This window comes from Streptomyces sp. 135, from assembly GCF_020026305.1.
Taxonomy (GTDB): domain Bacteria; phylum Actinomycetota; class Actinomycetes; order Streptomycetales; family Streptomycetaceae; genus Streptomyces.
In genome coordinates this window covers 2,621,828-2,677,800 of sequence record NZ_CP075691.1, presented here as the reverse complement: position 1 = coordinate 2,677,800, position 55,973 = coordinate 2,621,828, and the positions used below count along the sequence as shown (strand labels likewise).

Annotated in this window: 49 protein-coding genes and 5 pseudogenes (2 of these 54 running past the window's edge); 18 read left to right on the top strand and 36 right to left on the bottom strand. The window is 72.9% G+C overall.

Annotated elements, in window-relative coordinates; all coding sequences use genetic code 11:
• Together KKZ08_RS12060 and KKZ08_RS12055 are read right to left on the bottom strand one after the other, a co-directional pair.
• Positions 1-725: pseudogene (locus KKZ08_RS12060) on the bottom strand (rod shape-determining protein) (it extends 146 nt beyond the left edge of the window).
• Positions 726-1,256: 531 nt separating this feature from the next.
• Positions 1,257-1,859 (bottom strand): ABATE domain-containing protein, encoded by a 603-nt coding sequence (locus KKZ08_RS12055; protein WP_223774454.1) that lies wholly within the window; start codon positions 1,857-1,859, stop codon positions 1,257-1,259.
• Positions 1,860-1,941: 82 nt separating this feature from the next.
• Between KKZ08_RS12055 and KKZ08_RS12050 the strand changes: the two genes are divergently transcribed.
• From KKZ08_RS12050 to KKZ08_RS12035, 4 genes are all read left to right on the top strand, one after another.
• Positions 1,942-2,736 (top strand): MBL fold metallo-hydrolase, encoded by a 795-nt coding sequence (locus KKZ08_RS12050; RefSeq protein ID WP_223774453.1) that lies wholly within the window; start codon positions 1,942-1,944, stop codon positions 2,734-2,736.
• Positions 2,737-2,865: 129 nt separating this feature from the next.
• Positions 2,866-3,951, top strand: a complete 1,086-nt coding sequence (locus KKZ08_RS12045; protein ID WP_223774452.1) for an LLM class flavin-dependent oxidoreductase — start codon at positions 2,866-2,868, stop codon at positions 3,949-3,951.
• A gap of 410 nt (positions 3,952-4,361) precedes the next feature.
• Positions 4,362-5,681, top strand: coding sequence for an MFS transporter (locus KKZ08_RS12040; protein WP_223774451.1), 1,320 nt, complete (start codon positions 4,362-4,364; stop codon positions 5,679-5,681).
• A gap of 115 nt (positions 5,682-5,796) precedes the next feature.
• Entirely contained in the window at positions 5,797-9,471 is a 3,675-nt protein-coding gene (locus tag KKZ08_RS12035; protein WP_223774450.1) for a S8 family serine peptidase, read from the top strand.
• Between the two features lie 12 nt (positions 9,472-9,483).
• On the opposite strand, the gene KKZ08_RS12030 is transcribed toward KKZ08_RS12035, so the two are convergent.
• From KKZ08_RS12030 to KKZ08_RS12010, 5 genes and pseudogenes are all read right to left on the bottom strand, one after another.
• Complete coding sequence (locus KKZ08_RS12030) at positions 9,484-10,965, bottom strand: acyl-CoA synthetase (protein ID WP_223774449.1); 1,482 nt, start codon at positions 10,963-10,965, stop codon at positions 9,484-9,486.
• A 232-nt stretch (positions 10,966-11,197) separates the two neighbouring features.
• A pseudogene (locus KKZ08_RS12025) lies at positions 11,198-11,437 on the bottom strand (epoxide hydrolase N-terminal domain-containing protein); the annotation flags it as partial.
• Between the two features lie 157 nt (positions 11,438-11,594).
• Positions 11,595-12,686 carry a putative sulfate exporter family transporter gene (locus tag KKZ08_RS12020; RefSeq protein ID WP_223774448.1) on the bottom strand — a complete coding sequence of 364 codons (1,092 nt, stop codon included), beginning with the start codon at positions 12,684-12,686 and terminating at the stop codon, positions 11,595-11,597.
• Positions 12,686-13,255: a cysteine dioxygenase family protein gene (locus tag KKZ08_RS12015; protein ID WP_223774447.1), complete on the bottom strand. Its 570-nt coding sequence runs from the start codon at positions 13,253-13,255 to the stop codon at positions 12,686-12,688. Before KKZ08_RS12015 ends, KKZ08_RS12020 begins: the two co-directional genes overlap by 1 nt.
• A gap of 116 nt (positions 13,256-13,371) precedes the next feature.
• The gene (locus KKZ08_RS12010) at positions 13,372-14,277 is read right to left on the bottom strand and encodes a LysR family transcriptional regulator (RefSeq protein WP_223774446.1); all 906 of its coding nucleotides are present in this window, start codon (positions 14,275-14,277) and stop codon (positions 13,372-13,374) included.
• Positions 14,278-15,067: 790 nt separating this feature from the next.
• Here KKZ08_RS12010 and KKZ08_RS12005 point away from each other — a divergent pair.
• Positions 15,068-15,325: pseudogene (locus KKZ08_RS12005) on the top strand (hypothetical protein); the annotation flags it as partial.
• Here KKZ08_RS12005 and KKZ08_RS12000 read toward each other — a convergent pair.
• The 10 genes and pseudogenes from KKZ08_RS12000 to KKZ08_RS11960 form a co-directional block, all read right to left on the bottom strand.
• A complete protein-coding gene (locus tag KKZ08_RS12000) occupies positions 15,309-15,950 on the bottom strand; it encodes a hypothetical protein (RefSeq protein WP_223774445.1) in 642 nt (213 codons plus the stop codon). The pseudogene KKZ08_RS12005 and the gene KKZ08_RS12000 sit on opposite strands and share 17 nt — an antisense overlap.
• Positions 15,931-16,734 carry an FkbM family methyltransferase gene (locus KKZ08_RS11995; RefSeq protein ID WP_223774444.1) on the bottom strand — a complete coding sequence of 268 codons (804 nt, stop codon included), beginning with the start codon at positions 16,732-16,734 and terminating at the stop codon, positions 15,931-15,933. The genes KKZ08_RS12000 and KKZ08_RS11995 overlap by 20 nt, the downstream gene beginning before the upstream one ends.
• 14 nt (positions 16,735-16,748) lie before the next feature.
• Complete coding sequence (locus tag KKZ08_RS11990) at positions 16,749-16,997, bottom strand: Trm112 family protein (RefSeq protein ID WP_223774443.1); 249 nt, start codon at positions 16,995-16,997, stop codon at positions 16,749-16,751.
• Complete coding sequence (locus tag KKZ08_RS11985) at positions 16,994-17,902, bottom strand: hypothetical protein (RefSeq protein ID WP_223779016.1); 909 nt, start codon at positions 17,900-17,902, stop codon at positions 16,994-16,996. The genes KKZ08_RS11990 and KKZ08_RS11985 overlap by 4 nt, the downstream gene beginning before the upstream one ends.
• Positions 17,903-17,919: 17 nt before the next feature.
• Positions 17,920-18,657: a class I SAM-dependent methyltransferase gene (locus tag KKZ08_RS11980; protein ID WP_223774442.1), complete on the bottom strand. Its 738-nt coding sequence runs from the start codon at positions 18,655-18,657 to the stop codon at positions 17,920-17,922.
• Entirely contained in the window at positions 18,654-20,036 is a 1,383-nt protein-coding gene (locus tag KKZ08_RS38955) for a condensation protein (RefSeq protein WP_346657918.1), read from the bottom strand. The genes KKZ08_RS11980 and KKZ08_RS38955 overlap by 4 nt, the downstream gene beginning before the upstream one ends.
• A gap of 306 nt (positions 20,037-20,342) precedes the next feature.
• Positions 20,343-24,455: pseudogene (locus tag KKZ08_RS11975) on the bottom strand (alpha-(1->3)-arabinofuranosyltransferase); the annotation flags it as partial.
• A complete protein-coding gene (locus tag KKZ08_RS11970) occupies positions 24,452-25,180 on the bottom strand; it encodes a class I SAM-dependent methyltransferase (protein ID WP_223774440.1) in 729 nt (242 codons plus the stop codon). The gene KKZ08_RS11970 and the pseudogene KKZ08_RS11975, both read right to left, overlap by 4 nt.
• Complete coding sequence (locus KKZ08_RS11965) at positions 25,181-26,362, bottom strand: glycosyltransferase family 4 protein (RefSeq protein WP_223774439.1); 1,182 nt, start codon at positions 26,360-26,362, stop codon at positions 25,181-25,183. It abuts the gene before it with no gap.
• A gap of 207 nt (positions 26,363-26,569) precedes the next feature.
• A complete protein-coding gene (locus KKZ08_RS11960; protein ID WP_223774438.1) occupies positions 26,570-27,625 on the bottom strand; it encodes a DUF3068 domain-containing protein in 1,056 nt (351 codons plus the stop codon).
• A gap of 234 nt (positions 27,626-27,859) precedes the next feature.
• Between KKZ08_RS11960 and KKZ08_RS11955 the strand changes: the two genes are divergently transcribed.
• Positions 27,860-28,012, top strand: coding sequence for a hypothetical protein (locus tag KKZ08_RS11955; protein ID WP_223774437.1), 153 nt, complete (start codon positions 27,860-27,862; stop codon positions 28,010-28,012).
• Between the two features lie 11 nt (positions 28,013-28,023).
• A complete protein-coding gene (locus tag KKZ08_RS11950) occupies positions 28,024-29,379 on the top strand; it encodes a helix-turn-helix domain-containing protein (RefSeq protein ID WP_223774436.1) in 1,356 nt (451 codons plus the stop codon).
• Here KKZ08_RS11950 and KKZ08_RS11945 read toward each other — a convergent pair.
• Positions 29,360-30,226 carry a YwqG family protein gene (locus KKZ08_RS11945; protein WP_223774435.1) on the bottom strand — a complete coding sequence of 289 codons (867 nt, stop codon included), beginning with the start codon at positions 30,224-30,226 and terminating at the stop codon, positions 29,360-29,362. The genes KKZ08_RS11950 and KKZ08_RS11945 overlap by 20 nt on opposite strands.
• A 122-nt stretch (positions 30,227-30,348) precedes the next feature.
• On the opposite strand from KKZ08_RS11945, the gene KKZ08_RS11940 reads away from it, so the two are divergent.
• Positions 30,349-30,636: a hypothetical protein gene (locus tag KKZ08_RS11940; protein ID WP_223774434.1), complete on the top strand. Its 288-nt coding sequence runs from the start codon at positions 30,349-30,351 to the stop codon at positions 30,634-30,636.
• A complete protein-coding gene (locus KKZ08_RS11935; RefSeq protein WP_223774433.1) occupies positions 30,539-31,111 on the top strand; it encodes a hypothetical protein in 573 nt (190 codons plus the stop codon). The genes KKZ08_RS11940 and KKZ08_RS11935 overlap by 98 nt, the downstream gene beginning before the upstream one ends.
• A gap of 39 nt (positions 31,112-31,150) precedes the next feature.
• Here the strand turns inward: KKZ08_RS11935 and KKZ08_RS11930 are convergent, their stop codons facing one another.
• Positions 31,151-31,681: a DUF4232 domain-containing protein gene (locus KKZ08_RS11930; RefSeq protein ID WP_223774432.1), complete on the bottom strand. Its 531-nt coding sequence runs from the start codon at positions 31,679-31,681 to the stop codon at positions 31,151-31,153.
• Positions 31,682-31,927: 246 nt separating this feature from the next.
• Positions 31,928-32,380, bottom strand: coding sequence for a MarR family transcriptional regulator (locus KKZ08_RS11925; RefSeq protein ID WP_223774431.1), 453 nt, complete (start codon positions 32,378-32,380; stop codon positions 31,928-31,930).
• Between the two features lie 90 nt (positions 32,381-32,470).
• On the opposite strand from KKZ08_RS11925, the gene KKZ08_RS11920 reads away from it, so the two are divergent.
• Together KKZ08_RS11920 and KKZ08_RS11915 are read left to right on the top strand one after the other, a co-directional pair.
• Positions 32,471-33,502, top strand: coding sequence for an NADP-dependent oxidoreductase (locus tag KKZ08_RS11920; RefSeq protein WP_223774430.1), 1,032 nt, complete (start codon positions 32,471-32,473; stop codon positions 33,500-33,502).
• Between the two features lie 104 nt (positions 33,503-33,606).
• Positions 33,607-34,035 carry an organic hydroperoxide resistance protein gene (locus tag KKZ08_RS11915; protein WP_223774429.1) on the top strand — a complete coding sequence of 143 codons (429 nt, stop codon included), beginning with the start codon at positions 33,607-33,609 and terminating at the stop codon, positions 34,033-34,035.
• Positions 34,036-34,104: 69 nt separating this feature from the next.
• Here the strand turns inward: KKZ08_RS11915 and KKZ08_RS11910 are convergent.
• Positions 34,105-36,709 (bottom strand): annotated as a pseudogene (locus KKZ08_RS11910) (M14 family zinc carboxypeptidase).
• Positions 36,710-36,861: 152 nt separating this feature from the next.
• Between KKZ08_RS11910 and KKZ08_RS11905 the strand changes: the two are divergent.
• On the top strand, positions 36,862-37,677 hold the full coding sequence (locus KKZ08_RS11905) for an EI24 domain-containing protein (RefSeq protein ID WP_223774428.1): 816 nt from the start codon (positions 36,862-36,864) through the stop codon (positions 37,675-37,677).
• On the opposite strand, the gene KKZ08_RS11900 is transcribed toward KKZ08_RS11905, so the two are convergent.
• Positions 37,635-38,885 carry a pyroglutamyl peptidase gene (locus KKZ08_RS11900; protein WP_223774427.1) on the bottom strand — a complete coding sequence of 417 codons (1,251 nt, stop codon included), beginning with the start codon at positions 38,883-38,885 and terminating at the stop codon, positions 37,635-37,637. The genes KKZ08_RS11905 and KKZ08_RS11900 overlap by 43 nt on opposite strands.
• A 77-nt stretch (positions 38,886-38,962) precedes the next feature.
• On the bottom strand, positions 38,963-39,199 hold the full coding sequence (locus KKZ08_RS11895; protein ID WP_223774426.1) for a hypothetical protein: 237 nt from the start codon (positions 39,197-39,199) through the stop codon (positions 38,963-38,965).
• Between the two features lie 123 nt (positions 39,200-39,322).
• On the opposite strand from KKZ08_RS11895, the gene KKZ08_RS11890 reads away from it, so the two are divergent.
• The 3 genes from KKZ08_RS11890 to KKZ08_RS11880 all read left to right on the top strand — a co-directional run bounded on the left by KKZ08_RS11890 (position 39,323) and on the right by KKZ08_RS11880 (position 40,771).
• Positions 39,323-39,919, top strand: coding sequence for a TetR family transcriptional regulator C-terminal domain-containing protein (locus KKZ08_RS11890; RefSeq protein WP_223774425.1), 597 nt, complete (start codon positions 39,323-39,325; stop codon positions 39,917-39,919).
• A 70-nt stretch (positions 39,920-39,989) separates the two neighbouring features.
• Positions 39,990-40,142, top strand: coding sequence for a hypothetical protein (locus KKZ08_RS11885; protein WP_223774424.1), 153 nt, complete (start codon positions 39,990-39,992; stop codon positions 40,140-40,142).
• Positions 40,139-40,771 carry a LysE family transporter gene (locus KKZ08_RS11880; protein WP_223774423.1) on the top strand — a complete coding sequence of 211 codons (633 nt, stop codon included), beginning with the start codon at positions 40,139-40,141 and terminating at the stop codon, positions 40,769-40,771. The genes KKZ08_RS11885 and KKZ08_RS11880 overlap by 4 nt, the downstream gene beginning before the upstream one ends.
• Before the next feature lie 10 nt (positions 40,772-40,781).
• On the opposite strand, the gene KKZ08_RS11875 is transcribed toward KKZ08_RS11880, so the two are convergent.
• The 3 genes from KKZ08_RS11875 to KKZ08_RS11860 all read right to left on the bottom strand — a co-directional run bounded on the left by KKZ08_RS11875 (position 40,782) and on the right by KKZ08_RS11860 (position 43,593).
• Positions 40,782-41,525 carry an aminoglycoside phosphotransferase family protein gene (locus tag KKZ08_RS11875; protein ID WP_346657872.1) on the bottom strand — a complete coding sequence of 248 codons (744 nt, stop codon included), beginning with the start codon at positions 41,523-41,525 and terminating at the stop codon, positions 40,782-40,784.
• A 125-nt stretch (positions 41,526-41,650) separates the two neighbouring features.
• Positions 41,651-42,640 (bottom strand): aldose epimerase family protein, encoded by a 990-nt coding sequence (locus KKZ08_RS11865; RefSeq protein ID WP_223774422.1) that lies wholly within the window; start codon positions 42,638-42,640, stop codon positions 41,651-41,653.
• A gap of 38 nt (positions 42,641-42,678) precedes the next feature.
• Complete coding sequence (locus KKZ08_RS11860; protein ID WP_223774421.1) at positions 42,679-43,593, bottom strand: SGNH/GDSL hydrolase family protein; 915 nt, start codon at positions 43,591-43,593, stop codon at positions 42,679-42,681.
• Positions 43,594-43,934: 341 nt separating this feature from the next.
• Between KKZ08_RS11860 and KKZ08_RS11855 the strand changes: the two genes are divergently transcribed.
• Positions 43,935-44,429 carry a DUF3145 domain-containing protein gene (locus tag KKZ08_RS11855; RefSeq protein ID WP_127908424.1) on the top strand — a complete coding sequence of 165 codons (495 nt, stop codon included), beginning with the start codon at positions 43,935-43,937 and terminating at the stop codon, positions 44,427-44,429.
• Positions 44,430-44,532: 103 nt separating this feature from the next.
• Here the strand turns inward: KKZ08_RS11855 and fabF are convergent, their stop codons facing one another.
• The 5 genes from fabF to KKZ08_RS11830 form a co-directional block, all read right to left on the bottom strand.
• Positions 44,533-45,795, bottom strand: a complete 1,263-nt coding sequence (fabF, locus tag KKZ08_RS11850; protein WP_223774420.1) for a beta-ketoacyl-ACP synthase II — start codon at positions 45,793-45,795, stop codon at positions 44,533-44,535.
• Between the two features lie 69 nt (positions 45,796-45,864).
• Positions 45,865-46,113 (bottom strand): acyl carrier protein, encoded by a 249-nt coding sequence (locus KKZ08_RS11845; protein ID WP_055531551.1) that lies wholly within the window; start codon positions 46,111-46,113, stop codon positions 45,865-45,867.
• A 72-nt stretch (positions 46,114-46,185) separates the two neighbouring features.
• Positions 46,186-47,187, bottom strand: coding sequence for a ketoacyl-ACP synthase III (locus KKZ08_RS11840; RefSeq protein WP_223774419.1), 1,002 nt, complete (start codon positions 47,185-47,187; stop codon positions 46,186-46,188).
• A 28-nt stretch (positions 47,188-47,215) separates the two neighbouring features.
• Positions 47,216-48,127, bottom strand: a complete 912-nt coding sequence (locus KKZ08_RS11835; protein ID WP_223774418.1) for an ACP S-malonyltransferase — start codon at positions 48,125-48,127, stop codon at positions 47,216-47,218.
• A gap of 90 nt (positions 48,128-48,217) precedes the next feature.
• Positions 48,218-49,483 carry a helix-turn-helix domain-containing protein gene (locus KKZ08_RS11830; protein ID WP_223774417.1) on the bottom strand — a complete coding sequence of 422 codons (1,266 nt, stop codon included), beginning with the start codon at positions 49,481-49,483 and terminating at the stop codon, positions 48,218-48,220.
• Between the two features lie 50 nt (positions 49,484-49,533).
• On the opposite strand from KKZ08_RS11830, the gene KKZ08_RS11825 reads away from it, so the two are divergent.
• Entirely contained in the window at positions 49,534-50,208 is a 675-nt protein-coding gene (locus KKZ08_RS11825) for a pirin family protein (RefSeq protein WP_223774416.1), read from the top strand.
• 62 nt (positions 50,209-50,270) lie between these two features.
• Here the strand turns inward: KKZ08_RS11825 and KKZ08_RS11820 are convergent, their stop codons facing one another.
• Positions 50,271-51,086 (bottom strand): serine hydrolase domain-containing protein, encoded by an 816-nt coding sequence (locus tag KKZ08_RS11820; protein WP_223774415.1) that lies wholly within the window; start codon positions 51,084-51,086, stop codon positions 50,271-50,273.
• 133 nt (positions 51,087-51,219) lie between these two features.
• Between KKZ08_RS11820 and KKZ08_RS11815 the strand changes: the two genes are divergently transcribed.
• Entirely contained in the window at positions 51,220-51,693 is a 474-nt protein-coding gene (locus KKZ08_RS11815) for a MerR family transcriptional regulator (RefSeq protein ID WP_223774414.1), read from the top strand.
• 7 nt (positions 51,694-51,700) lie between these two features.
• On the opposite strand, the gene KKZ08_RS11810 is transcribed toward KKZ08_RS11815, so the two are convergent.
• From KKZ08_RS11810 to KKZ08_RS11795, 4 genes are all read right to left on the bottom strand, one after another.
• Positions 51,701-52,927 (bottom strand): acyltransferase, encoded by a 1,227-nt coding sequence (locus KKZ08_RS11810; RefSeq protein WP_223774413.1) that lies wholly within the window; start codon positions 52,925-52,927, stop codon positions 51,701-51,703.
• Positions 52,924-54,087, bottom strand: a complete 1,164-nt coding sequence (locus tag KKZ08_RS11805) for an alpha/beta hydrolase (RefSeq protein ID WP_223774412.1) — start codon at positions 54,085-54,087, stop codon at positions 52,924-52,926. The genes KKZ08_RS11810 and KKZ08_RS11805 overlap by 4 nt, the downstream gene beginning before the upstream one ends.
• Positions 54,088-54,233: 146 nt before the next feature.
• Positions 54,234-54,911 carry a response regulator transcription factor gene (locus KKZ08_RS11800; protein ID WP_223774411.1) on the bottom strand — a complete coding sequence of 226 codons (678 nt, stop codon included), beginning with the start codon at positions 54,909-54,911 and terminating at the stop codon, positions 54,234-54,236.
• Positions 54,908-55,973, bottom strand: the 3' portion of a protein-coding gene (locus tag KKZ08_RS11795; protein WP_223774410.1) for a sensor histidine kinase. The gene runs 299 nt beyond the window's last position; 1,066 of the gene's 1,365 nt are visible here — the last part of the coding sequence; the start codon falls outside the window, past its right edge; its stop codon occupies positions 54,908-54,910. Before KKZ08_RS11795 ends, KKZ08_RS11800 begins: the two co-directional genes overlap by 4 nt.

Genomic DNA, 55,973 nt, shown 5'->3' with positions numbered 1-55,973 from the left:
GCCGCGCGCTGCCGCCGACCATCATGATCCCGCGGTCCGCGAGGTCGGCGACCAGGTCCGGCGGGCAGACCCGCAGCACCTTGCCGATGCCGTCGAGCACGGCGGTGAGCGGGGTGTGGATCGCGTCGCGGACGGCGGCGGTGTCGACGTGGACCGAGCGGGCGAGGCCCGTCGCGACGTCCCTGCCGTGGATCTCCGTGGACTCCGGGCCGTGCGGGGTGAGGCCGTTGCCGCTCAGGGCGAGCTGGAGGGGGCGTACGGACTGGGAGGGCAGCATCAGTTCGTGCTGGTGGCGCAGGTGCTGGACGATCGCGTGGTCGATGGCCTCGCCGCCCACGGGGATCCGTTCGGCCGTCACGATCGAACCCATGGAGAGGACCGCGACCTGGGTGGTGGCGGCGCCGCAGACCAGGATCATCGTCGCCTCGGGGCGCTGCGCACGGCGAGCCCGAGCCGAGGTGGCGCAGCATCCGCTGGGCCATCTCGATGTCGACGACGGTGCCGCCGGAGACGGGGCGGACCACGCGGATGTATCCCGGTGTGCGGCCCGTCATCTGCTCGGCGAACTGGCCGACCGCGATGAGCGCGCCCGTGCGGGTGTTCACGGCGGCGGCGCTCGGCTCGTCGACGACGAGGCCCGCGCCCTTCACGAACACCCGGGTCCGCGCGGCCCCCAGGTCGACGGCGATGTGGCAGCGGCGCAACTGCTCCAGACTGACGGTCATGGCAGGTCCTCCCGAGAGCGCAGACCATACGGACCGACGGTCTGCGGCCCTGTCTCGCATCGTGCGGCGCGCGCGGGGGCCGCGCGCGGCGGGCTGAGCCGGGTGGGGCGCGGCCGTACGGGTGGTGTTGGTCGGGGTGGGGGTTGAGTGGTGCGTCCGCCGACCGCCGGGGGGTGCGGTGCGGTTCCCGTCCCGGGCGGTGCGGTGTTCCGTCGGCCTGGGTGGTGTGGTGCCCCGTCCCGGGCGGTGCGGTGTTCCGTCGGCCTGGGTGGTGTGGTGCCCCGTCCCGGGCGGTGCGGTGTTCCGTCAGCCTGGGTGGTGCGTCCGCCGACCGCCGGGGGATGCGGTGCGTCCGCCGTCCCGGGTGGTCCGGGCTTCCGATGGCGGGAGAGCTCGGGCGACGCCGCCGGTGCCCGTCCCTCACGGTGCGCGGGCAGGGCCGCGAGGGCGCGCTGACCGGGCTGCGGGACGCCGCGCTGCCCAAGGAGAAGTCGATTTCGCGTGTCGTGCCGAGCCGGCGATGCGGCGTCGTCAGTCCGTCGCGGTACGGCGGGCGTAGGCGCGGGCGGCACGGGCGCGGTCGCCGCAGCGGGTGGAGCACCACTGGCGGCGGCCGTGCTTGAGCAGGAAGCGGTTGCAGGGCGGGGAGGCGCAGGCGGTCAGGCGGGCGGCGTCGGGGGAGGTGAGCAGGTCGGCGGTGTCGGCGGCGATGAGCGCCAGGGCGTGCTCGACGATCGCGGTGGTGGGGTGGGGTGCGGCGCGGTAGGGGCCGGTCTTCTCGTCCCACAGCAGCAGGGATGCGGTGGGGACCCGGGTCATCGCGTCGTTGATCGCCCTGACGGCGGCGGGCAGGGCGGGCAGGCCGGCGGCCCGGGAGGCCATCAGTGACCTGACCTGTTCGCGCAGCGAGCGCAGTTGCGTCGCGCACACCTCCGCCAGACCGGCGTCGGCGGGGGCGAGCTCGCGCCGCGCCAGCCACTGCTCGGCCCGCGCCGGGCTGCTCAGGAGGTCGGCCGTGTGGCCGCCGGGCAGGGCGACGGCGCTGTTGGCCAGGGCCAGGGCGGGGTGCTCCGCCTCGCCCGGCGCCGAGGGCAGGGCTGCTTCTTCCATCACGAACTCTTCCACCCTCCTCATGGTACGGGTTGCTTTCATCCGTGAGACATGCCTACAGTCGACTCACGGTTAACAAGCATCCTATCCGTGAGGAAATCCTTTCGTGTCTTCTCCGACCCCGCAGACCAGCCCGTTCCCCGTCCGGGTCTTCGGTGGCCCGACGGCTCTGTTCGAGTACGGCGGCCTGCGCTTTCTCACCGACCCGACCTTCGACGGCCCCGGCGACCACCAGGCACCGGCCGTCGTGCTGACCAAGACGGCGGCGCCCGACGGCAGCCCGGCCGATCTCGGCCGTGTCGACGTGGTCCTGCTCTCGCACGACGAGCACGCCGACAACCTCGACACCTCGGGCCGGGCCCTGCTCGCCGATGTCCCCCTGACGCTCACCACGCCCGGCGGCGGGGAGCGTCTCGGGGAGGCGGCCACCGGCCTCGCCGACTGGCAGTCGGTCGAGCTGGAGCGCCGGGACGGCGGGCCGGGCACGGTCACGGTGACCGGCGTGCCCGCCATCCACGGCCCCGGCCCGCGCGAGGAGGTCGAGCCGATCTGCGGCGAGGTCGTCGGGTTCGTCCTGACCGGCGAGGGCCTGCCCACCGTCTACGTCAGCGGCGACAACGCCTCGCTCGACGCGGTCAGGGAGATCGCCGAGCGCTTCGCCCCGGTGGACACGGCCCTCCTCTTCGCCGGAGCGCCCCGCTTCCCCGATGTCTTCGACGGCAAGGTGATCGTCCTGGACAGCGCCCAGGCCGCCCAGGCCGCGAAGATCCTCGGTGCCGGCCGCGTGGTCCCCGTCCACTACGACAGCTGGGCCCACTTCACCGAGGGCCGCGACGAGCTCGTCGCCGCCTTCGTCGCCGCCGGTCTCACCGACCGCGTCGACTTCGGCGTCCGTGGCTGACCCCACGCACACCGGGCCCGCACACCGGACATAGCCGGGTGCCGGCCGACAGAGACCCGCCGCGACTGTCGGCCGGCGCCCGGCCCCCGCCCCACCCTTGCCTCCGCACCACCGAAGGACCGCACCACCATGACCGACCCGATCCGCGGCACCCGCCACGGCTCCGCCCCCGCCGCCCTGTCCGTACTGGACTCCGCCATGACCGGCACCGGCCAGACCGCCGCGCAGGCGCTGGCCGGCAGCATCGAACTCGCCCGGCTCGCCGACCGGCGCGGCTTCACCCGCTACTGGATGAACGAGCACCACGCCATGCCCGGCGTCTCCACCTCCAGCCCGCCCGTCCTGCTGGCCCGGCTCACCGCGGAGACCAGCAGACTGCGGCTCGGCGCGGGCGGGATCATGCTGCCCAACCATCCGCCACTGGTCGTCGCCGAACAGTTCGGCATGCTGGGCGCCCTCGCCCCCGGCCGCATCGACCTGGGCCTGGGCCGCGCCCCGGGCACCGATCACGCCACGGCCGCCGCCCTGCGCCGCGGCGCGGGCAGCGACGAGGACTTCCCCCAGCAGGTAAGCGAGCTGCTGCACTTCCTCGGCGACGACTTCCCGGCCGAGCACCCCTACGCCGACCGCGTATACGCCGTGCCAGGACCGGCCCAGGACCGGCTCAACGGCGTCACCCCGCCCACCGGCCGCCTGCCGGTATGGCTGCTCGGCTCGTCCGGCTACTCGGCGCGGCTCGCCGCCCGGCTCGGCCTGCCGTTCGCCTTCGCCGCGCACTTCAATCCGCGCGACGTCGTGGCCGCCCTGCGCCTGTACCGCGAGCAATTCACTCCGTCTCAGGCCCTGGCCGAGCCGTACGCGCTGGTCAGCTTCACCGTCGCGGCATCCGACGACGAGCGCGAGGCCCGCCGCCAGGCCGGCACCCTCGCGCACGCCATGCTCCGCATGTTCCAGCGCAAGTCCTACCTGCTGCCGTCTCCCGAGCAAGTGGACGCCTACACCTACGACGCCCAGGAACGCCAGGCCGTCGACAGCTGGCTGACCCACATCCCGCACGGCACCCCCGAGCAGGTCACCGCCCACCTGAACCAGGTCCAGCGGGACTCCGGCGCCGACGAACTCATGATCGGCAGCGTCGGCCACTCCGTCCAGGCCCGGCTGCGCTCCACCGAACTGATCGCCGACGCCTACGGCATGCCGGACAGCCCGCACTGACGCGGGCCGGGCGGACCCCCGCCCGGCGACGCCCCCCACCCTTCACCGCCAAGAACCCCTGCTTCCCGAGGAGTCCCGCCTCTACAAGGCCGCCTGCTCCGGGCTGCGGAAGGCCTTCCTCGACCTGCTGCCGCAGCACGCGTTCGCCGGGAGCCCTGCGCCCGGTCCTCACCGCGCTCGGCACCCAGGCCTGTCAGGGCCGATTCGTCCTGGACCGGCACATCACGCCCATCCCGGACGGCGCGATGACCCTCGACCACGACGACGAGCGGCAACTCGGTCGCCCCATCGACCAGTTCGCCCGAGCTCCTCCGACTCGCCCACACCCGGCCGCCGCCTGACGACAACCGGCCCGCCCCGTCCGGTAAACCGCCACACCGATCTCCCGGCAACCCGAAAGTACGGACCCCATGGGCCGCCTGCCCCTCACTCCCACCCGCACCCCGCCCACCACCGCTCCCGACCCCGCCATGTCCGCGGTGCAGAAGCGCACCCTGACCGTGCTGCTCGCCTCCCAGGTCCTCAGCGGTGTCGGCCTCGCCGCCGGTGTCACCGTCGCCGGACTGCTGGCCGGGCAGATGCTCCACAACACCTCGCTGTCCGGACTGCCCATCGCCCTGCTCACCGCGGGCTCCGCCGTCGCCGCCGTCGTCATCGGACGCGTCTCCCAGCGTCACGGCCGCCGTCCCGGACTGGCCGCCGGATATCTCACCGGCGCCCTCGGCGGTGCCGGTGTCGTCGTGGCGGCCGCGCTCGGCAGCCCCGCTCTGCTGTTCGTCTCCCTGTTCCTCTACGGCGCCGGCACCACGTCCAACCTCCAGGCCCGGTACGCGGGAGCCGACCTCGCCGCACCCCACCAGCGCGCCCGCGCCACCTCCACCGTCATCGTCGCCACCACCGCCGGCGGCGTCGCCGGACCTCTGCTCGCCACCCCCGCCGGACACCTCGCGACCGCGCTCCACCCGCCCGAGCTGACCGGCCTGTTCCTGTTCTCCACAGTCGCGTTCACGCTGGCCGCCCTCACCCTCCTCATATGGCTGCGCCCCGACCCGCTGCTGCTCGCCCGCACCCTGCCCGCCGACTCCGCCGAGGGCGCGCCCGCGGATTCCCCCGCCCGCCCCGGCCCCGGCCTGCTCGTCGGCGTCGTGGTCCTGGTCCTCAGTCAGCTCGTCATGGTCGCCGTGATGACCATGACCCCCATCCACATGCACGCCCACGGCTTCGGCACCGCCGCCTCCGGGCTGGTCATCGCCCTGCACACGGGTTCCATGTACCTGCCGTCACCGCTGGCAGGCCGCCTTGTCGACCGCTTCGGCACCACCACGATGAGCGTGGTCACCGCCGGCACGCTGCTCACCGCGGGAGGAGTCGCCGCCCTCGCGCCCGGCCACTCCTTCACCCTGATCACCCTCGGCCTCGTCCTGCTCGGTGTCGGCTGGAGCTTCGGCCTGGTCACCGGCACCGCGATCGTCACCGACAGCACGCCCCTGGCCACCCGCGCCAAGGTCCAGGGGCTCGTCGACGTCGCCATCGCTGTCGCGGGCGCCATCGGCGGCCTGACCTCCGGCATCGTCGTGGCCTTCGCCGGCTACCCGGTCCTCGCCATGCTGTGCGGCGTCCTCGCCCTCGCGGCCGCGCCCGCGGCCATCGTCGCCGCCCGCAAGAGCTCCACCCACGCCCCCGGCACACCCGCCGCGACGACGCGGCGGCCCCCCGTACCTGGCGGGTAGTCACCTGGCGGCTTTCCGCCACCGCTTATCAACTCCCGTTCCCCGCAAGGCCCCTGACACTCTTCGCAGCACTCGGGCACCACCCCCGCCCGGGTCCGACGAAGAGAGGCAGCCCATGACCAGAGCCCCCGCGCGGCGCAGAGCCGGGGTCGCGGTTGTCGTCGGTCTCGTGTTCGCCCTGCTTCCCGCCGGGCCGAGCGCCACCGCCGACGACGCCCCCGAGGCAGCGACCCCCGGCCCCCGCGACGCCGCCGCCCGCACCGTCACCCTCATCACCGGCGACAAGGTCACCGTCACCCCGCTCCCCGGCGGCAGACGGACCGTCACCGTCGACCGCCCCGCGGGGGCGAGCGGCGCCGTGCGGACGCAGGTGGCGGGCGGTCGCGTGATCGTCGTACCGGATGAGGCGCGGCCGTATCTGCGCTCGGGGGTGCTGGACGAGCGGCTGTTCGACGTGAGTGAGCTGATCCGGCAGGGATACGCCGACCGCGCCGGAGCACGGCTTCCGCTCATCGTCACGTATGAGAAGAACACCCGGGGCGCCGCCCGCCAAGTGCCGCGCGGGGCCCGGAAGGTGCGGTCCCTGCCGAGCGTCGCCGGGGTCGCCGTGACCGCCGAGCGGCCCGCCGCCCTGTGGCGTTCCGTGCGCGACGAGGCGTCCGGCATCGAGAAGGTCTGGCTCGACGGCCGTGTCGAGGCGGACATGGCGCGGAGCAACGAACAGATAGGCGCGCCCAAGGCGTGGGAGGCCGGGCTCACGGGGAAGGGCGTGAAGGTCGCCGTCCTCGACACCGGCGTCGACGCGGGGCACCCGGATCTCGACGGCCGTATCACCGAGAGCAGGAGCTTCGTCCCCGGCGAGGAGGTCGCCGACCGCAACGGCCACGGCACCCACGTGGCGTCCGCCGTCGGCGGCAGCGGCGCCGCCTCCGAGGGAGGCAAGGAGAAGGGGGTCGCGCCCGGCGCCTCCCTGGCCGTCGGCAAGGTGCTCAGCGACGAGGGCTTCGGCAGTGAGTCGGAGATCATCGCGGGCATGGAGTGGGCCGCCGAGGACGTCGGCGCCAAGGTGGTGTCCATGAGCCTCGGTTCGCAGGAGCCCAGCGACGGCACCGACCCGATGGCCGCCGCCGTGAACGCCCTCTCCGAGGAGACCGGCGCCCTCTTCGTCGTCGCGGCCGGGAACACCGGAACGCCCTCCTCCATCGGCTCGCCCGGCGCCGCCGACTCCGCCCTGACCATCGGCGCCGTCGACTCCGCCGACCGGGCCGCGTACTTCACGAGCCGGGGGCCGCGCGCGGGCGACCACGCGCTGAAGCCCGACCTGTCGGCGCCGGGCGTCGACGTCCTCGCGGCCCGCTCCCGGCTCACCGCGGGCGAGGGCCCCTACACGGAGATGAGCGGTACGTCGATGGCGACCCCGCACGTCGCGGGCGTGGCCGCGCTGCTCGCCGAGCGGCACCCCGACTGGAGCGGCGCCCGGCTCAAGGACGCCCTGATGTCCAGCTCCGAGCGACTCGACGCCTCCGCGTACACATTGGGGGCCGGACGGGTCAGCGTGCCCGACGCCGTCGACGCCCGGATCACCGCGACCGGCAGCGTCGACCTCGGCTTCTACGGCTGGCCGTACGAGGACAACCGGCCGGTGGTGAGGGAGATCGTCTACGCCAACTCGTCCGGCCAGTCCGTCACGTTGAGCCTGGCCGTGCGGGGCGCCGCCGACGGGGCCGCCGAACTCGCCGACACCACCCTCACCGTCCCGGCCCACGGCACCGCCTCGACCACCGTCACCGGCGACGGGGCGAAGGCACCCGTCGGGAACACCAGCGGCCACGTCGTCGCGAGCGCCGGCGGCGAACAGGTCGCGCGGACCGCGTTCGGCCTGGTCAAGGAGGAGGAGCGGTACACGCTCACCGTGCGCGTCAAGGACCGTGACGGCGCCCCCGCCCCGGCCGACCTCGTGGTGCAGCGGCTCGCCGAGGGCGTCGACCCGTTCCCGGCCGCCGTGGGTGACTCCGGCACCCTGAAGCTGCGCCTGGCGCCGGGAACGTACGCCGTGTCGTCCTTCCTCGACGTGCGCGGCGCCCGGGGCGCGGACTCGCTCGGCCTCGGCTTCCTCGCCGACCCGCAGATCACCCTCGACCGGGACCGCGCGGTCACCCTCGACGGGCGGAAGCTGCGCGAGATCAGCGCCGAGGTCGGCCGGCGCACCGAGACCCGGCAGCTGCTGATGGAGTACGACAGGAAGGCCGGCGGCGCCGAACTCCAGGGCGCCGTCCAGGTGCCCGTGAAGTACGACGGCGTCTTCGCCGCCCCCACCGCCGAGGTCACCGACGGCACCTTCGAGTACCGCACGGTGTGGCGCCTCGGCAAGCCTCTCGTGGCCGTCAAGGGCCTGCGCGAGGCCGTCGCCCAGCCCGGTGGGACCATCGCCGAGGGGCGCCACAAGTGGGCGCTGGTGGACGCGGGCGACGGGACCCCGCAGGCGTACGCGGGCAAGGACGTGCGGGGCAAGGCCGTCGTCGTACGCCGCACTGACGCGGTGACCCCGGAGCGGCTCGGGCGGGCGGCGCAGGACGCGGGCGCCGCGGCGCTGTTCGTGACGGACGACCGGCCCGGCCGTCTGAACGCCTGGTTCGGCACGGACGACAACGCCGACCGGCCCCTCCAGATCACCACGGTCGACGCCGCCGACGGCGCCCGGCTCATCGCGGCGGCCAAGGCAACCAACGGGGGTGGGAGGGTCGAGAGCGTCGGGACCGTCGATACGCCGTACGTCTACGACCTCTCCGAGGGCCATGAGAAGGCCGTGCCGAAGAACCTGACCTTCCGGCCCGGCAAGCGTGAACTCGCCGTCCTGGAAACGAAGTACCACGCGGTGAAGCCCGCCCGGGGCGGCGAGTTCCGGTACTCGATCACCGACACCTTCCCGGTCGGCATCGGCTTCCAGGAGAAGGTCGCCCTGCCGGCCGAGCGGACGGAGTACGTGTCCACCGGCCGGGGACAGCTGTGGCACGAGTCCGTCTCCACGGGCCCCGGCGCCCTGGAGGAGCGCAGCGGCCTCGTCACCTACAAGGGAGGCACGCGGACCGGCCTGGACTGGTTCAAGCCCGTCCTGCACCCCTGGCTCGGCACCGGCCTCGGCTGGGGCCAGACCCGCCGGGGCGACAGCCTGGAGTTCGACGTGCCCGGCTGGGGCGACTCCGGCCCCGACCACACCGGCTTCGGCGACGTGTGGAACGAGGAGTCGATGACGCAGGTCAGCGAGGTCTTCGTGGACGGTGTCAGCGCCGACCGGCGCAAGAGCTCCGCCGTGTACGTGTGGGACGCGGACCCCGCCGAACGCGACTACAAGGTCGTCACCGACACGACCCTCGACCCGGCGCGGTGGCGGCTCGCCACTAACGGCCACGCCGAGTGGACCTTCAGGTCGAAGCGGACCCCTGCGGACCGGAAGGCCCGCCTGCCGCTGCTCAACCTCGGCTTCGACGTCGACACGTCCCTCTCGGGCGACGTGCGCGGCGGGCGGACCGTGCCCGTCGGCATCTTCTCCGAGTACGTCGCGGGGGCCGCGGACACCGGGAGCATCGGCGGCGGCGAGCTGTCGGTGTCGTACGACGAGGGCAGGACCTGGCGGGCCGTCGCCCTGGACAGGGACGGCGAGAAGGCTGCCTGGACGGGACGGTTGAAGGTGCCGGCCGCTGCCGACTCGGTGTCGCTGCGGGCCTCGGCCCGCGACGACCGGGGCGGGTCCGTGACGCAGGAGATCATCCGGGCGGTGGGGGTGAGGTGACCCGACCCCTGTTCAGGCCTTGCCTCCTCCGTTCCCGAGGGCGCGTTTCATGATCTTGCCCATGTCGTTGCGGGGCAGCGCCTGGAGGTAGTGGACGACCCGCGGCCGCTTGTGCGGGGCGAGCGAGGACGCGACGTGGGCCGCCAGCTCCTCGGCCGGGGGCGGCGCGCCGGCGTCGGCGGGCACCACCCACGCCACGATCCGCTCGCCAAGGTCGGGGTCCGGCTCGCCGGTGACCGCGGCCTCCCGCACCCCGGCATGGGCGAGGAGGGCGTTCTCGATCTCACCGGCGCCGATCTTGTAGCCGCCGCTCTTGATGAGGTCGGTGGCCTTGCGGCCGACGATCCGTACGTAGCCGTCGGGGTCGCGCACCGCCATGTCGCCCGTGCGGAACCAGCCGCCCGGCGCGAAGGCCGCGGCAGTCGCGTCGGGGCGGTTCAGATACTCGGTGAAGAGGTTCGGGCCGCGCACCTGGATCTCCCCGACCGCCTCCGGACCGTCCGCCGGGAGCGGCTCGCCCGCCTCGTCGACCAGGCGCAGGTCGACCCCCGGCAGCGGCACCCCGACCGCGCCCGCGCGCGGCTCGCCGTCCGCGCGGACGCTGGTGTTCATGAGGGTCTCCGTCATGCCGTACCGCTCGATGACGCGGCGCCCCGTGGCCGACGCGATCCGCTCGTGGTCGTGCACCGGCAGCGCGGCCGAGCCGGACACCAGCAGCCGCGCCCCTGCCAGCGCCTTCGCCAACTCCGGCTCATCGGGCAGGGCTTCGGCGATCCGGTGGTACATCGTCGGCACCCCGAACAGCATGGTCGCCCCGGCGCCCAGCTCGCGCGCCACGCCCTCGGTGCCGAACCGGCCGAGGTGGCGCACGCTGCCGCCGTGCCGCAGCGGGCCCAGCGTGCCGAGGATCAGGCCGTGCACGTGGAACAGCGGCAGGGCGTGGACGAGTACGTCGTCACCGGTCCACTGCCAGGCGTCCGCGAGGGCGTCCAGCGTGGCGGCGATCGCGCGGCGCGGCAGGACGGCGCCCTTGGGCGGGCCCGTGGTGCCGGAGGTGTAGACGATCAGGGCGGGGGCCTCGGGGTCGTCCGGCTCCGGGAACGCGGTTTCCGGGCGAGCCCCGGAGTCTCGTACGTCCATGTCGACGTCGAGCCGCGTCACATCGGCCAGTGCCTGCGGCAGTACGACGCCCGGCTCGGCCAGCAGCAGAGACGGCGCGCTGTCCGCCACGATGTGCGCCAGCTCGCTGCCGCCGGACTTGGGGTTGAGCGGCACCGCGGGCACGCCCGCCCGCAGCGCGGCGACCACGGCGACGGCGGTCTCCAGGGAGGGCGTGGCCCAGACGGCGACGCGGCCCGCTCCGCGCAGGCGGCTCGCCAACGCCCCGCTGACGGCCGCCAGTTCGGCATGGCTCAGCGTGCGGTCGCCGAACCGCAGGGCCTCGTCGGCGGCTCGCGCGTGCGGGGCGGACAAGGTCGGGAAGAGGGGATCCACGTCGCGTACTCCTCGAAGTCTGCTCGGCCGATGCGGGCACACGCAGTCTCACACAGGGTGACGCCGTCCCTCCCGGGGAGCGGCCGTCTCAGCGGTAGTCGGCGAAGAACTCCCTGATCTCCGTGGGCATCAGGTCCGGCGCCTCCAGGGCGGCGAAGTGGCCGCCCCGGTCGTGGTCCCGCCGGCGCACCACGTTGTTGATCTCCTCCTCGTCGCGGCGCAACGCGACGGCGGACCGGACGTGCAGGAAGTGGATGTGCTGCCCGTCGATCTCGGTGGTGAACTGCGGGTGCGCGTTCAGCCGCGCCTCCCGGGCCCGCCAGTCGTAGCCGTGCGCCCAGTGATCTGCCAGCTCCTTGAGGTACGCGACCGGGGTGCCGCGGCTCCAGCCCTGGCCGGGGGCCTCGTTGGGCCAGCAGGTGCGGCCGAGGCGGTCGCGGAGGTCGTCGGGGTCGGCCTGGGGGACGGCGATCTCGAAGGCGTCCTCGGAAGTGCCCGGGAAAGTGCCCTGGGAAGTGCCCGGAAAGTGCGCTGGGGAGTGCCCTGGAAGGTGTCCATGAGAGGACGGTAGGGGCCCTTGCGGACGGGGTACGTCCTCAAGAACCCCGGGGTTTCGGCCGCGCCCCATGTCAGTACGTCAGGACCACGCCCACGTACGAGATCCCGGCGATCACACCCCACGCCACCAGGCCGAGCGCCGCGACCCGGCCGCCCGTGCGGGTCAGCGACGGCAGGTCGACCGCGCTGCCGAGGCCGAACAGGGCGGCGGCGAGCAGGAGTTCCTGCGCCACCTGGGCGGCGTCGATCGCACCGCCCGGCAGGAGACCGGTCGTGCGCAGGGCGACCATGGCGAGGAAGCCCACGACGAAGAGCGGCACGAGCGGCGGACGCCGGGAACCCCCCGCGGACCCCCCTGTCGCCGTACCGGCCCGCCCGGCGGAGCGGGACCGCGACCGTGCCCGCACCGACAGCGCGACGGCCGCGACGAGCGGCGCCAGCAGCGCGACCCGCATCAGCTTGACCAGGACCGCGTCGCCGAGCGCCCCGGAGCCGGCCGTCTGCGCGGTCGCCACGACCTGCCCGACGTCGTGCACGCTCGCCCCGACCCAGCGGCCGAACTCCGCGTCGGTCAGGCCCAACGGGCCCTGGAGCAGGGGGAGTACGGCGATCGCGAGCGTGCCGCAGAGCGTCACCAGGGCCACCGAGGTGGCCGTGTCCCGCTCGTCGCTCTCGGAGACCTCGCTGACCGCGCCGATCGCGGACGCGCCGCAGATCGAGTAGCCGGTGGCGATGAGCAGCGGCTGGTCGCCGCGCAGGCCCATGCGGCGGCCGAGCCACCAGGTGCCGAAGAAGGTCACGGCGACCACGCCGAGCACCATCACGACCGAGGACCAGCCGAGCCCGAGCACGTCGTCCAGGCTCAGCTTCAGGCCGAGCAGCACGATGCCGACCCGCATCAGCCGCTTCGCCGCGAACGTCAGCCCCGCCTTGCCGGGGCCGCGCACGAAGTACCGCGCGGAGCCGGGCAGATGGGCCGCCACGATGCCGAGGACCACGGCGGCGGTGAGCATCGGCACGCCGGGCACCAGCCGGTGCACGCCCCAGGCCATGGCGACGCCCGCCGTGGCCAGCGCGAGGCCGGGGACCTTGCCGTGCGGCCGACGGGGCCGCGCGGTGAGGGGGGCGGTGCGGGACTTGGCGCGTTCTCCGAGCAGCGCCATTACCGGTCGGCCGGCAGTTCGTACACCCGGCGGACGCTGCTGCCCAGGCGGGCTATGTCGGCGCCGTAGATGTGGAGGGATATCGCGCGCGTGCCGCAGGCGTTCCACACCCGGTGGATGTCGCCGGGCGGCGCGAAGCCGCAGACCGCGCCCCGCGGGTTGACGACGTCCTCCGTGGCGATGAGCCGGGCGGTCCCGCCGGGCTCGGTGGCGGGCACGAGGCGGTAGCGCCGCTCGTGCTCCTCGCCCTCGTGCACGCCGGTGACGCACCACGAGACATGGTCGTGGACGGAGGTCCGCTGCCCCGGCAGCCACACCAGGGCCACGATCGAGAAGCTGCCGTCCTGTTCGGCGTGCAGGACGTGCTGGCGGTAGCACTCGGGGTCGCCCTCGCACTGCTCGTCGGTGAGCAGGTCGGCGGTGCCGAGGTGCGGGGCGAGCCGCTCGCCGACCAGGTACGCGGTCAGGTCGGGAGGCAGTCCGCGCCCGACCGCCTCGCGCACGTCGGCGACGAGGGTGTCGAGGCGCTCTGTGGTCCGGGCGGCCCGGTACGCGGTCGGAGTGGTCATACCGGCAGCGTGGCGCCGCCTGATCCATCACGTCCAACGACAGTTTCTTGGCAACCCCGCAACTTCCGCTTATGGATGGGGCGGGGATGCGGGCGGACGGGGCGTGGGCGAGAGCGTCAGCAGCCGACGCGGTTGGCCGCCACCGTCCTCAGCTCGGCGAGCACCAGCGCGGTGGCGGGGATGCGCAGATGATCCTTGAGGACGTACGCCGACACCTTGCGCCGCGAGGCGGGGTCCAGGGCGCGGCCCGTCACCTTGCGGTGGCACAGGAAGTTCAGGACGAGCCCCGGCATCATCGCGATGCCGAGCCCCTCGGCGACCAGGCTCTGCACGACCAGGTTGTCGTCGGTGGTGAAGGCGATGTCGGGCGCGAAGCCCAGCTCGGCGCACTCGTGCAGGAAGTTGGCACGGCAGCGCGGGCACCCCGCTATCCACCGCTCCTCCGCGAGCTCGGCGAGCTTGACCGAACGGCGGCGCGCCATGGGGTGCCCGGTGGGCAGCAGCACGGTCAGCTGGTCCTCCATGAGCGGGATCTCCGCCAGCTCGGCCGGCACCTCTTCGTGCAGGCCGGGGTAGGTGAAGGCGAGCGTGATGTCGCACTCGCCGCGCACCACGCGCCGCAGCGACTCCGGCGGCTCGTCCTCCAGGAGCTCCACGCGCACCCCTGGATGACCCGAGGCGAGGCGGGCCAGGGCCTCCGGGATGAGGGTGGCGTTGGCGCTCGGGAAGGCGCAGACCCGCACCCGCCCCGAGCGCAGCCGCGTGATCGCGTTCATCTGCTGCTGGGCGGCGGAGATGTCGTCCAGGATGATCCCCGCGTGCCGCGACAGCGCCTCGCCCGCCTCGGTCAGGCGCATGCGGCGCCCGACGCGGGTGAACAGGGGAGTACCCACGGACCGTTCCAGGGCCTTCATCTGCTGGGTGATCGCGGGCTGTGTATAGCCGAGGGAGCGGGCGGCCGCCGAGTACGACCCGGCCCGGACCACTTCGTGGAACGTCTTGATGTGCCGTGAATCGAACACCGCTGAATCATAAGCAGATGTTGGGAGGATCGAACAAGGGTGGGGGTGTGGCCTGTACGGGCCCTTGCTACGGCGCGAAGGACACCGTGCTCCTGTCACGGCGCGAAGGACTCCACGGCCTTGTCGAAGTGACGGCGCCCCGTGGTCCGTTCGTCGGCGGGTGCGGAGAGCGCTTGGTCACTCCAGGGGTCGCGCGGAAGCGGCCCGAGTGGGGAAGGGGCGCGCATGAGGCGACGACGCATGGCCGACGTCATCGGGGTGCTCACCGCGGCCGCGGCACTGGCGTCGCCGAGGTCCACACCGGCCGGAACTGCACCGGCCAGGTGGAGGAACTCGTGTACCCGGGGAGGACCTACTACACGGAGACGGCCAGGAGCGTCTTCATCCTCTGAGTCGCCCCCCGGGAGGCGGTTGCTAGCCTGCGGGGGCCCGAACTCGCGTCCGAAGAGGAGCCTCCGTGCCCAGCCCCCGCATCGCGCTCGTCACCTGCCGGCCGCAGCCGGAGTACGACCGTGACCTGCCGGTCCTCGCGCGGGCCGTCGCCCGCGCCGGGGCCGATGTCCACGTCGTCGGCTGGGACGACCCGGATCGACTGGCAGCTTCGAGCCTCCGCGGTGGGACAGGCTCGGCGAGCGGTGCGGCGGCAGGCTCGCCGAGCTGCGCGCGGAGGGCGACGTCGTCGGCCCTGGCCGGAGCCCGGTCGGTACCGCTCGCCCCGCGCTCGCCATCGCGCATGCGGCGCATCGCACGCGCGACGGCGGCGCGCGCTCGCTACGCGTGCGCGGTGCCGTACGACGCCGACAAGATTCCCCACCCCGACCTGCGCCCCTGGGAGGCGACGGCGGCCGAACTGGACGTGGCGGCTCGGGCGTTGCAGGCCGTGCCAGACGCCCCCGAACTGCTGTACGCGCGCGTGGACCTCGTGGACGGCCCCGACGGCGACCCGCTCGTCATGGAACTCGAACTCGTCGAGCCCAACCTCTTCCTCGCCCCGCACCCCGGCTCGCTGCCCCACGTCGTGGAGCACATCCTCAAGGCGGCGGTGTAACCCCGGAGCCGGACCCCGCGCCCATCGGCCCGCACTCCACCCGCTGGAGCAGGCCCCACGTGAACTCCGCGACGCACGCCCGCCGTTCACCGCTCCCGTCCGGCGCGGTGAACGCGAGGCGCCACCGCGTCGGCGCCGTCCCCTCCATGGGCCGCGCCGGGGCGAAGGCCCGCGATGCCTCGTCGACCGTGCAGGACCACGGGGTCAGATCGTCGACCGTACGCAGCTCGGGCCCGGCGGCCCCCGGCGCCCGCACCAGCCACTCGTTCCACACCGCCCCGTTCGGCGCGAGCAGCACCTCGAAGCGCAGGTCCGGCCAGAGCGGCACCGGCCAGCGCAGGGCCTCGCACTCCAGGTCGCCGATCGGGCGGCGGGCGGTCGACTCGGGGGCGCCGAGGACCGAGCGGTAGCGCGCCGCGGCGCCCCGCGAGCGAGCCCCCCGCGCCATCGCCTGCCACCGGCGGTTGGCCTCCCGCATCTCGGCGATGGAGGCGCCGAGCGCGTGGCGGGCGTCCTCCACGAGACCGGGGTTGTGGTCGGCCATGCGGCGCAGCAGGACCAGCTGGAAGTCCAGCGAGGTGAAGGGGGCGGCGGGCGAGGAAGAGCTAGCGGGCATGCGCCCCATCGTCGCGCACCTCGAAGGCGCCCGGCCGGCGGCCTTCCGGAAGGAACAGCACCGAATTGACGTACCGGGGACGCCGGGGCGTGAGGACCCGGCGCAGCAGCCCCTGTGACACGACGTACGCCGTGTCGTCCTGGTGCGCCTCCAGGTCGAAGGCGGCCAGCGGCAGCCAGGTGTCGCCCGGCAGGACCCAGCCCCGGTAGCCGTGGTGGCCGGTGAGGAGGTCCACGATGGGGGCGATCGGCTGGATGCGGGCCTCCAGCTCGATGAAGAGCGCCGGACGGTCGCGGGTGATCAGCTCGTGCGCGCCGCGCAGCACCGCCAGTTCGTTGCCGTCCACGTCGATCTTGACGAAGTGGACGTCCCGGAGGCCGAGCCCGTCCAGGGTCAGACACGGCACGTCGAGTGCGGTGGCGTGGATGTCGCGGCGGATCAGCGACGACACGCCCCGCCGGCCCTGGTCCCCGCGCGGCAGCCAGAGCCGGGCGGTGCCGGGGCGATCGCTCGCCGCGCCCTGGACGACGCGGACGTTGCCGGGCGTGCTGGCGGCGAGCAGCCGGGCGAGGCGGGGCACCGGCTCGACGGTCACCACGCGGCGGGCCCGCCCGGCGAGGCGGCGCGACCACGGGCCGTACCAGCCGCCGACGTCCACGGCGGTGCCGCAGTCCGGTGGGCAGAGGTCGCCGAGGCGGGCCAGCTCCGGTTCGAAGCGCGGGTAGACGAGGCGGGCCAGGGAGGCGATGAGCCGGTCGGGGACATAGGGCGCGAGGCGCGCGGCGAGCGTCATGGGCGGCCCCTCCGTCACGGCGATATTCGCTTGAGCAGCTGCTCGTGCTCGTCCTCCGGGACCTGCTCGCCGGAGGAGGGCAGCAGCTGCGGGATGCCGTCGATCACCGGGTAGCGGCGGCGCAGCCGCGGGTTGTAGAGCGCCTCTTCCGGTACGAGGGGCGCTTCCTGCGAGGCGAAGGGCTCCTCCGGGGTGAGCAGGTGCAGCGGCCCCTTGTCCAGCGGGCAGGCGAGGATCTTCAGCAGCGGGTCTTCGGGGTTCATCCGCTCGTCAACTCCTTGGGCGGGGGCGTGGTGTGCGGCGTGGGACCGTCGTGCTTGGGCATGGCGAGCAGTACGGACACGGCGAGCACCGTGCCCGCGATGCGCAGGGCGAGGCGCACCGGTTCGTGCGGCAGGGCCTCGCCGAACGCCAGCGTGCCGAGGACCGCCGTGAACAGCGCCGTCACCGTCGTGCACACCGGCACGATCAGGGAGGCCCGGCAGCGCTGGAGCGCCGCCTGCGACATGACGAGGCCGAACGCGCCGGTGAACAGGAGCAGGTACGGGTAGGGCGAGAGCAGCAGGTCGACGAGCGCGCCGCCGAGACCGTCCGTCGTCAGATGGCTGGAGACGCCCTTGATGGCCAGCGAGCTGACGCCGTACAGCAGACCCACCGCGACGCCGTACTCGACGCCCGCCGACGGCATGCGGTGGCGGTGCTTCGCGCGGCGCTCCGCCGAGCTGTAGAGCCAGACACCGGCGGCGAGCGAGGGCAGGCAGACGGTGAGGACCAGCGGCGCGGGCGCGCCGCGGCTCACCGTGTCGTCGGTCTCGCTCAGCGACAGCACGACCATGAGCAGCGCCAGCAGGATCGCGCCGACCGCGTACCGCTCGCGCCCCGAGGTCCGCTCGCCGAGCAGGGCCGAGGACAGGAGCAGCAGCAGGACCAGGCCCGACACGAAGATGCCCTGGGCGGCGGCGATCGGCAGCGTCCGGTACACCATCAGCTGCGCGCCGAAGCCCGCCGCCAGGGCGAGTGAACCGCCGATCCACAAGGGGCTGCCGAGGACCTGCCGCAGCAGCCGCACCGGCTCGCGGACGCTGACCGACGGCATGGCGGTCAACGCCCGCTTCTCCAGGACGAACCCGGTGCTGTAGAGCACGTTCGCGAGCAGCGCCGCGGCCACACCCCACCACATGGCACTCAAGTCCTTCGGGCGTGCAGCAGCAGGATCGAGGCGGCGCTCGGGACGGCGCAGGCGAGCCGGTCCAGGGCGCGCAGCGGGCGTGGCACGCCGTGGAAGGGCGCGCCGGACAGGCCTACGACGCTGAAGCCGCTCGCCGCGACGAACTCCCGCAGCGCGCGGGCGGTGTAGAGCCGCAGGTGGCCCACGACCTCCTTGCCGGGGCGGCCGTGGATGCCGCGCAGGCTCACCTCGGAGAAGACCGGCTGCACCCCGGCGAGGAGCAGGCCGCGGTTGTACCAGGCCGCGAGGTTGGGGGTGGACAGCATGAGGTGCCCGCCCGGCCTGAGGACCCTGCGCAGCTCGTCCAGCGCGCTGTCCGGGTCCACGAGGTGCTCGATGACCTCGCTGAACAGGACGGCGTCGGCCGCGCCGTCCGCGAACGGCAGCCCACCATCGGTGAGTTCCCCCCGTACGACGTACGGAAGGTGGGCGTGGGCGCGCTTCAGGGCGTCCTGCGACCAGTCCACGCCGATCACCCGGTGGCCCGCGAGGAGCGGTGCCGCGGTCGCGGCGGCCGTGCCGTCGCCGCAGCCGATGTCCAGGACGGTGGCGGTGCGGGCGGTGGCCGGGCCGAGCGCGGCGGCGAGGATGCGGGCCTGGCGCAGGCTGCGGGCGTCGCCCGACGCCACAGGGACGGCCGGGTTCTCGTAGAAGTCGCGGAGCCCGGCGGGCCGCCTGCCGGTCGCGGTGGTCACTTCCGCCCCTCCTCGGATGTGCCGGTCACGGTGTCCTCCGTCGCGTGGAGGTAGTGCTCGAACAGATCCCGCAGGTGCGCTCCGTCGCCGTGGCTGAGCAGGGTCCTCGACCAGCGCAGCGCGAGGTGCAGCCGGCCCGCGGTGGACGCCGTGGTCACCGTGAGGCCGCGCGGCAACCGGGCCGGGGCGGAGAACCACACGGCGTGCGCGCGGCCCGCGTCGCCGAAGTCCAGGGCGTACGGGATGCGGCCGATGTTGCTCAGCAGTGTCGTCGACGTCCAGGGCGCGGCGGCCCGGCGCAGCCCGCGGGTGACGGCCGCCCGCAGGGTCACCGGGAGCACCGGCGCGGTCAACAGCGTCGCGCCGTGCCCCAGTTGGGGCCTGGCCAGGGCCTTCAGCGCGCGGGTGCGGTCGGAGGTGCGGCGCAGCAGGTCGCGGATGGCCTCCGGGGTCCAGTCGCGCTGCGCCAACTCCTCGGCGCTGAACGGCACTTCGACGAGACGGGTGCCGTTGCCGATCGGCATGGTCGCGTCGCGGGGGCGGTCGTCCACCGGCATCGTGATGCGCACGGGCTTCGGCCGCGCGCCGTGCTCGCGGTTCCAGTGCACGATCATCAGCGCGGTCGCCACCATGAGCTGGTCGTTCACGGTGAACGGCGAGCCCTTGGGGCGGCGCGGCACGGGCAGCTCGGCGACCAGCATGCCGTTGCCGGGCGAGGGCTCCGGTGAGCCCTGGGCGACCCTGGCGGGCGGTGACCAGCCCGACGGCGCCTCGGGCGGCAGCAAAGGCGCGGCCCCGGCGCTCTCCGGCGTACGGCTGGGCGGCGCGGCCGGGGAGTTGTCCCGGCCGCCGTACAGCTCGGCGGCCGTCGCCAGGACGCGCAGGCAGGCGGGGCCGTCGAGCGCGGTGTGGTTGATGGTCAGGAACAGCACCGCGCCCGGGTCCTCTTCCGACCGGGCCCCGGAGCCCGGCTCGGCCGCCACCACCTCCAGGCGGATGGGCGGCGAGGCCGACAGCGGGGGCGCCTCGGCCAGCGCCCGTTCCCGGGCCCGCTCGAGGGCGTCCGGCTCCGGCGGCGGGAAGGTCACCACCTCGGTGTCCGGCCCGTCGGTGAGCTCCCACTCGTAACGGCGGCGGTACCAGGGCCCCTTGGCCTCCCGCATCAGGATGCGGGGATGGCGGCGCAGGGCCTCGGTGAACGCGGCCTTGAGCCGCTCGCGGTCCGGGGTGCCCGGCAGGTGCACCTCGATGTGCACGGTCTCCGGCTCCTCCTCCTGGAGGCAGTGCCGGGAGACCTCGTCGACGACGGGGAACGGCACGCGCGCGGGCGGCCGGCCGGGGCCGTCCGCACGCCGTGCCGGGTGTTCCAGTGCGGTCATCGCTGCGTGCCTTCTCCTGTGACTGCGGTCATCGCTGCGTGCCTTCTCCCGTGCCGGGTGTGCGCTTGTGCCGCGGGAAGCGGACCGTCGCGTCGCTCTGCGGCGCGGGCCCGGGGGCGGGCCCTGCCGGTTCGGGTCCACGGGCCGAGACCGTCGGGCCCGCCCGGGATGCGCCGGGGCCGGTGGCACCGGTGGGGCGCCCGGCGCGCCGCCGTCACGCCCGCGCTGCGGCAGCAGGGGCGCGGCGGGCTGCCCGCCGCCCGGTCCGTACACCAACGTATCGGCGGTGTCCGGATGCGCGTACCGCTCCTTCACGCTCACCAGAGCCGCGAACAGCGCGATGAGCGCGAGGAGTTGGGCCACCGGACCGAAGGCGCCCTGGTCGGCGCTGACGGCCTCCCCGGCCCCGATCGCCGCCGCGACGCCCGCGCCCGCCATCGCCGCGAACGCGATCGGCACCAGCAGGGTGTGACGCCACCAGGCCAGCAGCGCCAGCGCCGGGACGAGCAGGGCGAACGGCCCCGCGATCACCGCGGCCACCAGTGTCAGCGCCACCGTGCCGAGCACCAGGCCGGGCGCGGGCGGCGCGGGCACCAGGGCGTCGGTGTTGCGCTCGCGGCGCCACAGGACGACGAGTCCGATCAGTGCCAGGACGCCGGCCCCGGCCAGGATCAGGCCGATCTCGTAGGTCCGCGACGGCTCGTAGGAGAGCTTGACCGTGCCGCCCTCGCCCTTGGGCACGAGCCAGCCCTGCTGCCAGCCGTCCAGCCGCAGCGGGGTCAGCTCCTTGCCGTCGAGGGTCGCCTTCCAGCCGTCGTTCACGTTCTCGTACGTCGTGAGGTACGAGGCCGCTCCCGCGCCGACGCTCACCTCGCGGCGGTCGCCCAGCCAGTCCTTGACCTTCAGCTCACGGGCGGTCTCGTCCACCGCGCCCGGGGTGCCCCGGGTGAGGGAGGCGTCCATGACGGCGAGCGGACCAGCGTCCCCGGTCTCGACGCTGTGCGCTCCCGCGTCGAGTCGGACCGCCGTGTCCTTCTTGCCGCGCTGGCACAGGCTGATCTCGACCGGCCTGCGCTCGGTGAGGTCCGCGACCTTGCCCTTGGCGCTCGTCTCGTACAGCTCACCGTCGATCGACATCATCGGGCCCTGGCCGCAGGGCAGCGAGAATCGCGCCGAGGCCTTGGGCCGCGGGGTGCGGTACTCGTCGAGCGCGGGGACATAGACCTCCGTGAGGCCCACCGGCAGCCGCAGGTCGTCGTCCGCGACCGGGTTGTGGACCGTCAGCGGAGCCGTCTTCGTGATGGTGATGTCCATCTGGTCCGTGGTGATCGGGGCGAAGCGGGCGTTGCCGTGCTCGTCCACGCCCGCGGTGGCGGCGCCGTCCGGCGAGCTGATCTCGATCTTCTCGGGACGGGTCGACAGGCCACCCGCGCCGGGCAGCACGATCTCGCCCACCGGCTTCTTGTCCGGCCACTTGAGACGGATCACCGGACGCTTGTCCGTGCCCGCGATCCACGCCGTCGTCAGATCACCGTCGGTGAGGTTCCGCGGCGAAAGGCCGTTGCCGAGCCTGGCCGTGGAGTCCGCCGACGCGGTGATCCGCGGCTTCTGCTCCGGGGCCACCTTGTAGAGCAGCTCGTCCAGTTCGGCGCCCGGCACGGCCAGCGCGCTCGCCTTCACCTCGTACTCGCCGTCGCCCGTCGTCGTGAAGCGGCGGTGCAGACCCGACTCGGCGTTCACCGGCGAGAGGGCACTCGGGTCGGAGGAGCGGTGCAGCGAGTACGTCGTCGCGTCGGCGCCGGTCGTCTTCTGGGCGTCCTTCGGCAGCTGGAGCAGCTTGGTGACGCGCACCTCGGGGAGGGTGATCTCCGAGAAGCCCGCGCCCGTCAGGCCGGGGCGCGGCTCCTGCGTGTCCACGATCGTGATCTTGATCCAGTCGGTGCTGCCGGCGCGGGCCTTGACGCGCTGCGCCGTGCCGTCCGGCTGGAGCGAACTCGTCACGGAGCCGTGCTCGGTCTCGACGCGCACCCGCGTCGGCGCCGCCCGCACACCGTTCTGCGGCAGCGGCGTGACCTGGAAGGAGGAGGGGACGGTGATCGCGGAGTTGAAGTCGGCCCTGATCCACTCGCCGTCCGCCGAGCCGGAGCCGCCCTCGGCCCAGGCCGTGGCCGGGTTGCCGTCGAAGGCGTTCACCGGGTCGTACTGCGGCAGGTGGAAGAGCCAGTTGCCGTAGGAGGAGGCGGTCACGGACCTGGCGCCGCGCAGCTCCGCCGTCGTCTGGTGCTCGACGCCGTCGGTCGGCAGGATCTGGTGCGGCTTCTTGCCCGGGTCCTGGACCGCGTCGGGCGCGTTCCGCTCGTCGGGGCCGTACGTGTACGACGTGTTGGTGTTGACCAGGCCGAAGCGGGTGTCGGCGCGGCGCAGCCCGTCACCGACCGCCAGCAGGCCCGGCGTGCCGACGCCCGGGTGGTTGTCGCCGGTCAGCACGGCCGGACGGTCGCGCATCGCGGGGTCGGCGGAGAGCGGCAGCAGGGACTCCGGTCCGCCGCTGACCACCGCCGTGTTGGACACGGGCTTCAGGCCCGCCTGGCCGGGGCGTTCGGCGCCCTCGCCGGGGGCGTAGATCTCCACCGCGCGGTGGCGCGGGTAGAGGCCCTCCACCTGGAGCGGGGTGTCGTCGGGGATGACGCCGCCGGTGGTCTTCGGGCCGAAGCCGGTAACGCGGCGGAAGCCGGACTCCTCCAGGGTGCGCTTGACCGTCGCGGTCGGGACGTGGCCGACCTGGTCGGGGTCGAGGTCGTTGCGTACGACGACGTAGTACAGCCCGGCGCGGGTCAAGTAGTCGCTCAGGCCCGGCACTTCGCCGCCGGTCATCAGCGCCTGCTCGACCGCGTCCATCGCCCGGCGGTTGCCCGGCGTGCCGAACGGCACATAGTCGCGCTGCGCCCACCGGGACTCGGCGAGCACGTCGAGGGGCTGGTCGATGGGGGAGCCCCAGGTGTAGATGCCGTGCGCGGTCGCCGGGACGACGAGGGCGCGCGAGTCGGGGGAGTACTTCTCCAGCCAGTCGGCCGTCGTCTGCCAGTACGTCGGCAGCTTCTGGAACGAACCGGGCTGGAGGATCGAGCCGTTGAGGTACGGCCAGACGAGGCCGGGCAGCACGAGGACCGCCGCGATCAGCGGGGCGTAGCGCCTGCCGCGCACCCGCCGTGCCCCGCGCGCCTGCGCGGCGACGCCGACCAGGTGCATCAGGCCGAGGACGAGCGCGAGGGCGAGGCCCGCCTGGAACTTGTAGATGTTGCGGAAGGGGACGAGCCCGCCGTTCAGCCAGGACTGGACGGTCTCGTGGAAGGGCGCGCCGAACGCGCCGCCGTACCCGGCCAGCGTGATCAGGGCGACCGAAAGCACGGTCAGGACCAGCCAGCGCCGCTCGGGCAGGTCGCGCCGGGCGAGCCCCGCGAGGCCGAGCGCGGCGGCAAGCGCCGAGCAGACGACGGTCACGACGGCCGTCGCCACCGTCCAGCCGGCCGGCAGCCAGGCCTCGCCGAAGTACAGGTACGCGACCCAGTTGCCGGCGCCGCGCAGCGTCTCGGTGGCCGACATGGTGCCGGTGGTGGTGGCCGAGTTCTCCACGTAGGGAAGGAAGTTCTCGCCGTGGATGCCCAGCATGAGCAGCGGCACGATCCACCAGGCGGTGGCCAGGATGACGCCGGGCACCCACCAGGTGATCAGCTTCCGCTTGCGCGGGCCGTTCGGCCGGGAGAGGAGGTAGAGGGCGACCGGGAGCAGGGAGGCGAGGGTCGCCGCCGCGTTCACGCCGCCCATGAACGGAATGATCAGCGCCGAGCGGCACGCGGCGAGGCGCGCGCTGATCCGCTGGTCGGCCAGCGGCAGCAGCACCCACGGCAGGACCGCGCCGGGCAGCGCCGCCGCCGACGTCGAGCCGACCACCACGGTGAAGGTCGGCCACAGCGCGTACACCACCGCGCCGAGCAGCCGGCTCTGACGGCTGCCGATGCCGAGGCGTTCGGCCAGGCGCAGGGCGCCCCAGAACGCCGCCGTCACGATCAGCGACAGCCACAGCCGCTCGGCCAGCCAGACCGGCAGCTGCACCAGGTCGGCCAGGCCGTAGAACGGCAGCATGGGGAACGCGTAGCCGACGTACTGGTCCTGGATGCCGCCGAAGCCGCCGCGGTCGTGCCAGAGCTGGCCGAGGTCGGAGAGGAACTGCCAGGGGTCGACGGTGACACCGAGCTTGGTGTCGAACGTCATCCGCCCCGGTCTCACCGCGAGGAACAGCACGAGCACCACGGCCCAGAACCCCAGCAGCCAGCGCCGCGAGCGCGGCCCCCGCGAGGGTTCAGGGGCGTCGGTCGTGGGTCTTACGGCGGCCGGGGGTGGGGCCTGGACCGTGGTCATGGACACCGCCTGAGGATGAGGAGGAGGTTCCAGGTCGCGACCTCGCGCACACCCGGCACCTTGGTGATCGCCCCGGCCAGGAACGGCCAGTAGCGCGAGCGCGCCGACACCACGTCCACGTCGTCGCGGGCCCGCACCTGACGCAGGGTGGCTCCGACGTGGTGTGCGAAGAGGTTCTCGCCGAGCGTGTGTTTCGCGGCTTTTCCGGTACGTCGTTCATAGCGGGCGCGGGCCCGGTCGGCGCCCAGGTAGTGCCAGGGCGCCCACTCGTGACCGCCCCAGGGGGAGAGCCAGTTGGTGAACGAGACATAGATGAGTCCGCCGGGCCTGGTGACCCGGACCATCTCGCTCAGGAACGTCTGCGGGTCATCGACGTGCTCCAGGACATTCGAGGAGAACGTGACGTCGGCGACGGCGTCCGCCAGTGGCAGCAGATAGCCGTCGGCGACGACCGAGCCCTCGGGGGGCTTGGTGCCCGACGCCGTCATCTCCGCGAGATCCGGCTCGAAGAGGAAACTCTGCGCGCCGCGCCGCCGGAACTCCTCGGTGAAGTAGCCGCCTCCGCCGCCGATGTCGACGACGACGCGGTCCTTCACCGGTACGTACGCCTCCACTTGGTTGGCGGCGTCCTTCGCGAGGAGGGTGTAGCAGCGTTCGGGCTCCTGCTGTTCGCGCAGGAAGGCCCGGAAGAGCGTGGCGGAGCGGCGCAGGGACGGGTCTTTCACTTAGGTCCCCTGCGGGGTCGGGGGCCCGGCGGGCGCGTGGTGGGCGGCGACCGCCTCGGCCGCCACCGCCTGGAACTGCCGGACCGTGTTGCCCCAGCGGAACTGCGCGGCCCGTTCGCCCGCGGCCTTGCCCAACGCCCTGCGGCGCTCGGCGCTGAGCGCCAGCGTGCACCAGGCGGCGGCGAAGGAGCTCTCCCCGCGCGCGAGGAGGCCGGTGACCCCGTCCTCGATGGAGTCGCGGACCCCGGGGACGTCGAAGCCGACCGAGGGCGTCGAGCGCGTCGCCGCCTCGGTGATGACCAGGCCCCAGCCCTCCACGGCCGAGGGATGCAGGAGCATCCAGGCCTCGCAGAGCAGCCGGTGCTTCTCGGCCTCGGAGACATGACCGCGGAACTCCACGCCGGGACCGGCGAGCCGCTCGAGGCGGGCCCGCTCGGGGCCCTCGCCGACGATCACGAGCCGGCCGCCGGTGACGGGCCTGACCCGTTCCCACAGCCGGAGGAGGAGATCGATCCGCTTGTACTCGACGAGGCGTCCCATGGCCAGGAACAGCGGCTCGTCGGAGCGGGCGTGCAGCGGGCCCGGCTCCTCGACGCCGTTGTGCACGATCCGTATTCGTTCACGGTCCACGCCGATGGCGCGCAGGGCCGTGGCCGTCGACGGCGAGACGGCCACCAGCAGGTTGCCGCGCTGCGCGCCGGACAGGGCCCAGTGCTCCAGTCTTCGCCCGAGCCGGGCCGCGGGGGCGAGCGCGCCTTGGAAGCGCATCCCCCACAGATCGGTGTGGACGTGGTTGACCAGGCAGAGCGTCGGCCCGCGGTGCCACAGCGGCGCCAGGTACGGCATGCCGTTGCAGACCTCCACGAGCAGGTCGCAGTCGCCGACCTGCCGGGTGAAGGCGGAGCGTGCCCGCAGGTAGTGACCGAGGTCGCCACCTGCGGAGACCACGCGGTAGTCGCGGTAGGCGGCGGGTCCGCCGCACAGCAGCGTGACCTGGTGGCCCAGCTCGCTGAGCCCGTCGGCCAGCCGGTCGACGAGCAGTTCGGAGCCGCCCGCGGCCGGGTTGCCGAGGTCGCGGTGGGCGAGGAACACGATCCGGCGCGGCTGTGGGGGAGGCGCCGGGAGGTGCTGCGCGTGCCGTGGGGCGGCCTCGCGCAGCGAGGACGGTACGTGCTGGGGCATGCGTGCTCCAACTCGTCTCAGGGTGCGGAACTGTGGGGGGCCGGGCGGGAGAAACGGTCCTGCTGGGGTCTGCGGGTGCGGTGTCCGGCGTGTGCGGGGGCGGTGCGGGGACTGTGTTCGGGTGGGGGTGGTTAGTTTTCGCCGCCCCTTACCGCGGGTCTACTCACCGAGGTGACAATTTCCGGGCTTTTCCGGCCTGACGCCTCATCACATCGTGCTGGGATGCAGGGCCGTCTTGGACGTCCCAGGATTCGGACTCCCCGGCTCCGCTGATCCGCCGTCGCCGCCGGGACCGTTCCCGTGCCCGGCGGAGCCGTCCGCGCCGTCGTCCCTGCGCCCGCGTACGACCCAGACGGCACCGGCGAGCGCGAGCACCGCGCCGAGTACCCCGGTAACCACCGGAAGAGTCTCGCCGACCAGCTTCAGCCGGTCGCTGTCGTCCTTGGCGAGCTTGACCTGCGCCTTCTGCGTGGCCGGGGTGAAGGCGACGCGCTCGCTGTCGAGCAGCACCCTCGCATCCTTGTCCGAGCCGGGCGCGCGCAGCGTCTTGCGGGGCCCGATCGCGGCGTAGATGATCCGGCCGGTGCGCTGGTCGGCGACGAGCTCGATGCCGTGGTTGGCGTAGTACTCGTCGGCGATCACCTGGCTCTTCCTCGGCTGCCCGACCAGCCGCCCCGGCACCTGCCGCGTGCCGGTCTTGGTCGCCTTCACCGTCGCCGTGAAGCGCAGGCCCTCGTACCCCTGGATCTTCTTCGTGCCCCGGTAGGTGAGCGGCACCGTCGCGCCGAGCGTGTTGTCCCACCAGCGGTAGGAGCGCTTCTCCACGTCGAAGGGGAACTTCAGGTACGCCTCCCCCTCGAAGTACGGCTCCTCGCCGCAGCAGTGCACCGGCTTGTTCGTCTTCCGGTCGGTGACCCAGCGCTCCTGGGTCCACTGGAGCGAGTCGTGCGGGGTAGCGGCGGGCAGCGACTTGTCCGGGTCGACGGAGGTCACCACGTCCCAGACGGCCCGCCCGCTCTCCTCGCTGTCGGCGACGTCGCCACGGACCTGGCGGGTGATCGTGAGGTTCTTGTCGTGCACCGTTTTGATCTTCTTGGTGTCGAAATAGCTTCCTTTCCCCTTGAAGACGGTGATGGTGTCGATATCGGTCGGTGTGCGTTTCGCGCGTGGCTCGACGTACCAGGCCAGCATGGGTGCCAGGACCAGAAGGAACGCGCCGAGGCCTAGGAGGATCAGGGAAAAGGGCGAGGTGGTGCGGCGCATGGGGGCACTCCTGGGCTAAGGGCGGGAGAAGTGTTACCGAGCCGTACGTATGGGCGGGGAACCGTAGGCGCACCCTTGACTAGGTGTCAATGGATGCAGAGACTGGGGCCCAGCCGGACGGGGCCGGCCGGGACTGTGGGACTGTACGAAATTCCGTGGCGCCGCCGCGCGCCATGAACCGGGACCCTGTGCCCAGGGTGGGGACGACCTCCGACAGAGAGGCTGGCCCTCGCAATGCACCGACTGCTCGCCGCATCACTCACCGTCGCCGCCGGGGCGCTGCTCGCCGTGGGCGCCGCCCTCGGCATCGTCGCGCTCCTCGACGCCACACCGGAGCAGCCCAACACGCCGCTGGTGCACTACGACGCGCCGTCGCGGGGTCAGTGACCACCGTGGCCGTGACCGACACCCAGCCCCCCGAGGCCGCCGCGGCGGACCAGGGCGCCGCGCCGTCGCGCTCCGCCTGGCGGGACGTGCCGCCCCGGCAGGTCCGGCGGTTCGCCGCGCTCGCCCTGGAGGAGGTCCCCGCCCTCGCCCAGGACATCCTGCGCGAGATCCGCGCCGAGTACCCGGGCCTGCCCGTCGTCCTCGACGACTCGGGGGAGCCCATGGCGCTGGTCGGCATCCGCCGCGCCCTGGAGGGCTTCGTCCAGCAGCTGGCGTCCCAGGAGGGCCGGCCCCGTTACCACCTGGAGGTCTTCCAGGAATTCGGCCGCGGCGAGGGCCTGCACGGCCGCAGCCTCGACTCGCTCCAGGCGATCTACCGCCTCGGCGTACGCCTCGCCTGGCGCCGCCTCGCCGAGATCGGCCAGCAGATCGAGATCCCGCCCCCCGCCATGTACGAACTCGCCGAGTCGGGCTTCGAGTATCTGGACGGCCTGGTCGACCAGTCCGTACGCGGCTACGCCGAGGCCGCGGCCCGCGAGGCGGGTGAGCGGCTGCGGTTGCAGCGCAAGCTGATGGAGCTGCTGCTCTCCGAGCGGCGTGCCGAATCCACCGGCGGCACGGCACACGCCACCGGCACGGGCCGCGGCTCGTCGTCCGGACCCGCCCCCTTCGGCAACGCCCTCGGCGAGCGGGCCGCACGGGTCGGCTGGCAGCTGCCCGAGCGGGTCGCCGTGGGCGTCCTGCTGCGCCCCGCCCGCGAGGCCGTCGCGCCCGCCGTCGGGGAGGGCGTCCTGCTCGACATGGAGGCCGAGCAGCCCCGCATGGTCGTGCCCGACCCCGAGGCGGCCGGCCGCCCCGAGCTGCTGCGCCGCGCCATGACCGGCTGGTCGGGGGCGATCGGCCCGCCCGTGCCCCTCGCCGACGCCGCGAAGTCGCTGCGCTGGGCGGAGGCGGCGGTGCGGCTCATGGAGCGCGGCCTGCTGCCCGCCGGTGAGGTCCTGCACTGCACCGAGCACACCGAGGCCCTGGTGCTCCTCCAGCCCGAGGAGCTCATCGAGGACCTGGCCCGCCGCTGCCTGGCCCCGCTCGACCACTGCGGCCCCGCCCACGGCCGCCGCCTCGCCGAGACCCTCCTCGCCTGGCTGGAGACCCGCGGCGGCGCCCCCGAGGTCGCGGCCCGCCTCGGAGTCCACCCCCAGACGGTCCGCTACCGCCTGCGGCAGATCAGGGAGCTGTGGGGCGACGAGGTGGACGACCCCGACCGCCGCTTCGAGCTCGAACTGGTGCTCCGCGCACGGCGGTTGAGGGGACTGCTCGGCCCCGCCCAGCCTCCGGGTCCGGGCCGAGTCAGCAGCACTGCCAGGTGAACAGCGCCCGGTCGAAGCGGAGTTCCGCCAGGTCGGCGCGGCGTATCAGCCAGTACAGGCAGCCCTCGTCGCCCCACATCATGTCCGCCGCCTCGTCCGAGTCGAACTGCGCCAGCAGCACCCAGTGCTCCGCCTCGCCGGCGAGCCGGGGGTCGTGCCAGTCGGTGTCCGGTCCCAGGGCCCCGCGGGCGACCTCCAGCTCGACGGGCCCCTGCACCGACTGCGGGGTGCCGCCGAGCTGGTGGCCCACTTCGCCGTCGTACTCCCACAGGGCGTCAGTGAACTCCTCGCCGCACACCGGGTGGTCGTACTTCTCGAAGGGCCGGGCATCAGGGGCGAAGGCCTGCTGGATCCGCGGGTGCGTGGCGTCCGCGACCGTCAGGTCGGGGCGCGCGGTGAGCGGGATGTGGGGGTAGGCGTCCAGCTCCTCGGGCGTGGCCCGCGCCTCGGCGGGCGTGCCCGCGGGCACGTACACGACCCGGGCCCCGGCCCTCGACCCGATGTCGCCCACGTCCACCAGGGCCTCGCCGTCGTCCAGTTGGCCGTCGAAGTAGAAGAAAGCCAGCGTGCCCGAGGCGGGGAACGGTATGTCGAGCACCCCTTGGGGCAGGGCCGCGCAGTCCACCGAGGCGATGAACGACAACGGGCCGTTCCCCTCCCACACCGGCCACTCCACGTCCCGCGGCAGCCGGGGCTCCCCGCCCAACTGGCCCACCACCGCGTCGTCCCCGCCCGCCGCGGTGAGCCGGACGCCGGGCCGCAGCAGCCCGAGCCACCGCTCGGCGACGTCGGAGGGAAGGTGCTCATGGGCAAGGGCGCGCAGTGCGCCCGAAGAGGTCTGCGTCATGCCCCCGATCATGCCTCCCACCACTGACAACGCCCCGCCGTGCCGGAGTTGTTGAGTCCGCACACAACTTTCACAGCGGTGACTTCCGCTGTCACGTGCCCGGCACCTAGCCTCCAGGCCTCATGGACTACTGCCACCCGTGCCACAGGCACCTCAACGGCGCCCTCGCCTGCCCTGGGTGCGGAACCCCGGCCGAAGCCTGCCGGGAGTACGCGCAGGCCGTGGCCACGGGGGAGGAACCGGGCGGCAAGGACGATACGTACGACGACGAGTCCCCGCGCCCCCGCTCCCGCCGCAAGGAGCGCGGCCGCGGTGAGCGGGGCCGCAGGGAACGCGGCCGCAGGGCCGCCCACCGTCGCAGGCGCCGCAAGGTCCTGCTCGCCACCGCGGGCCTCGCGCTGGCGGCTTAGCGGTCTGAGCCTGGCCGAGCTGGGCGCCGAGGGCCCCTCCGACGACCGGCCGCCGCGTCCGCCCCGGACGGCGGCGGTCGGAGCCGTCCCGGGGCGGCGGGGCCCGGGCGGCAGCGCACCGGCGTCCGACGCGGTCGGCTCGTCCTCGGCGTCCGCGAAGGAGAAGAAGGACGCCGAGGACGAGCCGGACGAGAAGGATGGGGCCCGGAAGAAGGAGCGGGAGAAGGACCGGCAGAACAAGCGGGACAAGGAGCGCGCGGACAGGGAAGAGCGGCGGGGGCAGGAAGAGCCCACGGACGACGGGCGGCCCGACGGCTCCTCACCGGCCGCCCCCGGCGCCCCCGCCGCCACCCCCGGCTCATCCGCCCCCACCACACCCCCGCCGACCGCCGAGAACCCGCGGCCGACCCCGGAACCGGAACCAGAACCGGAACCGGAAGAGCCGTGCGACCGCTTCCTGTGGTGGTGCACGTGACGCGGTGCCGCGCGGGGCGTCACGTGCGGCCGGGACGCGTCAGTTCATGAAGGGAACGGCGTCGGCCGGGTCGGCGTGCCAGTTGGTGGCGACGGGCTTGTCGACCAGCGTGGCGCTGGGCAGCTTCAGGGTGACGGCCCCGGTCTCGTCACCGGCCACGGCGAGGAACAGCCGCTCGTACTCCGTGCCGTAGTCGCCGTTGGTCGTCTTCGGGTTGATGCCGGCGTAGGCGGCGGTGGCACCGGAGAGCTTCACGGAGTCGGTGACGGCCTGCTCGGCAGGGGTGACCTCCGAGTCGGGGGAGGACCCGAAGGAGGCGGAGGGGATGGTGCCCTCCAGGTAGCAGGTGATGCCGGGCCTGGCCTTGGCGGTGACGAGGAGGTAGCCGCCGGCCTGCGTCTTCTCGGTGAGCTTGAAGGTCAGGTCGTTGGTGCCGCAGAGCTGCTCGACGGGAGCCTTGCTCTGGCCGCCGGCGGCCAGGGCGGTCCCGGCGGCGGTGGCGGTGAGGGCCGCGGCGGCGACGGCGGTGAGGGCGAGACGGGCGGAACGGGCGGCAAGACGCGAACGCATCGAGAACTCCATGGTGACGAAGAGCGGGACGCCCAGCGAACTGCTGGACGGCTCACAGCGTGTGCCGCGATCCGTCCCATCCACTACGAAACCCCGACATGACGGGACGCTGGAACGCCGGAAGGGCCGCTGACCAGCACCGACGCCACCGGTCTGGAACGACCATCTGGAACGACCGACTGGAACGAAGGGATGCAACGACGGGATGCGACGACGGGCTGCAACCACCGCCCGCGACGCCGCCGCCTACGCCTCCTCGCCCAGCATCCTGCGCAGCAGCCCCCGCAGCGAGAGCCGCTCCTCGCGCGAGAGCTCGGCCAGCGGCTCGCGCGCGAAGTTCAGGGAGTCGCGCAGACCGCGGGCGACCTCGGCGCCCTCCGGGGTGGGCGCCGCCAGCTTCACGCGTCGGTCGGCGGGGTCCGGGCGCCGCTCGACGAGACCGCGCGCCTCCAGGCGGTCGACGATGCCCGTGATGTTCGACGGCTCGCACTTCAGCTTCTGCGCGATGCGGCGCATGGGCATAGGTTCGAGGAAGAGCAGACCGAGGACGCGCGCCTGCGCGCCGGTCAGCGCGTGCTCGGCCGCCGCCTCCTCGTACTCCTCGTAGTAGCGCCCCACGACCGCGCCGATCAGCTCGACGACTTCGCGCGTCAGCGGATCGGCTCGGGAGGAAGGGGTACGTGAGCTGCTGGTGGCCATGACGACCAGGCTACCCACTTACTTGACATCATGAAATATCCAGGAGCATGGTTGTTTCACAACCTGAAGCATTTCTAGGAGGACGCCCGCATGTCCGTCACCCCCGAGCAGCTCCCCTCCGTCAGCCGCGAATGGCACCTGGTGCGCCGCCCGAACGGCTGGCCGGTCCCGGAGGACTTCGCGCTGCGCGAGGTTCCCGTCACCGCCCCCGCCGAGGGTCGCGTCCTGGTCCGCAACCTCCACTTCTCCGTGGACCCGTACATGCGGGGCCGGATGAACGACGTGAAGTCGTACGTCCCGCCGTTCCAGCTCGACCACCCCATGGAGGGCGGCGCGGTCGGCGAGGTCGTCGCCTCGAACGCCGAGGGCTTCGCCGTGGGCGACCACGTGCTGCACTTCGCGGGCTGGCGCGAGTACGCCTCGGTGCCCGCCCAGTACGCCACCAAGGTCGACGCCGACGCCGCGCCGCTCTCCGCCTACCTCGGCGTGCTCGGCATGACGGGCCTGACCGCGTACGCCGGGCTGCTCGAAGTGGCCTCCTTCAAGGAGGGCGACGCCGTCTTCGTCTCCGGCGCCGCCGGTGCCGTCGGCAGTCAGGTCGGCCAGATCGCCAAGCTCAAGGGCGCCTCGCGCGTCATCGGCTCGGCCGGCTCGGACGAGAAGGTCAAGCTCCTCGTCGAGGAGTACGGCTTCGACGCCGCCTTCAACTACAAGGACGACAAGCCGGTCGCCGAGCAGCTCAAGGAGGCCGCCCCCGACGGCATCGACGTCTACTTCGACAACGTCGGCGGCGAACACCTGGAGGCCGCCATCGGCCGTCTGAACGTGCACGGCCGCGTCACGATCTGCGGCATGATCGCCGGCTACAACGAGAAGGAGCCGACCCCCGCCCCGCGCAACCTCGCCCTGGTCATCGGCAAGCGCCTGCGCCTTCAGGGCATGCTCGTGCAGGACCACTCCGCGCTCCAGCCGGAGTTCGTCCGCGAGGTCGGCGCCTGGATCCGCTCGGGTGAGCTGAAGTACAGCGAGACGGTCGTCGAGGGCGTCGAGAACGGCGTGGAGGCCTTCCTCGGCATGCTCCGCGGCGAGAACACCGGAAAGATGATCGTCTCCCTGGCCTGAGGCCACCGAGGACCGACCCCGATTTCCGGTATCCGATAATGTGATTCCACTTGGCCGCGGTTGTGGGCGCGCGCCGCGGCATGTATCGGGAGGAATCGGCAGTTATGTCCATTCAGAAGATCGACGTCAAGTACACCGCGGTCGCCACCGCCGAGAACGGCCGCGACGGCCGTGTGGCCAGCGACGACGGCAAGCTCGACGTCGTCGTGAACCCGCCGAAGGAGATGGGTGGCAGCGGCGCGGGCACCAACCCCGAGCAGCTGTTCGCCGCCGGGTACAGCGCCTGCTTCCAGGGTGCCCTCGGCGTCGTGGCCCGCAAGGAGAACGCCGACATCTCCGGCTCGACCGTGACCGCGAAGGTCGGCATCGGCCAGAACGAGTCCGGCGGCTTCGGCCTGGAGGTGGCGATCACCGCCTCCATCCCGAACGTGGACGCGGCCACCGCGCGGTCCCTGGTCGAGAAGGCGCACCAGGTGTGCCCCTACTCGAACGCCACGCGCGGCAACATCAAGGTCGAGCTCGCGGTCGCCTGACCCGCGCTCGCCCGCACGCGAGGGCCGCACCCCGGAGCCGGGGTGCGGCCCTTCGCCGTGCCCTGCCGCTTATCGCGCGACGCTCAGCAGCGCCCGCCCGACCTGCGGGAACACACCCTTCGGGTGGTCACGGAAGAGCGGCTCGGTGCCGAACAGGACGACGTCCGCGCCCCGTGCCGATCCGCTGACGACCGAGGCCCGGCCCGCCGCGTCCGCAGGCCCGCCGGCGCCGTCCTCCATGGCCCGCCAGTGCCCGGAGACCAGGGGGTTCCCGGCCCCGTACCGCTGCTCCACGCGCACACCGGAGCCGAGGCCGGTGAACCACATCGGCGAGTAGACGAAGCTGTGGTCCGGGGCGCCGCCGGTGACCATGCCGCCCGCGTTGGCCACGCGCACCACGCCGTTGGCGTCGCCGTTGCCCTCGACGGCCTCCGCGGCGAGCAGCTTCGCGTCGGCGTTCAGCGCGGCGCCCGCCGCGCCGCGCCCGACGAGTCCGCCGCCACGGGTGAGGAACCGGTCCAGGCCTGCCTTCGCCGTGGCGTTCAGCTTGGCGTGGTCGAGCCCCGCCGAGACGAAGAGCGCGTCGGCCTTCTTCCAGTCGAAGCCCGCGTTGAGCACGGCCGTCGACACGGGCACCACGTCGAAGTTCATCTCCCGCAGCGCGAACAGCTCGCCCGGCGTGACGGCCGCCGCGACCCGAGTCCGGTGCAGCACGGCGCCGCCCTCGGCCTTCGTGGCGTCGAACGCCACGTCGTACTTCTTCGCGGCGGCGACAGTGGCGCGGCGCGCGGACGACGGCACGATCGCGCCGCCGTCCCGGTCCCGGCGCGCCGGAACCCCTTCGGCGAGCAGCGAGTTGAGGGCCGCGATCTCCCGCGGGTCGTCGAGCCGCAGCCGCAGGTCGCCGCGCGGCGCCACGTACCCGACACCGGCTGCGGCACGCACCTCGCGGGCCCGGACGCGGTCCAGCTCACCCTTCTTCGCGGACTTCACGGAGTCGACGCTCGCGCCCCACAGCCGCCCGAGGCTCCACCCCGAGATGTCGTACATGGTCGACACCTTGCCGCTGATGTCCCGCCCCTCGGCCAGCATCACATTGGCCAGACCGCGCTTGGGCTGATGCATGTCGACGACGTACGAGCCCTTCGCGTACGTCTTCCCGCCGAGCCGGAAGCCGTGGCTCGCCCGCTCGACCCGCACGTCGTTGGCGATCAGATGGTCCACGAGCCGGGCCGCCGCCGTCGCCGAACGCTGACCGCGCCCGTGTGACGCGGAGCCCGCCGGAATCACGTACGCGCGCGGGAACTCGGTCGTGTAGACGTCCTCGGGACCGATCCCGGGCACGCCCGGCACGGTCTCCGCCGAGACCGGCACCTGCTTCGCGCCCGTCGCGCCCCGCCGGAAGACCTCGATCTGGTCGGCGATCAGCGTCGTGCGCCGACTGTCGGCGAACTCGATGCTCGCGCGCATGGCCGCGCCCGCGATGTCGACGTTGATGCCGGCCCTGCGCCGCAGCTCGGCGACCGGCTGCGTCTCGTACGCCGCGTTGTTCACCTGCATCGGGAACTCGATGGTGTGCGTCGCGACCGCGCCGTGGAAGGGCATGTACTGCGGGGTGAAGATCGGCGGCCAGTCGTCCCAGCCCTCCTCCTGGTCGCGGAAGGGGATGACGGCGGGCTTCACCCCGTCCTTCTCCTGCGTGTACCCGAGGCCGTTGACGGCGGCCTCCATGCCGAGGGCGTTGGCGTAGGAGTTCTTGAGGAAGAGGTCGTACTCGTAGTTCTCGCCGTGCGGGGGAGTGGTCGGCTCGATCAGCGTGCCGTTCACGTACCCGTGCAGGTCGATCATCACGGCGGGCTGCTTGGCGACGGCGATGGCGCGGACCGCGCGCGCCTCGGGCTGGGAGGCGGTGATGAAGTCGCGGTTCAGGTCGAAGCCGTTGGCGTTCGCCCGGGTGCCGGCGATGCGGCCGTCGGGGTTGGTGGTGACGCTGAAGTAGAGGCGGTTGCGCGCCAGCAGGGACCGGCTCTTCTTGTCCTTCGCCTTCGCCAGCTTCTCGATGAGCTTCAGGGCGGCGTCGGTGCCCTCCCACTCGTTGCCGTGGATGTTGTTGTTGATGAAGACGGGCGTCTTGTACGAGGACTTGATCGCCTTGTCCTTGGCGGCGGACGCGGGGTGGTTCTCGATGCGCTCGCGCATCCGCTCCTGCCGGGCCGTCTCGCGCGCGGACTCCGGGGCGGTGACCGTCACGAGGTAGAGCGGGTGCCCGCCCGCCGAGCGGCCCGCGATCTCCACGCTGACGCGGTCCCCGAGCCGCTGGAGCTCATTCAGCTTCGGGGCTATGCCGTGGTACGGCGTCAGCCCCAGTTTTATCGACTTGTCGGCCGGATTCTCCGGAGGCGCGGGGAGCTTGCGCTCGCGCGGGTAGCCGCGGCCCCCGTCACCGGCGGGCCCCGGAGCCGGGGCGTCCACCAGGGTGTCGCCGAGGGCGCGCTCGGCGGCGGCCGCGGGCCTTCGCCGCCCGGTCGGCGTCGAGCGGCGAACCCTCGCGGGTGACCGGGCGCGGCGTCGGGTCGGCGGTCGCGCTGCCCGGGGCGAGCGCGGTGAGGACCAGCGCGCCGGCCGTGGCGGCGGTGGTGAGCAGAACGGGTCTGGATGGCCGGGACATGCCCATGCGTACCTCCGATGATCGGTAAGCGAGGTCTTACACGGTTCAACTCCCGGGCAACAAGGGGGCATTACCGGGGAACCTTCCGCCCCGGCTGTGACAGCCCTGGCACACGGCACCCCGCAAACCAGCCCTCACCTGCGGCTAAGGTGTGCCGCATGCGTGATCTCGGTGTGGGCTTCGGCTACTTGATGAAGGGCCAGCGCTGGGTCGCCCAGCACGGCAAGCAGTACGGGATGGGCCTGTTGCCCGGCCTCATCACCCTTGTCCTGTACGCGGGGGCGCTCGTCGCGCTCGCGCTCTGGGGCGCCGACGCCGTCGGCTGGGCAACGCCCTTCGCCGACGGCTGGTCCTCGCCCTGGCAGGGTCTCTTCCGCGGCTTCCTGACGGCGCTGCTCTTCGCCATCGCGCTGCTGCTCTCCGTCCTCACCTTCACCGCCGTGACGCTCCTGATCGGGCAGCCCTTCTACGAGTCGCTGTCCGAGAAGGTCGACATCGCCGAGTCGGGCCACGCCCCCGAATCCGGGCTCCCGCTCTGGCGCGAGCTGTGGATCTCCGCGCGGGACAGCCTGCGCATCGTCGTACGCGCGGCCGTCTGGGGCGTCCTGCTCTTCGCGCTCGGCTTCATCCCCGTCGCCGGGCAGACCGTCGTCCCGGTCATCGGCTTCTGCGTGACCGGCTTCTTCCTGGTCGAGGAGCTCACCGCGGTCGCCCTCCAGCGCCGAGGCGTCGACCTGCGCGAGAGGCTCACGCTGCTGCGCTCGCGCAAGCAACTCGCCTGGGGATTCGGGACGCCGCTCGCCGTCGCCTTTCTGGTGCCGTTCGTCGCGGTCTTCCTGATGCCGGGCGCGGTCGCGGGAGCGACGCTGATGGCGCGGGATCTGCTGGGCGAGAACGGCTCGGACGACGGCGGAGCGGCTTCCCGTGGCGGTCAGGACTCCGACGCGGCCACCCGCAGGATGCCCCGCACCTGAGCGATGATGTCGAGCCGGTTCCGTACGAACTCGGGGTCGGTGACGGCCCCCGTCGCCGGGTCGGTGTTCCCCGCGCCGAACTGGAGGACGGGCGTGTGCACATGGCCGCCGGGCAGCCGGTCGCGCAGCCCGAGCCGGTCCCGCAGCAGCGTCGCCCGGTAGGCGATCTCGTTGGACAGATAGTCACCGCCGCCGCCCGCACGCGCCGTCGACCCCTCGGTGGGCCCATCGGGCCGGACCACGGGCTGCGTGCCACCCGCCGGGATCTCCGTCACCGACGTGTTGTCGTACACGGGGAAGCGGCCCGTCCCGCCCTCCACGATCTTCTTGTACGGGAGGGTCGTCGACGTCCACTGGGGCTGCGAGGCAGGGTCGTTCACCGGCACGGTCTCCGTCCTGGAGACGTTCTCGTTGTCGGGGAAGCCGCCGCGCCAGGCCCCGTTGGTCCGCTCGATGTCGAAGCGGCCCACCCGGCCCTGGCTGATGGTGGTGAAGAGGTCGACGCGCGGAAGGTGCGGCCGCAGCGCACGCTCTACGGCGCCGTCGGCGAAGTCCTGCCACCGGACGGGGAACGTGACCGCCTCGATGCGGGCGGGCCCGTCGGCGGTGCGGATCACCGTGCCGTCCAGGGCGAGCGCGGTGGCACCCGACGGATTGCTGATGCGGACGTCCCTGTCGAGCGTGAACGGGTCGAACCCGGTCACGAGGATCCGCTTGGTGTGCCCCCGCCCATGAGGCAGGCGCACGTCGTCCTGCCCGCGTGAGGCGGACTCCAACGCCCGTATCAGCCGGTCCCGCCCGCCCTCGCCGAGGGAGAAGCGGCCGGGCTCCCACTGCCGCAGCTCACGCGTCATCCCCAGCCGGGCCCAGTACAGCGGCCGGTCGTCGTCCCGGCTCAGCTCCCCTCCGACGGGACCGCGCCCCTGAGCCCGGTCGACGGCCCGCCGCCACAGCGACCTTCCCTCGCGTACGACGAGACGCCGCGCCTGGTCGTAGGAGCGGGCCTTGCCGAGGGCCCGGGCGAACTCCGGGGCGACGGAGTCGAATCCGCTGCGCCGCAGGATCTCCTGCGGGACGGCGCGGTCGAGCCGCTTCTCCTCGACGGTGGCGGGACGGCCGTCGGCGTCCGGGGCGGCGGTGGCGGTCGCGGGGGCGGCGAGGCCGGTGAGCAGGGCGGCGGCGCCGAGGGCACCGAGTCGAGACAGCACAAGAGATCGAGAACGCACGCGAGTCCTTCCGTAACCGGTGGGGTGGCGGGAGTATCGCGCGACGGGAGGGGCGGGCGCTACGGCGTCCTCCGGGCGATCCGACGGCGCGCGGCCAGGGCGAGCAGAACACACCCGGCGACACCGACGAGCAGGTCCGTCCACGCGGGGGCGTGGGCTTCGCGCAGCAGGGCGGAGACGCCGAAGGAGGTGTCCCACGCCGCTTCCGTGACGGCGGAGCCGAAGCCCTGCACGAGCAGGATGCAACCGAAGAGGGGCAGCAGGCCTCCCGAGGACTTCGTGGTGCTCTTTGCCATGGACGTGTCTCCCCTACCTGTGCGGCGTGTTCCGATGCGGACGCATCGAAACGTGTGTGGCCCGATCATGCCTCGCCGACGGGATATGATGCAACCGCATCACAATCCGGGGAGGCCACGCCCATGCCCAAGCAGGTCGACTACGAGGAGCGGCGCCGCCGCATCGCCGAAGCGGTCTGCCTCCTGATCGCCCGCTCCGGGATGGAGTCCGTCAGCCTCCGCGACGTCGCCGCGGAGGCGCGGGTGTCGATGGGCGCGGTCCAGCGCTGCTTCCGCACCAAGGACGAGATGCTGCTCTTCGCCCTGGAGGACATCTCGCAGCGGGTCGGCGAGCGCGCGAGAGCCCGCATCGAGACGTCCGACGCGCCCCGCTCGGCCGCGACCCTGCTGGACCGCACGCTGTCCGCGCTCGCGCTCGTCGACGCGGAGGACAGGGAGCAGGCGCAGGTCTGGGGCGCCTTCGTGGCGCACGCGGCGGTGAGCGGGCAACTGGCGGCGGTGCTCCGCGAGACGTACGCCAAACTGCACGAACTCCTCGTCTGGCTGCTCGGCTACGGCAAGGACACCGGCGAACTGTCCCCGGCCCTGGACCCGTCCGCCGAGGCCCGCGCCCTGCTCGCCCTGACGGAGGGCCTCACCGCGCAGGTCCTGGTGGGCCATCAGACTCCGGAATCGGCACGGGAGGTGCTGGGGCGGTATGTGCGCGGCCTGATGGCCTGAGCGCCCCGCGCCGGGCCCCCGCGCGTAATTCGGTTGCCGGGGCGGGGGCGCCGCCGCGACGCTCTGGCCCATGACCACCACCATGCCGGCCGCCACGTCGGGCACCCTCACCCTGCCGCTGACCCTCTCCGCCTCCCTCTCCGCCTCCCTCTCCGTCGCCGTTCCGGCGCGCGGTCAGCAGCAGGCCGGGCCGGATCGGAGGCCGATCCCCGCGCTCGCGTGAGCACGGCCCTGATCGCGGGCCTCCTCGCGGGCTACGGCATCGCCATGCCGGTCGGCGGGGTCGCGACCTACCTGGTGGCTCTGACTGCGCGTACGTCCTTGCGGACCGGCGCCTGCGCCGCCCTCGGCATCGCGACCGCCGACGGCCTCTACGCCCTGGTCGCCGCGGTGGGCGGCACCTCGCTCACCCGCCTCATCGCGCCGCTCATGACGCCCCTGCGCTGGGCCTCGGTCCTGGTGCTCCTCGCGCTGGCGGCACGGGGAGCGGCCGTGGCGATCCGGCAGTACCGCGATCCCGGCACGGCCGTCGGCGGGACCGGCACCCCGCTCGGCCCCGCCCGCGCCTACGCCGCCCTGCTCGGCCTCACGCTCCTGAACCCCGCCACGATGATCTACTTCGCCGCGCTCGTCCTCGGCGGCCCGACCACCGCGTCGCTGACGGGTCCCGAGCAGCTGGCGTTCGCGCTGGCCGCCTTCGTGGCGTCCGCCGGCTGGCAGCTGCTGCTCGCGGGCGGCGGGGCGGCCCTGGGCAGGGTCCTGACGGGCCGCAAGGGGCGCCTGATCACGGCCCTCGCGTCCAGCACGCTCATCACGGGCCTCGCGGTCCACCTCCTCGCCGCGGCGCCGTGAACGCCGTGCGTCACACCGGCCGGCGTGCGGGGGAGTCCTCCTCCGTCAGCCGGTCGATGACGAGGCGTGCGGTGTCCGCCATCACGGGGTTCGTCCCGCGGTAGTACGAGAGTTCGTTGAGGGCGATCGTGAGGGCCCAGCCCCGTCCGCGCGCCCACATCGCGTCGTCCGCCGCCCGGCCGAGCGCGGCACGGAAGGCCGCGCGGGCCGGGGCGTCCATCAAGTACCACGCGGCGATCAGGTCGACGGCCGGATCGCCCACGCCCATGCACTCGAAGTCGATGACCGCGCTGAGGCGCCCACGGTCGACGAGGACATTGCCCGGCTGCAGGTCCCCGTGCAGCCACACGGCGGGCCCTTCCCACGCGGGGGCCCGCAACGCGGCGTCCCACACGGCGGTCGCGGCCCCGGCGTCCACCGTGCCGCGCAGCCGGGCGATCACCGCACGCGTGGAACCGTCGCGCTCGGCCAGCGGCTCGCCGCGGAAGGCGGCGGGCGCACCGGCGGGGTCGACCTCCCGCAGGGCGGCCAGGAACCCCGCGACGTCCCGGGCGAACAGGACGGGCTCGGCGAGGGGCCGGCCAGTCGTGCCGTCCAGCCACCGGAAGACGGACCAGGCGTAGGGGTACCCCTCGCCCGGCCCGCCCCGGGCGACCGGCACGGGAATCGCGACGGGCAGCGCCCGGGACCTGTACCCGGGCCGCGAGGTCACCCAGGTCCCGGTCGACGCGCTCGGTGAGGGCGGCGGAGGCATCCACTGCGCGACCCAGCAGCTCCCGAAGGCGGGGCGGTGAGCGCGGTGGCCGGTGCACGCTCTCCCTCGTCCACCCCGGCCCGCAGCGCACCGCCGAGGAACTGATGTCCGAGGGCGGAGCGGGGTCAGCGTACGGAGAACCCGTACACGGTCTGCGAGGCGTACACCTCGCCCGGCCGCAGCGTCGCGGAGGGAAAGCCCGGCCGGTTCGGGGAGTCGGGGAAGTGCTGCGTCTCCAGCGCGATCCCGTCACCCGGTGCGAACGGCAGGTCCGCCGCGAAGTGATCCGCCGTATAGAGCTGAAGCCCGGGTTCCGTCGTCGCCACGCTCAGCGTTCGGCCGGACGCGGGGTCGCTCAGCGCGGCCACCGGGACCGGCCGGGCCGTGACGCCCTTGTCGAGCACGTAGTTGTGGTCGAGCCCCGGCCCGGCAGGCCGCGCCGAACGGAAGTCGAAGCGCGTCCCGGCCACGTCCGCGTACACCCCCGTCGGAATCCCGGCGCCGTCCGTCGGAGTGATCCGGGAGGCGGCGATCCGCACCTCGTGCCCGAGCGCGCTGCCGGAACCGGCGCCCGCGAGGTTCCAGTACGTGTGGTTGGTGAGGTTCACGACGGTCGGGGCGTCGGTCGTCGCCTCGTACGCGATGGTCAGCGCCCCCGCCGCGTCCAGCGCGTACGTCGCCGCGACCGCGAGCCGCCCCGGATAGCCCTCCTCACCGTCCGGGCTCACCCGCGAGAGCCGCACCCCGTGGTCGCCGGCCGGCTCCGCCTCCCAGACGTGCTTGTCGAAGCCGCGCTCACCGCCGTGCAGGCTGTTCGGCCCGTCGTTTCGCGCGAGGCGGTGCGTGCGCCCGTCGAGCGTGAAGGCGCCGCCCGCGATCCGGTTCGCGTACCGCCCGACCAGCGCCCCGAAGTACGGCCCCGGATGGCCCAGATAGCCGTCGAGCCCCTCGAACCCCAGCGCCACCGACGCCACCTGCCCGGAACGGTCCGGAACTTGCGCCGACTGCACGATCCCGCCATACGTCAGCACGCGCACCCGCACCCCGCCCCTTTCCAGGGTCCAGCGGTGGACGGACGTGCCGTCGGGGAGCGTGCCGAAGAGTTCACTGCGCATGCCCGCGACCCTATGCCCGGGCCGCCGCCCGCCCCCGCCTACGCGACCGGCTTGCGCGCCGTCACCTGCCGGTAGGCCAGCTCGGCCAGGCGCGACTGCCCGTTCTTGCTGGGGTGGAACCAGTCCCAGTGGCTCAACTGGTCGCCGTCGAAGCGGTAGTCGAAGACCGCCCCGCCGTCGTACCGGCAGCGACGGTCCTTGTCGCACACGTCCTCAAGGACCTCGTTGTACGCCACCACGCGCTCACGCACGGTGTCGCGCCGCTCGGACGCCGCGGCACCGAGGTCGTCCGGATCGCTCAGCATCGAGGAGCAGATGCCCAGCTTCCACACCTGCTTGCCCAGCGGATTGGTGCGCCCCTGCGACCAGAGCCGCTTGAGATCCGGTACGGACGCCACGTACACCTGCGTCTTCGGCAGCGAGCGCCGCAGGGTGCGCATCGCCTGCTCGAAGTCGGCGCGGAAGTCGTCGACCGGCGTCATCGACGCGGCCGTCGGCCGGCAGGCGTCATTGGCGCCCACCATCACGGTCACCAGCTCGGGCCGCTCGGTGACGGCGCGGGCCACCTGCCCCGGCAGATCCGCCATGCGGGCGCCGCTCTTCGCGTGGTTCCAACTGTGCGAGGCGGCCCGCCGCTTCCCCAGCAGCCGCGTCGCGAGGCTCTTCACCTCGGGGCCCGTGCCGGTCGCCCAGGACGCCTCGGGGCAGTCGGAGAGCACCGAACAGGCGTCGAAGCCACGCGTGATGGAGTCACCGACGGCCGCCAGGGAACGGGGCGTGGTGTCCCAGGTGGGGGTCGGTTTGGGGGAGGGGCCGACATGCGCGGAGGCGCCGGGGGCCGAGGCGTTGCCGCCCTGCGCGTCGCAGGCGGAGAGCGTCGCGGTGCCGAGGAGGGCCGCCGCCGCGAGGGCGACGGCGCCGCGCGAGCGTGAGCGGTGCCTGCGGTTGCGCATCCCCTGGTCCCCTCTGTCGTTCAACGTGACGTCGTGCGCGTGCCCGGGGTTGCGCCCCGCCGGGTGAAAGGTCGGACTTTCCTGCCCCTCGGACCGACGGTACGTCACACTCCTTGCCCCGCCGCACGGTAGCCTCGCCCCGTAGCTGTCTGGCCCTGCTGTCACGGGTGGCGACAGGCGGGTGATCCACCCGGTGACGCCCTGCTGCTGTGGTTCCGCTAAATTACATCACGTCACATCTGTCCCCTTTTCCCAGGTTTCTCTAGCATTTGGGGAAAATTGCTCGGCACGGGCGCGAGGCCGCTGGGGAAGGCGAACCTCGACCCACACTGGAGGTCCCGGTGACGACACGTGGAGTTCTGTACGTGCACTCCGCTCCGCGCGCGCTGTGCCCACACGTCGAGTGGGCCGTCGCGGGCGTGCTCGGCGCGCGTGTGAGCCTCGACTGGATCAGGCAGCCCGCGGCGCCGGGCACCTGGAGATCCGAATTCTCCTGGCAGGGCTCGGTGGGCACCGCCTCCAAGCTGGCCTCGGCCCTGCGCGGCTGGGATCTGCTGCGCTTCGAGGTCACGGCGGAGCCCTGCGCCACCGCCGAGGGCGAGCGGTACAGCGCCACGCCCGACCTCGGCATCTTCCACGCCGTGACCGGCCTGCACGGCGACATCCTCATCCCCGAGGACCGCCTGCGCGCCGCCCTGGCCCGCTCGCAGCGCGGCGAGAGCGACTTGGAGGCCGAGCTCGCCAAGCTCCTCGGCAAGCCGTGGGACGACGAACTGGAGCCCTTCCGGTACGCGGGCGAGGGTGCGCCGGTGCGCTGGCTGCACCAGGTCGTCTGACATCTCCGCCGGGTAACCGGAAGGGCCCCCACCATGCGGTGGGGGCCCTTCCAGTTACGTACGACCGCGTCACACGGCCGACCGCGTCACACGGCCGACCGCGTCAGACGGTCCTGAACGCCAGGACGACGTTGTGACCGCCGAAGCCGAACGAGTCGTTCAGCGCCGCGATCCTGCCCTCGGGCAGCGGGCGGGCCTCGTCGCGGACGACGTCCGCGTCGACCTCCGGGTCGAGGTTCTGGATGTTGATCGTCGGCGGAGCGACGCGGTTCTTGAGCGCGAGGACCGTGGCCACGGTCTCCACGCCGCCCGCGCCACCGAGCAGGTGACCCGTCATCGACTTGGTGCTGGAGATCGCCATGTGGTCGACGTCGTCGCCGAAGGCCTTGCGCAGCGCCTTGATCTCCGCGACGTCACCCTGCGGCGTCGAGGTGGCGTGCGCGTTCACGTGCATGATCTCGGCCGGCTTGAGGTCCGTCGTGTCGATGAGGTTCTGCAACGCCGCGGCGATGCCGTTGCCGGACGGCTCGGGCTGCGTGATGTGGTGCGCGTCGGCCGAGATGCCCTGGCCGACGGCCTCCGCGTAGATCTTGGCGCCGCGGGCCTTGGCGTGCTCCTCGGACTCCAGGACGACGACGCCGGCGCCCTCACCGAGCACGAAGCCGTTGCGGTCCGCGTCGTAGGGGCGCGAGGCGCCCTGCGGGTCGTCGTTGTTCTTCGACATCGCCATCATGTTGCCGAACGCGACGATCGGCAGCGGGTGGATCGCCGCCTCCGTGCCGCCCGCGACGACGACGTCGGCGCGGCCGGTACGGATCATCTCGACCGCGTAGCCGATGGCCTCCGCGCCCGAGGCGCAGGCCGACACCGGGGTGTGGACGCCCGCGTGGGCGCCCAGCTCGATGCCGACGTTGGCCGCCGGGGAGTTGGGCATCAGCATCGGCACGGTGTGCGGGGAGACGCGGCGTACGCCCTTCTCCTTGAGCACGTCGTACTGGTCCAGGAGGGTCGTCACGCCACCGATTCCGGAGGCGATGACCGCGCCGAGGCGGTGCGGGTCGACCGAGGTGTCCTCGCCGGCCTTCGCGGTGTAGCCCGCGTCGGCCCAGGCCTCCTTGGCCGCGATCAGCGCGAACTGCGCCGAGCGGTCCAGCTTGCGCGCCTGCGGGCGGGGGATGACCTCGCCCGGTTCCACGGCGATCTGACCGGCGATGCGGACGGGCAGCTCGGCTGCCCAGTCCTGCGCCAGCGTGCTGACGCCGGAACGGCCCGCGAGCAGGCCCTCCCACGTCGAGGCTGCGTCGCCACCCAGCGGTGTGGTTGCGCCGATACCGGTGACGACCACGGTGCGATTGGTCGAGTTCACAGGAAATTTCTCCACGGTGTTGAGGGGATCAGCGGCGCCACCGCCGGGTGGCGACTGAGCACGGCCTGATCAGGCCTGGTGCTCGAGGATGTACTTGGTCGCGTCGCCGACCGTCTTGAGGTTCTTGACGTCGTCGTCCGGGATCTTGACGTCGAAGCGCTCTTCGGCGGCGACGACGACCTCGACCATGGACAGCGAGTCGACGTCCAGGTCGTCGGTGAAGGACTTGTCCAGCTGGACGTCCTCGACCGGGATGCCGGCGATCTCGTTCACGATCTCCGCGAGACCGGCGACGATCTCTTCCTGAGTGGCGGCCATGTTGGCGCTCCTTCTTATGTATCCAGAGGGTGTGGCGTCCTGGGGACGGACCGGATGATCCGTACGAGACGCCTAGGGGAGGGTAACGACCGTGGCGGCGTACACGAGACCCGCCCCGAAGCCGATGACGAGCGCGGTGTCGCCGCTCTTCGCCTCGCCGGTCGCCAGGAGCCGCTCCATCGCGAGCGGGATCGAGGCGGCCGAGGTGTTACCGGTGGTGCGCACATCACGGGCGACCGTGACGTGCTCCGGCAGTTTCAGAGTCTTCACCATCGAGTCGATGATCCGCTCGTTGGCCTGGTGCGGAATGAAGACATCCAGGTCGTCCGCGGTGATTCCGGCCGCGTCCAGCGCTTGCTGGGCGACCTTCGCCATCTCGAACACGGCCCAGCGGAACACCGCTTGGCCTTCCTGCGTAATGGCAGGGAACTTGTCGGGGGCGCCGTTGCGGTACGCCTCCCAGGACTCGGTCTGCTTGATCGTCTCGGACTTGTCGCCCTCCGAGCCCCACACCGTGGGGCCGATCCTCGGCTCCTTGGAGGGGCCGACGATCACGGCACCGGCACCGTCGCCGAACAGGAACGCCGTCGCGCGGTCGCTCAGGTCGGTGAGGTCGCTCAGCCGCTCCACGCCGATGACCAGGACGTACTCGGCCGAGCCGTCGGTGACCATACCCCTGGCCAGCGTCAGGCCGTAACCGAAGCCGGCACAGCCCGCGGAGATGTCGAACGCGGCGGGCTTGCCCGCGCCGATCTTGTCCGCGATCTCGGTCGCGATGGCCGGGGTCTGCTTGAAGTGCGAGACCGTCGAGACGATCACGCCGCCGATCTGCTCGGGCGTGATGCCCGCGTCGGCGATCGCCTTGCCCGCCGCCTCGATCGACATCGCGGCCACGGTTTCCTCGTCGGAGGCCCAGTGGCGGGTGGCGATGCCCGAGCGGGAACGGATCCACTCGTCGGACGAGTCGATCGTCTCCAGGATCACCTCGTTCGGCACGACACGGGTGGGCCGGTAGCCGCCGACGCCCATGATCCGCGCGTACGGGGCGCCCTGACTGGGCTTGATCTTCGACATGCGCTACGGCTCCTTGTCTGTCGTCGGCTCAGGAATGCTCGGCGACGAGCGCGCGGGCCGCGTCGAGGTCATCGGGGGTCTTCACCGCGAGCGTCTGGACGCCCTTCAGCGCGCGCTTGGCCAGACCGGTCAGCGTGCCGCCGGGGCACACCTCGATCAGCGCCGTGACGCCCAGATCCTTGAACGTCTCCATGCACAGGTCCCAGCGGACCGGGTTGGCCACCTGGCCGACGAGGCGCTCGATCACCTCGGCGCCGGTGGCGACCGGCTTGCCGTCGCGGTTCGAGACGTACGTGAACTTCGGGTCGGCGGGGGTGAGGCCCTTGACGGCCTCCTCCAGCCGGGCCACCGCCGGAGCCATGTGCCGCGTGTGGAAGGCGCCCGCGACCTTGAGGGCGACGACCTTGCGCACACCCTCGGGCTTGTCGGCCTCCAGCGCGGCCAGCTGCTCCTTGGTGCCGGCGGCCACGATCTGGCCCGCGCCGTTCACATTGGCCGGGGTCAGGCCGAGCTTCTCCAGGTGCGGGACGGTGATCTCCGGGTCGCCACCGAGCAGTGCCGCCATGCCGGTCTCCGTGACGGCGGCGGCCTCGGCCATGGCGAGACCGCGCTTGCGCACCAGGCGCAGGGCGTCGTCATCACCGATGACACCGGTGTACGCGGCGGCCGTGATCTCACCGACGCTGTGTCCGGCGACCGCGCCCGGCGTGATGTCACCGAGTGCCGCGGCGGAGAGCAGTCCGGCGGCCACGAGCAGCGGCTGCGCCACGGCGGTGTCGCGGATCGCGTCCGCGTCGCCTTGCGTGCCGTAGTGGGCAAGGTCGAGCCCGATGGCGTCCGACCAGGCACCGAGGCGGTCTGCCGCGCCGGGGAGGTCGAGCCAGGGGGTCAGGAAGCCGGGCGTCTGAGCGCCTTGGCCGGGAGCGACGAGTACGAGCACTCTCACACTCTCTCTTGTCGACGGCGTAAGCCGCCCGTGGGGACAGGGACGAAGAACGGCTGGGGGAATTGTAGGAGCCCGACAAAAGCTCTACGACTGGGGATCCCCGTCGGCCAGACGTCCCAGGATGAGCGCGATCCGGAGCGTGAACGCGGAGCGCACATCGGAGGGCGACCAGCCGGTGACGTCAGTCACACGTCGAAGCCGGTAGCGCACGGTGTTGGGGTGGACGAAGAGCATCCGGGCCGCGCCTTCGAGGCTGCTCGCCTGCTCCAGATAGACACTGAGCGTCTCCAGGAGCGCGGAGCCCGCTTCCTCGAGTGGTCTGTAGATCTCCTCCACCAGCTGCTCGCGGGCCGCCGGATCCCCGGCCATGGCTCGCTCGGGCAGCAGATCGTCCGCGAGGACGGGCCGCGGGGCGTCCTGCCAGGCGGCGCACGCCTTGAGCCCGGCGGCCGCGGCCTGCGCGGAACGCGTGGCGGCGAGCAGATCAGGGACGACCGGCCCGGCCACCACGGGACCGGCGGCATACGGGCCGATCAGCGCCTTCGCGACCGCCAGCGGGTTGTCGCTGCCGCCCGCGATGACCACCAGGCGAGCACCGAGCACCCCCGTCAGGACCTGGAGCTTCGCATGCCGGGCGGCCCGGCGGATGGCCTCGACGGTGAGCTCGCTGTCGCCGTCCGGTGCGGTACCGAGCAGCACGCAGACGTGCTCGGGGGAGTTCCACCCGAGCGCGGCGGCGCGGGAGACGGCTCCCTCGTCGGCCTCCCCGGAGAGCACGGCGTTCACGACCAGCGACTCCAGCCGGGCGTCCCAGGCACCGCGTGCCTCGGCGGCCTGCGCGTACACCTGCGCGGTCGCGAAGGCGATCTCGCGGGCGTAGACGAGCAGCGCCTCACGGAGGACGGATTCGTCTCCCGGGGCCGCCACCTCGTCGATGGCGGACTCCATCACCTCGATCGTCGTACGCACCATCTCCACGGTCTGCCGCAGGGTGATCGCCCTGGTCAGCTCGCGGGGAGCGGTGCCGAAGACGTCGGTGGAGATGGCCTGCGGAGCGTCCGGATGCCGGAACCACTCGGTGAACGCGGCGATACCGGCCTGGGCGACCAGGCCGATCCAGGAGCGGTTCTCCGGCGGCATCGCCCGGTACCAGGACAGTGTCTCGTCCATGCGTGCGATGGCCTGCGCCGCGAGGCTCCCTGACGACTTCTCCAGGCGCTTGAGGGTCGCGGTGTGCGCGTGGGGGGTGCGGCGGTCCTGGCGGGGCCCGGATCCCGGCTCCTGCGGGGAACCGGGCGGGAACCCCGGCCGGGACTCCTGGTGGTCTTCGTTCGCTGAGGGTTCGGGCACGGGGACAAGACTGCCTTATCGGGGCGGGCACATGCGGTGCCGGGGCTAACGTGGGGTGCGTGATAGACGTACGGCGCTCCGGCGACCGGTACCGCGGCGGGGAGGCGGCGGCGGGCATCGAGTCCTTCCACGCCTTCTCCTTCGGACCGCACTACGACCCCGACAACCTCCGCTTCGGCGCGATCCTGGCCTGCAACGAAGAACGCCTCGCGCCCGGCGCGGGCTTCGACGAACATCCGCACAGCCACACCGAGATCGTCACCTGGGTCGTCGAGGGCGAACTGACCCATCGCGACTCGACGGGCCGCGAGTCACTGGTCCGCCCCGGCGACGTCCAGCACCTGTCCGCGGCGGGCGGCGTCCGCCACGTGGAACGCAACGACGGCCAGGCTCCTCTCGTCTTCATCCAGATGTGGCTGGCCCCCCTCGCGCCGGGCGGCGACCCGTCCTACGCCGTCATCCACGGCATCGCCGACTCGACCCCGTACGAGATCCCCGGCGCGGGCGCCCTGCTGCACACCCGCCGCCTGGCCCCGGCCGAACGGACCGCGCTGCCGGACTCCCCCTTCGTCTACGTCCACGTGGTGCGCGGCGAGATACGGCTCGGCGAGGAGCGGTTGACAGCCGGGGACTCGGCGCGGATCACAGCCGAGACGGGCGTGGAGGCGGTGGCCGTGGGCGACGCCTCGGCGGAACTGCTGGTGTGGGAGATGGCGGGGGAGTAGGCGGAGAGCAAGTGGGGGAGTAGGCGGGGGGCAGGCGGAGTGGGTGGTGTGGGGCCGGAGCCTCAGAGCTCTCCGAGCACCGCGTCGGTGAACGGGGGCCACACCTCGACGGCCCAGGGCCCGAAGGGCCGATCGCTGAGGGCGACGCAGGCCGCGCCCGCGTCCGGGTCGATCCACAGGAACGTCCCGGCCTGCCCGAAGTGCCCGAACGTCCGAGGCGAAGACGAACTCCCCGTCCAGTGCGGTGCCTTGGAGTCCCGGATCTCGAACCCGAGCCCCCAGTCGTTGGGGTTCTGATGCCCGTACCCCGGCAGTACACCCTTCAGCCCCGGATACGTCACCGTCATCGCCACGGCCACCGTCCGCGCGTCCAGCAGCCGAGGCGCCTGCACCTCCGCGGCGAACCTGACGAGGTCGTCGACGGTGGACACCCCGTCCTTGGCGGGCGAACCCTCGCCTTCCAACGCGGTGGCGGTCATGCCGAGCGGCTCCAGCACGGCCTGCCGCAGATACTCCCCGAACGGGATGTCCGTCGCCTTGGCGATGTGATCGCCCAGCACCTCGAACCCCGCGTTGGAGTACAGCCGCCGCGTCCCCGGCGCCGACATCACCCGGTGCTCGTCGAAGGCGAGCCCACTGGTGTGCGCGAGCAGATGCCGCACCGTCGACCCCTGGGGTCCGGCGGGTTCGTCGAGCTCGACCGCACCCTCCTCGTACGCGACCAGCGCCGCGTACGCCGCGAGCAGCTTGGTGACCGAGGCGAGGGCGAAGCGGTGGTGCGTCGGCCCGTGCTTGCCTGCGACCGTCCCGTCCGCACGGACGACAGCGGCGGCAGCGGTGGACACCGGCCAGTTCTCGATCATCCCCAAGCTCTGCATGCCCAAGAGCCTAATTCCTCCCTGCGAAGCACCGTGACGTCAGGTGGTCACCAGTGACCAAGAAATGAGACGCCCCCTCTTTTCTCCCGAACCCACTTGCTTGGAGCGCACTCCAAGGTTCTAGCGTGAGGGCATGACGGTGATGGAGACCACGCCCGCACCCGCCCGCCCGGCCCGGGGGGTCGACCCCTGCGCCTCGGCACCCGCCGGGCCCCCGCGCCCGGACGGCCAGGACCACTACACGATCAGCGAGGTGGCCGCCTTCACCGGTCTCACCGCCTACACCCTGCGCTGGTACGAGCGGATCGGCCTGATGCCCCACATCGACCGCTCCCACACGGGCCAGCGCCGCTACCGCAATCGCGACCTGGACTGGCTGGCCCTTGTCGGCAAGCTCCGCCTGACCGGGATGCCGGTGGCGGACATGGTCCGCTACGCGGAGCTCGTCCGCGAGGGTCAGCACACCTTCCCCGAGCGCCAGGAGCTTCTGGAGCGCACCCGGCGCGATGTCCGCAGCCGCATCGCCGAGTTGCAGGACACCCTCTCGGTCCTCGACTACAAGATCGATACGTACGCCGGTGCCCGCAAGACGTCGGAGAGCGTCTGAACCTGCTTCACGCGAGGCCCAGGGCGAACACCGCGAACCCGGCCGCCAGGACTCCGGCGAGCGCCCGCCTCGCGTGGCTCGCGCGCTTCCACGGCGCCTCGAAGCCTCGGGCGTAACGGCCTATCAGGACCAGCAGCGCCGCGAGAACCGGGAGCCAGGCGATCCGAGCCGCTATCCAGCCCAGCGTGTCGGGGCCCGTGGTCAGCCCCGGCACCGCGCCGAGGAACGAGCCGGGCACGGCCGCGGCCAGCAGCGCCGTCTGGTGCCAGCACAGGATCGTCATCGCCGACAGGTTGACCACGACGACCGGCGCCCACAGAGCGGGCCTGCGCAGCAGACGGCCGATGCGGTCCCGCAACAGGATCGCCGCACCGCTCTGCGCTGCGGCCAGGGCAAGGACCAGCAGCGACGGCGGATGCGAGTTCGTCCGGGCCTCGCCGGGGACGCCGACCATCGACGCCGGATAGTGGAAGGCGAGGAGGAGGGCGGCGAAGAGAGCGGTGCCACCGGCCAGCAGGATCCAGGCCCCGCGCCCGCCCAGCCTCTTCTCGCCCCAGGAGACGCCCAGTTGGTAGGCGAACATCCAACCCGGCAGCAGATTCAGCAGGGAGAGCCAGGAAGGCATGCCCTCCGCGAACGGCCCGTAGCGCAGGAAGTCCACCAGGGCGACCGACCCGACCAGGGGCAGCGCGGCCCAGGCCCCCAGCCGCTGCGCCGCCCGTATGCACCAGGGGGTGAGCGCCGTGATCACCGTGTAGACGCCCACGAACCACAAGGGCTGTATGACCAGCGTGGACGCCGTGCGCAGTGTCGTGCCCGGCACCCCCAGCGTGTACAGCACCGGGAGCAGCGCGGCCCAGACCGCGGTCACGCCCAGGACCGGCCGCCCCAGTCGCGCGAGGCGCCCACGCAGCCAGGCGCCCGTCGCTTCGCCCCGCGCCACCGCCCGCCGGTACGACAGTGTGGAGGCATAGCCGCCCACGAGGAAGAAGATGCCCAGCATCTGAAGCACCCAGCTGATCGGTGCGAAGAAGCCGAACGAGGACAGGGGGCTCGCGTTGTGCAGCGCCCCTCCGGTGTCGAGGGTGAAGCCGCCCAGCAGCCAGTGTCCGGTCGGCACGGCGAGCAGGGCCACGGCGCGCAGCCCGTCTATGGCTCGGTCACGGTGGGCCGGCGTTCTGGCGTCGATGGCGCAGGCCGCTCCGCGCAGCCGGTTCAGAAGGGGAAGGCTCATGTCCGTGCTCCTATGGTCCGGGTGGCGCCGGCGGGGTCGGCCCCGCCCGCGATGCGGGCGAAAGCCCGCAGGGAGTCCGTGCCGGGGGTGAAGTAGCCGGTGTGGCCCTCGGCCTGTTCGGCGGGGACGCGCCGGGCGCCGAAGCCGGGGGCCGTCGGATCCTCGCCGTGGCCGAGGCCGAACAGCTCGACGTTCGGCACCTTGCCGATCCAGTCGCTGTCGTCCTTGGCGGCCCAGACGCGGGCGTCGGTGTGCAGATCGGCCACGCTCCGCGCCCGCATGCCGGGAGAGCCGAGCACCACCAGGTCGGTCGCGGTGAGGCGTGGTGCGGCCAGGCCGCACACCACCGAGCCGTAGCTGTGGCAGAACACGGCGGGTCTCGGGGCGCCTGCCGCCGTCAGACCCTGCGTGAAGCGCGCGAGGCGTGGCGCACCCGCTTCGGCGAGGCGGCCCGTGGCGGCGTCCGGGCCGAGGCCGACCGGGGTGGTGTACCCGACCCAGGCGACCACGGCCGTGCGCTTGCCCGCCGCCGCGTACAAGGAGCGGCCCATCCCGGCCGGCGTGCCGTACTTGTCGTTGGCGCGGTCGAAGGTGTTCAGGTCGATGTCGGAGCCCGGCACGACGACAGAGACGTGGTCGGCCCGGCCCAAGTCGCCGTACACCTCCGCCACTTGGCCGCGGCCTCGCGGGTCGAACGCCAGTATCTGGCGCCCCGGGGCAAGTAGTTCGCCGTAACGGATAATCAGGGCACGGGCCCGCGCACGGTCCTGGGCGGTGAGGCCGGGGTCGGTCGCCCGGGCTCGCTCCCGCTTCCGCTCGGCTTTGAGGAAGCGGGCGTTGGCCTCGTACCGGAGAGCTATGGGGGCTCCGTCGAGATTGCCGACGACCGATGGGTGCCGTGTCACCAGCTCTTGGCGCCGGGCGGCGCTCAACGAGTCGAAGAACGCGGCGACGCGGACGGGGGATGCGGCCGCGGGATCCGGCAGCCGCATCCCCAAGGAATGGTCCGCGCGCCAGGAACTCATGCCCGGTGGCGGGCCCGTGAGTGGCTGCTGCTCATTGCCGACCGTCCAACCCGCCGTACCCGCCACGACCGTCGTCATGAGCGCGGCGGTGACCAGCGCCCTCTTGCTCCGTGCTTTCCAGGACCGAATCCGCATGGCCGGTCTCCCTCCCCGCTCCGTGGCGCGCTGTGGCCTGACGCAGCGAAAGATAGGGAGACGGTGTGCGACGACACGTCACACCGAGGAGCCAACTCTCAGGTGATACCGGCGTATGCGGTGGTGATACCGAGGTAGGGGGTGGGCTACTGCTCGCCCGGTGTGACCAGCCCCGACTCATAGGCGAAAATCACGGCTTGGGCGCGGTCCCGCAGCCCCAACTTGCTGAGCACGCGACCGATATGGGTCTTCACCGTCTGTTCGGCGAGCACCAGGCGCTCGGCGATCTCCTGATTGGACAGGCCGCGCGCGATCAGCACCAGTACCTCGGTCTCACGCGGCGTCAGGCCGTTGAGCTGAAGCGACTGGTCCTTTCGCGGCGCGAGACGCTGCTTCGCGAAGTCCGCGATCAGCCGCCGGGTCACCGAGGGGGCCAGCAGCGCCTCGCCGGAGGCCACTACACGGACGGCCGAGATCAGGTCCGCGGGCGGCGCGTCCTTGAGCAGGAACCCGGAGGCTCCGGCGCGCAGCGCCTCGTACACGTAGTCGTCCACGTCGAAGGTGGTGAGCATCAGCACCTTCGGCAGGTGCACCACTCCCGGCGGCGGATCCAACAGGGCGCGGGCCGCGGCGAGTCCGTCCATCTCCGGCATGCGGACGTCCATCAGGACGACATCGGGATGTGTGCTGCGGCTGACCTCGACACCCTTCTTGCCGTCCGGTGCCTCACCCACGACGTCGATGTCGCTCTGCGCCGCCAGCAGGGCGGCGAAGCCGGCCCGCACCATGGCCTGGTCGTCGACGATGATCACGCGGATGGTCATGCGGTGCCGGAGTCCTTCGGGAGGAGGGGGAGCCGGGCGGCGACGCGGAAGCCGCCGTCGGGCAGCGGCCCGACGTCGACCGTGCCGCCGACCAACCGTACGCGCTCGCGCATGCCGACAAGTCCGTGGCCCGTGCCACTGCCCTCCAGCGAGGCGGGAGGCTGCTCGGACGGGCCGTTGACCACGAGGATCAGGAGGTTCTCGTCGTCCAGACTGAGCGTGATCGTGGTCCGGGCGCCCGGGGCGTGCCGCATCACGTTCGACAGGGCTTCCTGGACGATGCGGTACGCGGACAGGTCCACGGCCGGTGACACCTTGGCGAGGTGCGTGAGGATCGCCAGCTCCGGGCGTGACAGGTCGATCGGTATGCCGGCCCGCACCGTGGCTTCGACCAGGTGCGGCAGCCGGTCCAGGCCGGGCTGGGGTGCCCGCTCGCCGTTCACACCCTCGCTGCGCAGCACCGCCAGCAGCCGCCGCATCTCGGTGAGGGATTCCCGGGCGCTCGCCGCTATGCTCCCGAACTCCTCGCGCGCCGCGTCGGGAAGGCCGTCGAGGCGGTAGGGCGCGGAGTCCGCCTGGACGGTGATGACCGACATGTGGTGGGCGACGACGTCGTGCAACTCGCGGGCGATGCGGGCCCGCTCCTCAAGGAGTGTGCGCTGGGAGCGCTCGGTCTCGCTGATGGTCTCCTGCTCGACGAGCCTGCGCCGGGCGTCGCCGCGCTCACGCAGCAGGGAGCCGAGCAGCAGCACGGCCCCGCTCAGCACGATCAGCAGCACGCCGGTGTCCTGGCCGCCGCTTCCGTGGAACGCCCCGAGCACCAGCCCGGCGACCACGGTGACCAACCAGATCCCGAGCAGTGTCCGGCGGCTCTCTCGCAGGGACAGGGCACAGCAGAGGACCAGATACCCCACGATGATCATGGGGGTCCATGGTCCCGGCCGGTCCGGGTCCGATGCCATCGTGGTGATCGCGCCCACGACATCCGCGACGATCACGATCCACCACGCGGGAAGCGGCCGGGTGACCGCGAGGAACAACGGGGCGACCTGCGCGACTCCC

Coding starts and splice junctions, on each gene's coding strand:
- KKZ08_RS11915 (WP_223774429.1), top strand. CDS start 33,607: ATGTCCATTCAGAAGATCGACGTCAAGTACACCGCGGTCGCCACCGCC.
- KKZ08_RS11810 (WP_223774413.1), bottom strand. CDS start 52,927: ATGAGCCTTCCCCTTCTGAACCGGCTGCGCGGAGCGGCCTGCGCCATC.
- KKZ08_RS11845 (WP_055531551.1), bottom strand. CDS start 46,113: ATGGCCGCCACTCAGGAAGAGATCGTCGCCGGTCTCGCGGAGATCGTG.
- KKZ08_RS12055 (WP_223774454.1), bottom strand. CDS start 1,859: ATGAGGAGGGTGGAAGAGTTCGTGATGGAAGAAGCAGCCCTGCCCTCG.
- KKZ08_RS11840 (WP_223774419.1), bottom strand. CDS start 47,187: ATGTCGAAGATCAAGCCCAGTCAGGGCGCCCCGTACGCGCGGATCATG.
- KKZ08_RS11860 (WP_223774421.1), bottom strand. CDS start 43,593: ATGCGCAACCGCAGGCACCGCTCACGCTCGCGCGGCGCCGTCGCCCTC.
- KKZ08_RS11875 (WP_346657872.1), bottom strand. CDS start 41,525: ATGCCTCCGCCGCCCTCACCGAGCGCGTCGACCGGGACCTGGGTGACC.
- KKZ08_RS11955 (WP_223774437.1), top strand. CDS start 27,860: ATGCACCGACTGCTCGCCGCATCACTCACCGTCGCCGCCGGGGCGCTG.
- KKZ08_RS11960 (WP_223774438.1), bottom strand. CDS start 27,625: ATGCGCCGCACCACCTCGCCCTTTTCCCTGATCCTCCTAGGCCTCGGC.
- KKZ08_RS11895 (WP_223774426.1), bottom strand. CDS start 39,199: ATGGCAAAGAGCACCACGAAGTCCTCGGGAGGCCTGCTGCCCCTCTTC.
- KKZ08_RS11945 (WP_223774435.1), bottom strand. CDS start 30,226: ATGACGCAGACCTCTTCGGGCGCACTGCGCGCCCTTGCCCATGAGCAC.
- KKZ08_RS11940 (WP_223774434.1), top strand. CDS start 30,349: ATGGACTACTGCCACCCGTGCCACAGGCACCTCAACGGCGCCCTCGCC.
- KKZ08_RS11925 (WP_223774431.1), bottom strand. CDS start 32,380: ATGGCCACCAGCAGCTCACGTACCCCTTCCTCCCGAGCCGATCCGCTG.
- KKZ08_RS11865 (WP_223774422.1), bottom strand. CDS start 42,640: ATGCGCAGTGAACTCTTCGGCACGCTCCCCGACGGCACGTCCGTCCAC.
- KKZ08_RS11820 (WP_223774415.1), bottom strand. CDS start 51,086: ATGCAGAGCTTGGGGATGATCGAGAACTGGCCGGTGTCCACCGCTGCC.
- KKZ08_RS12040 (WP_223774451.1), top strand. CDS start 4,362: ATGGGCCGCCTGCCCCTCACTCCCACCCGCACCCCGCCCACCACCGCT.
- KKZ08_RS11815 (WP_223774414.1), top strand. CDS start 51,220: ATGACGGTGATGGAGACCACGCCCGCACCCGCCCGCCCGGCCCGGGGG.
- KKZ08_RS12015 (WP_223774447.1), bottom strand. CDS start 13,255: ATGACCACTCCGACCGCGTACCGGGCCGCCCGGACCACAGAGCGCCTC.
- KKZ08_RS11995 (WP_223774444.1), bottom strand. CDS start 16,734: ATGACGCTCGCCGCGCGCCTCGCGCCCTATGTCCCCGACCGGCTCATC.
- KKZ08_RS11885 (WP_223774424.1), top strand. CDS start 39,990: ATGACCACCACCATGCCGGCCGCCACGTCGGGCACCCTCACCCTGCCG.
- KKZ08_RS12035 (WP_223774450.1), top strand. CDS start 5,797: ATGACCAGAGCCCCCGCGCGGCGCAGAGCCGGGGTCGCGGTTGTCGTC.
- KKZ08_RS11920 (WP_223774430.1), top strand. CDS start 32,471: ATGTCCGTCACCCCCGAGCAGCTCCCCTCCGTCAGCCGCGAATGGCAC.
- KKZ08_RS12045 (WP_223774452.1), top strand. CDS start 2,866: ATGACCGACCCGATCCGCGGCACCCGCCACGGCTCCGCCCCCGCCGCC.
- KKZ08_RS11800 (WP_223774411.1), bottom strand. CDS start 54,911: ATGACCATCCGCGTGATCATCGTCGACGACCAGGCCATGGTGCGGGCC.
- KKZ08_RS11965 (WP_223774439.1), bottom strand. CDS start 26,362: ATGCCCCAGCACGTACCGTCCTCGCTGCGCGAGGCCGCCCCACGGCAC.
- KKZ08_RS11905 (WP_223774428.1), top strand. CDS start 36,862: ATGCGTGATCTCGGTGTGGGCTTCGGCTACTTGATGAAGGGCCAGCGC.
- KKZ08_RS38955 (WP_346657918.1), bottom strand. CDS start 20,036: ATGACCGCACTGGAACACCCGGCACGGCGTGCGGACGGCCCCGGCCGG.
- KKZ08_RS11990 (WP_223774443.1), bottom strand. CDS start 16,997: ATGAACCCCGAAGACCCGCTGCTGAAGATCCTCGCCTGCCCGCTGGAC.
- KKZ08_RS11930 (WP_223774432.1), bottom strand. CDS start 31,681: ATGCGTTCGCGTCTTGCCGCCCGTTCCGCCCGTCTCGCCCTCACCGCC.
- KKZ08_RS12000 (WP_223774445.1), bottom strand. CDS start 15,950: ATGGGGCGCATGCCCGCTAGCTCTTCCTCGCCCGCCGCCCCCTTCACC.
- KKZ08_RS11890 (WP_223774425.1), top strand. CDS start 39,323: ATGCCCAAGCAGGTCGACTACGAGGAGCGGCGCCGCCGCATCGCCGAA.
- KKZ08_RS11805 (WP_223774412.1), bottom strand. CDS start 54,087: ATGCGGATTCGGTCCTGGAAAGCACGGAGCAAGAGGGCGCTGGTCACC.
- KKZ08_RS12020 (WP_223774448.1), bottom strand. CDS start 12,686: ATGGCGCTGCTCGGAGAACGCGCCAAGTCCCGCACCGCCCCCCTCACC.